This is a genomic window from Pseudoalteromonas sp. M58 (assembly GCF_042604605.1).
Taxonomy (GTDB): domain Bacteria; phylum Pseudomonadota; class Gammaproteobacteria; order Enterobacterales; family Alteromonadaceae; genus Pseudoalteromonas; species Pseudoalteromonas tetraodonis.
The window spans coordinates 1-57,671 of sequence record NZ_CP152390.1 but is presented as its reverse complement, the minus strand read 5'-3'; the positions used below and the strand labels follow the sequence as shown (position 1 = coordinate 57,671).

Genomic DNA, 57,671 nt, shown 5'->3' with positions numbered 1-57,671 from the left:
GGCCGCACCAGGCCCTCCGCATAGCCACTTCACACTTGAACCAATCATAAAGTCAGCATTTAACGCCGTTAGATCGACAGGGATAACCCCTGCCGATTGCGCCACATCAATTATTGAGAGTGTATTCGTGACTTTACTCAGCGCCACAATATCGTTTATGGGAGCTTGCACACCCGTATTAGAATAAACATGGCTAACAAAGACCCCATCAATCTCTGAAGTTAAATATCGCTGCCATACCTGTCTATCACTCAAGTCTTCATGCTCAGGGATGTAGCGTATTTTTGCACATTCAGGCAGTGCTTTTTGCATTACAAACCCCATACTGGGAAAGTCAGCCTGCGCCATTAATACCGTACACTGTGGTTTATTAAATACGGGGTGTGACATAACCAATTTAGTTAAACCACTGGATAAATTAACCTGAGGACAAAATTGCTCACAAGGCGCATTAAACAGCTGCCCTAATGCCTCAGTAAATCTTTCAATAGCGGGTAACCACTGTTGCCATGGCTCTTTTACACTTTCATGCCAAGGAGTAAAAAAATGTTCAGTGGCATTTTCTAAGCTCGTTTTTAATGGGCGGCCAACAGAGTGGCTTAATAAATAACAACCCTGTGGCATACAAAAATCATTTTTAGCCATATTAATTAATCCACTGTTTTAGCGTGTTTAAATCATCAAAGCGCGTATTTATGTCGTCACGCTTTGCCGCGGCACGCCTATCTCTTAACTTAGCTAATGAATCGAGCAGTACCGGTAGAGGAGGTCCACTGGCGGTTACTTTACTCATATGCTGTTGTTGCATGTGCTGTGATGGCTGAGCAATAAACTTTTCCACCAGCTGATTATGATGACCGATAGCGGTGTCGCCATGTAATTTACACACTTGAATAAATAGTTTGCCGTGCTTTTGAAACCAGTCTGTATTTTTATATTGTTCGGCCTCTAAAAAATCATCCATTAGGCTTTGCATACGCATGGCTTCACGAAGTATTTGTTGATCCTCTGGCATCATATATAAAAATTTATCCACCAGCATTTGCGAGTAACTCGGCTCATTGGCACTGCAAAGCCCTAGCAGCATATCAATAACATTAATACCGGCAAAGTCTCCCGCATTTGCACCACGGTAAACCTCTTTACCTACCCTGTAAGGCTTGTAATATGGACGTACACAATTAAAAAAACGTTCGGTGTCTAGCTGAGTGTATAAGGCGTTATTCGACGCTATTACATCCATTAATGCCGTTTTAACCACCTCAAGTAGTTCGGCTGTAACGGGGTGAGAAATACCCAAAGGTAATGTTTTTAGTAAAGCATCGCTTGCGCGCTTATACGCTAAAATACCTTGGGTGTTGTAATCTAAAAAAAGGGCTTCATCATCAAGATTTGTAAAACGCTTATAGGTGCCATTAATGGCTTTATTATGCGTGGTTAGATGCGCGGTAGCAAAACGAGGCGTTACACCTATAGAGGCACCAATATGCATAGCAAGCGCCGATGCTTCAACTAATGGTGAGGTTGTTTCTCTGCTCGGCTCTGTGATCTCATGCCTGCGACAAGCAGCCATAAACAAACCAACATTACCAAGCAAGTCGAATGCGCTATCAAATCCTTCGTCGGTATTGCCTTCGGCCAATAAATCGCTGATCAGCGCATTGCCTTGCTCCTTTAGTGCCAGCTTTAAGCTATCACCAATCCCCTCAACATTAGCCTTATCGGTTTGCTGCCAATAAAGCTGTTCTAATTGCGAGTTTAAGCTTACAAACTCTGATCTTATCCAACGGTCAAACTTAGCAGTAAAAGAACTCATAACTACACCCTGTTATTATTATGTTTTAATGCTAACAAAAACCCCTGAGAGTAAAACGCCAAAAAAAATAGTAAAAACACCTTTAGTTAGCAATAATCACTAACAACATTAAAATAATTAATAAGATCCCATAGTCATGTTAGATAAAAAAGATCAGCAGTTACTGGTTGCCTTACAATCGCATGCCCGCATGTCGGTTTCTGAATTAGCCAATACCATTAACCTATCAGACACCCCAACTCTTAGGCGTATCAAAAAGCTTGAGCAGGAACATGTAATTACGGGCTATCACGCTGCCATTAACCCTAAGTCGCTCAACCTTAATGTGCTGGTTTATGCCTTTGTGCGACTAAGTCAAAACTCGGTGAGTGCGGCACAGCAATTTGAGCAGCATGTAGAAAAGCTAGCCCATGTACTTGAGTGCTCTGTGATCTCAGGTAGCCACGATTATTTACTGAAAATTATTTCTCAGGATTTAGAAAGCTATGAGCAGTTTGTAAAGCACCAGCTGGGGAGCTTAAGCTGCATCGCCAATATAGAGTCAACGGTAGTACTCAAACAATCATTTAGTAAAAAGCAGCTACCACTTTAAAAAATAATACTATTTAGTGCCGATTCGCTATACTGAAATATCACTATAAAAATAATATTTAACAAGGATGCATGTGAATATTTTTCGTTCAACATCCAGTTCTTTTGTTTTTTACATATCATTTGCGGTTGCGTATTTTGCAACTGGTAAGTTATTGACTAATTTTGCCTTTCAATCACAAGTCATCCCTATCTGGCTCCCTGCAGGTATTGCCCTAGTTGGCTGTTTTATCTGGTGGTGGCGTTTTATCCCAGCATTATTTATTGCCTCTGTCGCCTTTAATTTAAGTACCGGTGATAACCCAATCACTGATCAGGTTTTAATTGGTAATACACTACAACAAGTACTGCTAATCGGTTTAGGCGCCGTGCTACAAGGCATGATTGGCGCTGCTCTTTTAAAGTACTGGCTAGGCCATCCGTTGTATTTAAAACAACGCCAATCTATTATTTATTTTATTTTTGTCGTCGGTATTGTCGTCAGCCTAATATCGGCCAATATTGGCGTCTATGCTTTAAGTCAGTTTAACCCTGCTTACAGCATTGATAATCATTGGAACAACGTTACTTTTTGGTGGCTTGGTGACTCTCTTGGCGTACTGATCGCAACTCCCTTTTTATTGGCGTTATTACAACCAAAATTTAAACGCCATGATGTTACCCCATTACCTACTATTGCAGTGTGCTCGGTGTTATTTATCTCTGTAGCTTTAACCACTAAGCTATACAACCAAGAGACGTATTCAAATGCGATACAAATAGCTAAGCGCGAAACATCTATTATTGAAAACAGTTTGCTGAGCAATTTAAACCTCAGCCAAATAACCGTACAAAGCCTTGCAAGCCAAATACAATCAACACCGACTTTAAACAAGCAAGAGTTTGATAGCTACAGTGCTCAACTATTGGCTGAGCATTCATTTATTAAAGCATTTTCATGGAACCGCAAAATTAACCAGGCTCAGGTCAGTGACTTTAACAAACAGCTCAATGAAGTTTATACTGCATACAGCTTTGATCCGAGCATTAAAGGGGCGCCATTATCAAACAACGATCCATTGGTGGTTATTACCTATATTGCTCCTTTTGCAGAAAACCAATCTGCCATAGGTTTTAATCTCAATTCTCGTAAAGATCGCCGTGAGACTTTACTCGACCCACGCATTAAAAATCGCCCTGTGGGCACTAAAATAATTCAGTTAGTTCAAGCAAAACAACCTGAACCTGCGTATTTATTATTTGCTCCTGTGTATCAACAAAATAACGAAGTTGCCTCAATTAAAGGCTACGCAACAGGTGTATTTTTAGTAAAAAACATACTTGCTCAGTCGATTACCCAAGCACAAAATAAGATGTTTAATATCGCTATTTATGAAGCTAATACTACCAATCCATTTTATTCAAACGCCGAAAATATACCGACCAAAAGCAATAAACTGACAACCATCACGATTAATTTTGCAGGGCAAACATGGCTGGTTGATTTAACAATTAATGATGAATTCCTACCGCATCAAAACAATCATATGACCCTCTTTTTACTTATTTTACAGGTCATTGTAAGCTCACTCATTTTACTGATATTACTGTTATTTAATAACCAGCACCTTGCACTCTCACGCTTGGTAGCAGAGCGTACTCGCTCGCTCGTTAAAGCTAAACAGCAATCTGATTTAGCAAATCAGGCTAAAAGCCGATTTTTAGCAAATATGAGCCATGAAATTCGCACCCCACTTAACGCTGTGATTGGCTTTTCAACTCTAGCTAAAAATGAAGATAGTCCTGAAATTCTTTCTGATTATTTAAATAAAATTAATTTAGCGTCTAAATCATTGTTAAGTTTAATCAATGATGTACTCGATATCTCTAAAATTGAATCACAAAAGCTCACCTTAGAAGTCGCTCCTTTTGATTTGAATGCGCTTCTTGCTCGGATCAGTAGTATGTTCGAGCAAAGCGCAGAACAAAAAGGCATTCACTGGAAAGTTGATAACCAATTACCAACCGATATTTGGTTTGAAGGTGATGTTATGCGAATTGAGCAAATTTTATTAAACCTATGTAGTAACGCCATTAAGTTTACCTATGAAGGTGAAGTAAGTGTTAGCGCATACAGCAAAGAGATCACCGGTAGACGTTTTCAAATTACCTTGACTATTAAGGACTCGGGCATCGGTATTGCGCCATCAGAGCAAAGTAAGTTATTTGATGCGTTCACCCAAGCCGATAGCTCAACATCACGTAAATTTGGTGGCACAGGGCTTGGTTTAGCAATCGCAAAAGAACTTAGCTTATTAATGTCTGGAGATATCAGCGTACAAAGCGAGCCAGGTAAGGGCTCTACTTTTACTCTGTCTGTCGAGTTAAATACATGTGCAGCGCAACAAGTAACGGCAAAGCACATACACCAGCATGTTAATTTAAGTAAACTAAAAATACTGGTTGCAGAAGATAACAGCGTCAATCAATTAGTCATAAAAGCAATGCTTAGCTCTTTAGGGATTACACCAACACTGGTTGAAAATGGCGAATTAGCAGTAGAACAAGTTAAAATAAATGACTTCGATTTAGTATTAATGGATTGCCAAATGCCGATTATGGACGGTTACCAAGCCACCGCCTTGATACGTCAAATTAAAAGTACTGAGCAATTACCAATTATTGCCTTAACTGCTGATGTAATGCCTGAAGATAAAGCCAATGCCTTAGCAATTGGTTTTAACGAACATCTTGCAAAACCTCTCGAACTCGATAAGCTTATACAGTGCCTATCTCAATATATTGCGCCAGATAAACCATAAAGATTTATCGAAAACAGAAAACCAAATATGGCTGTCGCACTATTACCAAAATTAATCAGCAACCCACTTAAAAAATAATAGGCAAAGCATTATGAGCCACTTTTCACATCAATGGTTTAATAGCATCAACCAAATTGACGCAACACAATGGCATTATTTTTTTGGTAGTGACCCTTTTACTCAACACGCTTTTTTATATGCACTTGAGCAAAGCCAATGTGTAAGCGCAAAAACAGGTTGGCAGCCCCATCACTTAGCCGTTTATGAAGGCGATAAACTAGTTGCCCTTGCCCCTGGCTACTTAAAAGCGCACTCCTACGGTGAATATGTATTTGACTGGGCATGGGCTGAAGCTTATGAAAAAAATGGCTTAGATTATTACCCTAAATGGCTGTGCGGTATTCCTTTTAGCCCGATTGAGGGACAAAGAATAGGTATTATGCATAGCAATCCAAAGCTAGTGTATAAGTACATAACAGAGCAACTTAATAGCCACTGCGCAGAACAGGCATGGTCAGGCTGGCATGTAAACTTTTGCGATAAAGCACAAGCCTCACAGCTAAATGATGCAGGTGCTATGCAAAGAACCGGGGTACAGTTTCAGTGGTTTAATAATAGCTTTAAAGATTTTGACGATTTTTTAAAAACCTTTAATGCCCGTAAGCGCAAAGCAGTAAAAAAAGAACGCGCTAAAATAACACAACAAAATATCACCATTGAATGGCTGCAAGGTGAGCAAATCACCACAACAGTGATGCAGCTTTTTTGTGAGTTTTATCAACGTACTTATTTAAAACGTTCAGGCCATTTAGGCTACTTAAACAGCGATTTTTTTAGCTTGCTACACGCCTTAATGGCTGAAAAATTGCTCATTATGCTAGCCAAAAAAGACCATAAAGTGATTGCCGCCACATTAAGTTTAATTGGTGACAATACCCTTTATGGGCGTTATTGGGGAGCAAGCGAAGAGGTTGATTCTCTTCACTTTGAGCTGTGTTACTACCAAGGCATTGAATATGCGATTAAGCATAATATTCACTGTTTTAATGCCGGTGCTCAGGGTGAGCATAAAATAGCACGCGGCTTTCAGCCCATCACTACTTATTCTGCTCATCATATTATTCACCCCGATTTTAATCATGCTATTGCAGATTACTTAAAACGCGAACGCCAGCATATCGATATTTATAAACAACAATGCAGCACTTTATTGCCGTTTAAAAATGAGTAACTGATTATTTGCAGGCATCGCAGTATCGCTAAGTAACTTAAGCCCAGATTGCACTGCAAGTTGCTCAACCGCTTCGAAATCACGAATACCACTAAGCGGGTCGCGACTTTGCAATAAACTATTAAATTCATCATTACTGGGGCTGGTAAACTCCCCTTTATATTTGAAAGGGCCATATACACACACCACCCCTTGCTGGTTTAAGTGCTGATTTACTCCAGCAAAAAAACGCGTAATTAACTCCCAGCTCACTATGTGAAAAGTGTTAGCAGTATATATCGCATCCACTTTATTTACTGGCCAAGGATCGTTTAGGTCAAGTAATAAAGGCGGATGCAAGTTTGCCAGTTGCACCTCATCATGCCATAACTTTATTCCTTGATGATTAACCTCTCGATCACTGGTATACCATTGTAAATGTGGCAATTTTTTGGCAAAGAAAACGCTATGCTGACCCGTCCCCGAGCCTATCTCAAGTACCGACCCTGCATTTTGCAATGCAGGCTGCAAAGCCTTAAGTATATGATTTTTATTATTTTCGCAGGCTTGTGAAAACGGTTTGGTCATACTGATGCACCTAAATTGCAAATGAATGCACAATAGTAAAACAAATTTCAGCTATTTTGTCGTGAGTAAATTAACCAAAATAATAAAATAACTTTAATTTCAATACGTTAAATTATATTTACCGAGCTGGTACGCTATATGCTTTTATTAAATTACTCACTTAATGAGTACTAAACGACAAAAGGATAACATTATGTATATTTCACCCTATACCGCCGTAGACGCTGTAATGGCAATTACCGATAAAAGCCTAGATAAAACGAGTCATGAAACAGATTGTAGAGCAACGGTTATCGACTTACTTTCTCATGTAAAACACACTCAAAAGGCACAAAACAAACATGAAACAGACCAAATATTTATTCTTGGCTACAATTAAAATTCTGTTTAGCCTTATAACTGGCTGTTTATATAAATACATTATTTAAGTCGACTTAAAATCCGTTTAAGTCGACTTTTTAGTTTTAACCCCACTTGTTAACTTGCCTTGACGCCCCCTACTTTTTAGCTATACCGTTGTAAATAGCAATAACAGCACCATATCTTTTTATATAGCGTAGTTTAATGTCATATATTCTCTTTTTTAGGAGTACTAATGAGTAACTTTAGAACAGAATCAGATAGCATGGGGACACTCGACGTGCCCGCTGACGCACTTTATAAAGCACAAACCCAACGCGCCATTAATAACTTTACGATTAGCAACCTCACCATGCCACAGCAATTTATTATTGCTTTAGCGTATATAAAACAAGCCGCAGCATTAACCAATTTAAAGCTGGGCCATTTAGATAAAACAAAAGCAAATGCAATCGAGCATGCCTGCCAAGAAATTATTGATGGTAAACATTATGAGCATTTCCCTGTTGATATTTTTCAAACGGGATCAGGTACCAGCTCAAATATGAATGCCAACGAAGTTATTGCAAGTTTGGCTTCAAAACATGCTAATCAACCTATTCACCCTAACGACGATGTGAATATGGGACAAAGCTCGAATGATGTTATTCCCACTGCAATCGCCTTAAGCAGTGCTATCAGTGTTGATAAAAAATTACTGCCAGCACTAGCAAACTTAGCCGACGCCTTAGAGCAGAAAAAAGCAGACATCGGTCATATAGTTAAAACTGGGCGCACTCATTTAATGGATGCAATGCCAGTGACCTTTGAGCAAACACTCAGCGCATGGCAATCGCAGGTAAAGCACGCAGCCAGCGGTATTGAGCATGCACTAATACGTGTTTGTGAGCTGGCTCAGGGGGGAACAGCGGTCGGCACCGGTATTAATGCCGATCCACAATTTGCTACGCTATTTGCTAAACAGCTAAGTGAAAAAGTAGGGATTAACTTTATCCCCAGTGATAACTTTTTTTATAATATTGGCTCGCAAGATGCCATTGTGGCTTTATCAGGGCAGCTGAAAGTCTATGCCGTTGCGCAAATGAAAATAGCCAACGATCTACGTTGGATGAATTCAGGGCCGCTTGCGGGACTTGGTGAAATAGAGCTTGAAGCATTGCAGCCTGGTTCATCCATTATGCCTGGCAAAGTGAACCCGGTGATCCCAGAAGCCGCTGCAATGGCTAGTGCGCAAGTAATCGGTAACGACGCCACAATTACCGTAGCAGGCCAAGCTGGCAACTTTGAGCTTAACGTAATGCTACCCGTGATTGCTTATAATATCCTGCAAAGTACAGAGATACTTGCTAACAGTGCGCAAGCACTAGCGGATAAAGCCATTGCTAGCTTTAAAGTTAATCAAGCACAGATTGATAAAGCGCTGACTAAAAATCCTATTTTAGTTACTGCACTCAACCCAGTTATTGGCTATGAAAAAGCAGCAAAAATTGCCAAACAAGCTTACCAGCAAGCAAAGCCAATTATTGATATCGCCGAGCAAGAGACTGACCTATCTCGCTCAGAATTAGAGGCATTACTCAATCCAGCTAAATTAACCCAAGGTGGGTTAATGTAAAAGCGCCATTAATGGCGCTTTAATATATTGATAGTAGAGTTTTTATTGCCGTAATGGATGCACCGTGTATGATAGTGATGAATAATTCATCACTATCAGGAACGATTATGCGTACTCCATTACTCGCTCTACTGCTACCGCTTTGCTTAACAGCTTGCTTAGAAACCACCTCAAATGAAACTGAGCAAACTAAAACCAATGCGGTAGAAAACACGTCTACGCCGATACCACAACAAAAACTACCACAAGAAAATAAGCAAAATAAAATAGCACAGCAACTACCGGTTGATGCTGCAAAAGAAGTGTCGCTTGATGATATTAAAACAGCAAAAAATAAATTAAATAACCTCATAGCAGATAAACAATGTTCAACTAGTTCACAGTGTAAAGTCAGTGCTGTTGGTAGCCGTGCCTGTGGTGGACCAAGTGATTACATTGTGTACTCTACACAAAGCGCACCCCAAGAGCAGGTTTCAGCCCTAAGCGATACTATCACTCAATTGGAAAGTACCTATAATGCGCAAAAAGGCATGATGAGTATTTGCCAACATTTAACTGCGCCAAGCACTCAGTGTGTTGAAAATAAATGTGTTAAACTTGAAGGCTCTGCGGTAAGTGTATTTTAAGGATTAGATTATGAGTTGTTTGTCATCTGTAATTAAGCTATCAGCTACCTGTGTTGTTATGACTATGCTGCTTAGCGGTTGCAGTAGTGCACTAACATCAAGCAAAGCTCAAAACGCGAGTGAATCTGTTTTAAATACTCAACTTAATGAGCTTACAAGTAATAAAAGCTGCACAGCCAGCTATCAATGTAAGGTGTTAGGTGTTGGCTCGCGTGTCTGTGGGGGGCCGAGTAAGTATGTTGTGTACTCAACATTAAATCACTCTCAAGAACAAGCAGAGCAATTAGCGCAAAAAATCACTGAGCAAGAACAACTAGATAATGCAATGCTTGAGTTCAAAGACTGTTCACCAGTGCTAGAAGTCCACTCTTTATGTATTGATAATCAATGTAAAACAGTTAACTACCAGTAGCAGTTCGTTTCGGTGTTAATCTAATAGTGGTATTAACACCGAAACAACCACCACCATGAAAATACACACACCTGCCTTAAAAATGTATTCCAGTGGCATTTTTTTCTGTACCCAGTAGGCATATATAAAACGCACGAAGTAACTTGCCGCCGTGCCAAATAAAGCAAACATGAGTAAGTAGGCAATCAATAAGATATTCACAGCGGCACTTTTTTAGAAAATAATAGCCCCAGTGTAAGTATTTTACATAAAGAAGGCAAAAGGGTTACTTAGTCTTTTTTGTATGCTCAATGAGTAACTCTGCTACCTGTTGCTTTACCGCTCTTTTATCATCTACTGCCACTTCAAACCGGCTAGCCAATTGGGCTATTTCGTCATCATTTAAATTAAACGATAGTCGTTGCCGTGTTTTTTTAGACTTTACATCAAGACCTAAAATTTTACGGATCATATCTGAGGGAGTGAGCTCTTGATCGATAGCTTGTTTTTTTATCGACTTTTGTACCTCACTACTCAAATCAAATGCCATTTGCGTGGCGCGCACAGCTTGCTCTTGGCGCAACCACTTGTCTTTAGCATCACTCACTGGGCATCTCCAGGAAACAAATCAACAATATCGCTAATTGGGCGAGTTAACGTCAGTGAGACTTCTGTTTCACCTCCCTCCCAAATCTCTATATTAACGCTATGCCCTTCATCAGGAGAGGCTAAGCAAATCATTTCACAGGGTTCACCACCGTCTTGCTCATAGCGAGGCAGCGTTTGGCCACGAAAGTCTTTATTATGAAAATAACATACATAAGGCGATTCACTTTGTTGATAGCTTTTAGCTAAAAATTGCATAAAACGCTCAGGGGTATTTTGTACCGTGATATGTGTTAATGACTCTTCATCAAAAATACGCGCAAATTCATCAAGACCAAAGATCTCTTCAACTTCATCACGCTGAATTTTTATAGAGAAGTTTGCCCACTGTTCACCATCATTTTGCTCTATTTGTAAAAACACCACTTGGCCAGTGTTAGTTTCAAGTACAAATTCAGTATCACTGCTGTGTTGGTACTGATACGTTTGCACATCAATAACGCGCAACGTTTGACCTTTAAGCCATGAAGGATAAGCAAACGAATCAATGACAGTAAACATGTCGCCTTTTTTAAGGTCACTCGCATGATTAAGCTGACGTTCTGGCTTTTTTTTAGATTTGAAAAAATTAAACATATAAGGTGCCTCTGTAAGCAAAAAAGGTAACGGAGCGAAACTCGGTTACCTTTTTGATATGGTTCTAAATGTTAGCTATTTTGCTTCGCTTTAATGCGCGCTAAAATATCAGCACTTTTTGGATTCGTATCACCAATACCTGCTTCAGCCATTTTAGCTTTTAAATCGTCGCCATTAACATCTGCTTCTAGAGACTTTGCAGCACCTAATTGATCAGTACGGTCTTGTTGGCGTTGCTTAATACGCTCAAGCGACTGACGCGCCGATGTCATTGATGAATTATTAGTATTAAGCGTGCTGTTTACAGCCATTGTCGCTTGCTGAACGCTTTCTGTGGTTTTAACCATAGTAAGCTGACGCTGATTTTCCTTAATTGATTTTTCAGCATCTTTTACTTGCTGCTTCAAAGTCACTATGTGATTACTAAAGCCCGCTAACACTTGCTCGTGCTCAGCTTTCTCAGCTTCAAAGTCACCAATTTTTTCTGCAATTTCTAATGCTAATGCTTCATTCCCTTTTTCAAGGGCTTGACCTGCATAAGCTTCATGCTCAGCAATTGATGCATCTACTGCGCTAATTTTACGCTTAGTTTGCATTTCTTTAGCCATCACTTCTGTTAGGCTTTTTTTAGCACGGTGTAACGCATTTTGTGCATCAGCAATTTCTTGCTCAAAAATACGAATACCATTGGCATCAACAATTGCTTCGCCTGCTTCACGTGCGCCGCCACGTACTGCTGTAAATAATTTTTTTAAAATACTCATAATCTTAACTCCACTAACTAGCTACTAATCGTTTAAATATAAGGTCACGGCTTCTAGTGCATCTATAGCGTTATCAGCTAATGTCACTAGTTCGTGGGTAACATCATCTAGAGATGAATTTACCGACAGTGCACCAAAAATCGCGTATTTATTATCGATCTTAGCAAATGCACTCAGTGGAATTGGCACGTTTAAACGCAGTAGTGTTTCGTTTAACTCGTTGCGTAATTCACTTTTTACTTCATCTTCGTCAAACAAGTAGCTAATACATAGTAATTGCTCTTGTGTTTGAGTAACAAAAATTGGAAGCTCGTCATTTCCATCAACAATGACTTGTAAAACATCTTGCTCACCTGGATTGGCAATCAAGAAAGACTCAAAGTTAGCACCCTCGGTTTCAAAAGACGCTAATTTTATTGAAAGTTCATTTAATTCCATGTCTCTGCCTTTTCGTCGTTTGACATATTATGTCTGAGTTAAGATTCGCACGGCCGACATATTATGTCAACCATGTTTTATTAATTTTTATACAATTCACTTTCTATTTGCCAAGCTGCTCGGTAGTAATCATACAAGCGACCAGAACCTAACCTATTGACTTCAATATCGTTCACTTGTTCAAAATAGTTATTAGGAAATGCAAAACTGGCTAATAAATATTTTTTACTAATCCACCGAGATGGCACTGGCATATCAGTTATATTGCTAATACGGGCACTAGGTGATTGCCCCATTTTAGTCGCAATAGTCCATCCCCATTGACCAAACGAAGGAATGTTTTGCTGATATTGCTCTACATAATCAAAACCTGCGGCTTTCACCGTTTTAGCAATACTTAAAAATGCCTTTTTCGCATGATAAGGCGATGTTGACTGTACCGCCATAGCACCATCAGGCGCTAATAATTGGCGTACATGATTATAAAAGTAATCGCTGTACATCTTATTAAGATCAGGGTGATTAGGGTCTGGCAAATCAATTAAAATAGTATCGAACTGCTTTGACTGATCCAGTAGCTTTTCAACTTCTAAAAATGCATCGCCCACAATAATATTTGCTCGCGGGTCATGCATCGATTCATTATTGAGTGCTACCAACCGCTGTTTAATCTCTTCTGGCGGTGTGAATTTATCGTCTTCATGGCCAAATAAATTCAGTAGCTGGCCATCTAAATCAATTAGTGTGACTTCTTTGACTGGCCACTTTAATACATCACGCATGGCTAATCCGTCACCGCCACCAATAATCAAAACACGGTCATGACGATTAGATGCGAGCATTGCAGGATAAACAAGCATTGAGTGATATATTTGCTCATCTACACTAGAGAACTGCAAACGACCATTTAAATATAGATCAGTAATTGGCTGAGGCTGATTTTTACTTAAACGCTCTGTTAGCACCACATGTTGATACTTAGTCGCCTGAGAGTAAATAACTTTATCTTTGTATAGTACGTTACTTAGGTTATCCATCCAGCTACTACCAAACTGCAAAATAAAAGCGAATAACACCAGCAGTAATATATGGCAAACCAATAGCAACTTAGCAAAGCGTACATAGCTATGATAACGCCATAAAAAGGCAAGTCCGGCAATAATGTTAAATAGCGCTGTCCAAGCGGCGGCTTGCATTATTGGCATTGCGAGCATAATACTCACCCAAATTGCCGCGCCAATACCAGCGCCAATATAGTCAGCCCCATATATAGTGCCGGCGTTATTTTCTAAAAAACGTCCATAAACATGCTGGCGAATGCGCGCAATAAGCGGTATTTCCATACCAATAAATAGCCCTAATATTAAGCCAAATACATAAGGTAAAAAGCGAGACCACTCTTGCAGCTTTTGAAACACGTAACCATTAAGAATAACGTCAGGTGGAATATTAAAAATACTTGAGAATAAATGAGGGAGTGAATAACTCACGGCAATAATGCTGGCAATGGCTAATATACAGCCCATACCTATCAGCGCAATAATGCTTTCTAGCCAAGCAAATGCGGTGAAGGCATCTTTAAACCAACGCGCTAAAAATGCACCCATCCCCATAGCTACAATCATAGTGCCTATCATGGCGTAAATTGCACTCTCAACTGAGCCGAGTACTCGGCCAGCATAATGAGAAAGTAAGTATTCATAAATAAGGCCGCACCCAGCGAGTACGGCCATAACAGTGATCAGTAAAATATCATGCCCAAGTAAATTAAATTTACTTGGGGAAGCTTGAGTTGATGACACGTGATTATGCACCCAGTAGTGTGGCCATAGTGATCCCGACAGCAAATGACACAGCTGCAGAAATAGCGGCAACACCCACATTCTTTTGACGATTCACTTCATCTGAAATATTACAGCCAGCAAGAATGATTTTAATCGTCAGTAAGTGCAGTAAAATGAAAGCAACCAAACAAACAACGGCGCTTAGCGCCCAGTAAAGTAAACTCGCATTAATATTGTCAGCAGCATAAGGAGCAATGCCTGTTGCAGCAGTAATGGCTAATGCACTACCAATTAAAAAGCCTGCATAACGAACACCTACTGCTAAATTACCATCAATAATAGCCTGTTGTAGGCAGTCGCCACTTTTATTGGTGCGCTTAAATAACTGCACGCGATATTGGCTTACTAACAGCAATACCACACTACCAATTACAAACGCAGCAATAACAATAGGAATGCCATGCCAACCTTCAGTAGCAACCCACAATAGGGCTGAGCGGATAACCACGGCAACACTTACTACATGGCCAAAATCAATAATTGACGCAGTAACGTTACCTTTGACTATTTCGTTATGTAAGCTCACTTTACGCAGCGCCACTTTATCTTGAAAAAAGTGACCCAGCTTTATAAGCAAAATTGCTAATGCGCCATAGCCAAGCATTAACAGTGCTTCTTTTTGTAACGTAGCAGCAAAGGCACCACTACTCACGCCCGTTAACACAATCGCAAGTGCTACCAAACCAGCGGCAAAGCTTATTCCAAATGCAAAGTTATCGCGCTCGGTAATTTCATCATTGGCATGTAAATTAGATACCCAACCTTTAATATACTTTAAGCTCACAAACAGTAAGATGATAATTGCAAAGTCCACAGACAGTGCTTGCAAAGACCACATAGTTATTCCATTAAATTCATACATATTATTCTAACTCCAACGTTATTCTTTACTTACCACGACTTACGCCGCGCGAGGTTCTGCTACTGCTATTACGAACCGATCCTGAATTATTGCTATAACTACTCGCTCTTGAGTAACTGCTGCGACTTTTAGGCGGCGTATAACTGCTGCGACTCAAACCTGATGCACCTGTTTTTTTACTCGCATAAGGACTAGTGAACTGCTTGCCTTGGCGTTGGTAAGATTGTCGTGTACGTGTTTCTAATGCACTTTGGGTTTTTATTTGTTTAGGGCTTGAGTAACGAGTACGACCATAGTCATTGTAGTAACTATACTTACGGCGTTTACTCCAACTTCCGTATTCAACTCGGTCAAATACATCACCCAAAATACGGTACATGCCGTACCACTGCCAAAAGCTAATACCACTACTATTCGTTTGCCAATTACCATAGTTAGGGTTACCTACCATTTGGTTACCAACACCTTGGCCTTCAGCTTTTTGGCTTATAGCACCGACTCGTGCCAAAGAACCATTCGACATATCCGCAAGCATATTAATAGGATCGGTTAAGGCATCAGAAAATAACGTTGGCTTGGCGGCTTCACGCAATAAATCAATATTGTATAAAGTGTCTTCGTAAGGAGGAATTAAGTAATTACCCTTAATATCATCAAGGCGTTGGGTTAAGCCACTATAAAGGGCTCCCTGGCGTGTGGCATCAAGGCTAACTACATCAACAACCTTACTGAGTTCAGGTTGCTGTTGTTTAAGGATACGACTGTATTCTTTAAGAATAATCGCATTACGTATACTACCATTATCAAGTGCTTTACCAAGCTGAGTAAGCTCGACATCGGCCTTTTTAATGGACTCTTGAATTGTTTGTTGTAGCTGCTCTTCTTTAGATTGACAACCAATCAGTGCTGTAAACAAACAAAACAGGCTGAGAAGTTTCCAAGCTTTTATATTCGACATTCATGTCACCTGATTTACTAAATTATCCTAGATAGTTTTACACAGGACAGTTATTAAACCAACAATGAAATTGCAACAAGATGATAATTTAGGGACTAGTTTAAAGGTGCAAGGAGAATAACTGAGATCAGTAAAGGGAGAATGCTGATGGTAATACTTCAAAACTTATAACTGAGGGCTTAACACTGACTTGTCTTTAGAGTAACGGTCCTACTTCTTAGCGACAGCGCAGTAGCATGTCGTGGCAGAACGGCGTGGAGAGTCATAATGAAGGCATGAAGGTGGCTTTTGGCTATTATACCAATCCGCAATAATACTCAATCATTTTGCGGGGCTAAACGTGTCGCTATCTGTGTTAAAAAACTCTCATTTAGAACAACTAAATAGCGAATTTTTTGCCTAGCTATCAACCCGTTTTTCCTACCTCAAAATAGACCGCTTAATTAAGCAAATTGGTATTGTTTCTTCCTTTTAACTGGTGCCTTTCACCTCGAACCTGCATTTACACTTTCCTGCAGACGTAAAAAAGCCCGACTATTTCTAGTCGGGCTTTCTTTAATTTGGAGCCTGGTAATGTCCTACTTTCACATAGCAAATGCTACACTATCATCGGCGCTGTTTCGTTTCACTACTGAGTTCGGCATGGGGTCAGGTGGGTCCAAAACGCTATTGTCACCAAGCAAATTTGGTGTAAGGTCGATTTAATCGAGCTTACTAAAATTTGGAATTTCTGATAATAAAAGTCTTCAAGTATCTACTTTAGTCTATTAACTTCTTGCTTAAACTATCACATAAAACGCGTTTGGCGTTGTATGGTTAAGCCTCACGGGTAATTAGTACAAGTTAGCTTAATGGCTCACACCACTTCCACATCTTGCCTATCAACGTTGTAGTCTTCAACGGCCCTTCAGAGACTTTAAAAGTCTAGTGAGAACTCATCTCGAGGCCTGCTTCGCGCTTAGATGCTTTCAGCGCTTATCAGTTCCGAACGTAGCTACCGGGCAATGCCATTGGCATGACAACCCGAACACCAGCGGTTCGTTCACTCCGGTCCTCTCGTACTAGGAGCAACCCCTCTCAATTCTCAAACGCCCACGGCAGATAGGGACCGAACTGTCTCACGACGTTCTAAACCCAGCTCGCGTACCACTTTAAATGGCGAACAGCCATACCCTTGGGACCGACTTCAGCCCCAGGATGTGATGAGCCGACATCGAGGTGCCAAACACCGCCGTCGATATGAACTCTTGGGCGGTATCAGCCTGTTATCCCCGGAGTACCTTTTATCCGTTGAGCGATGGCCCTTCCATTCAGAACCACCGGATCACTATGACCTACTTTCGTACCTGCTCGACGTGTCTGTCTCGCAGTTAAGCTGGCTTCTACCATTACACTAACCGTACGATGTCCGACCGTACTTAGCCAACCTTCGTGCTCCTCCGTTACTCTTTGGGAGGAGACCGCCCCAGTCAAACTACCCACCAGGCACTGTCCGTAACCCCGATTCAGGGGCCAACGTTAGAACATCAAAACTACAAGGGTGGTATTTCAAGGACGACTCCACAAAAACTAGCGTCTCTGCTTCTAAGTCTCCCACCTATCCTACACATGTAGGTTCAATGTTCAGTGCCAAGCTGTAGTAAAGGTTCACGGGGTCTTTCCGTCTAGCCGCGGGTACACAGCATCTTCACTGCGATTTCAATTTCACTGAGTCTCGGGTGGAGACAGCGTGGCCATGGTTACACCATTCGTGCAGGTCGGAACTTACCCGACAAGGAATTTCGCTACCTTAGGACCGTTATAGTTACGGCCGCCGTTTACCGGGGCTTCGATCAAGAGCTTCTCCGAAGATAACCCCATCAATTAACCTTCCGGCACCGGGCAGGTGTCACACCGTATACGTCATCTTGCGATTTTGCACAGTGCTGTGTTTTTAATAAACAGTCCCAGCCACCTGGTCACTGCGGCTCCAATCAGCTTAGGGAGCAAGTCCCATCACCAATCGGAGCGTACCTTCTCCCGAAGTTACGGTACGATTTTGCCTAGTTCCTTCACCCGAGTTCTCTCAAGCGCCTTAGTATTCTCTACCTGACCACCTGTGTCGGTTTGGGGTACGATTCGGTATAATCTGAAGCTTAGAGGCTTTTCCTGGAAGTATGGCATCAGCAACTTCATCACCTTGGTGACTCGTCTCGTGTCTCAGCCTAACAGCAACCCGGATTTACCTAAGTCGCTAGCCTACACACTTTCACATGGACTACCATCGCCATGCTTGCTTAGCCTGCTCCGTCCCCCCCATCCATCGCAATTATACCAAGTACGGAAATATTAATCCGTTTCCCATCGACTACGCCTTTCGGCCTCGCCTTAGGGGTCGACTTACCCTACCCTGATTAACATGGGATAGGAACCCTTGGTCTTCCGGCGTGCGGGTTTTTCACCCGCATTATCGTTACTCATGTCAGCATTCGCACTTCTGATACGTCCAGCATACCTCCCGGTACACCTTCAACCGCTTACAGAACGCTCCCCTACCACTCAAAATAAATTTTGAATCCGCAGCTTCGGTGCATAGTTTAGCCCCGTTACATCTTCCGCGCAGACCGACTCGACCAGTGAGCTATTACGCTTTCTTTAAAGGATGGCTGCTTCTAAGCCAACCTCCTGGCTGTCTGGGCCTTTCCACATCGTTTCCCACTTAACTATGACTTTGGGACCTTAGCTGGCGGTCTGGGTTGTTTCCCTCTTCACGACGGACGTTAGCACCCGCCGTGTGTCTCCCGGATATTACTTTACGGTACGGTATTCGGAGTTTGCAAAGGGTTGGTAAGTCGGGATGACCCCCTAGCCTTAACAGTGCTCTACCCCCGTAAGTATTCGTCCGAGGCTCTACCTAAATAGATTTCGGGGAGAACCAGCTATCTCCCGGTTTGATTAGCCTTTCACTCCTAACCACAGGTCATCCCCTAACTTTTCAACGTTAGTGGGTTCGGTCCTCCAGTTGATGTTACTCAACCTTCAACCTGCCCATGGCTAGATCACCGGGTTTCGGGTCTATACCTTGCAACTATTCGCCCAGTTAAGACTCGGTTTCCCTACGGCTACCCTAATCGGTTAACCTCGCTACAAAATATAAGTCGCTGACCCATTATACAAAAGGTACGCAGTCACCCAACAAGTGGGCTCCTACTGCTTGTACGTACACGGTTTCAGGTTCTATTTCACTCCCCTCACAGGGGTTCTTTTCGCCTTTCCCTCACGGTACTGGTTCACTATCGGTCAGTTGGGAGTATTTAGCCTTAGATGATGGTCCACCTATATTCAGTCAAAGTTTCACGTGCTCCGACCTACTCGATTTCACTTAAAATGCGTTTTCATGTACGGGACTATCACCCTGTATCGTGGCACTTTCCAGAGCCTTCCATTAACACATAATAAGCTTAAGGGCTGTTCCGATTTCGCTCGCCGCTACTATCGGAATCTCGGTTGATTTCTTTTCCTACGGGTACTTAGATGTTTCAGTTCTCCGCGTTCGCCTCGTTAACCTATGTATTCAGTTAACGATACCTGCAAGCAGGTGGGTTTCCCCATTCGGAAATCCTAGTCTCAAGTGCTTTTTACTAGCTTGACTAGGCTTATCGCAAGTTAATACGTCCTTCATCGCCTCCAACTGCCAAGGCATCCACCGTGTACGCTTAGTCACTTAACCATACAACCCAAACGGGTCTTTGTTTTGTGACAGTTTAACTTCGCCAGAAGTTAATATTGAATACTAAAGTAGATACCAATTAATCCGAAGATTAAATTGGCACTGAATGATACTGCTATCATTCTTTTTTACTTTTGAAAACTCTGTACAAATAACAATGTTATTCATACGAATTTTATTATCAGCTTTTCCAAATTTTTAAAGAGCAGAGAATCAAAAACTTCTCAAAATTAAACACACTCTATTCTCAGGTGATTGTGCTACCCGATAAAAGAATATTTATTTTTAAGAAGTAAAGTGGTGGAGCTAAGCAGGATCGAACTGCTGACCTCCTGCGTGCAAGGCAGGCGCTCTCCCAGCTGAGCTATAGCCCCACATATGCTGGTCTTACTGTTTGTATACCGACTTCTTTTTAAGACAAGGCGTAAGTTGAGGCCGTTTAGTTTACTAAACAACGAAGCTTACAACGAAGCATTAAGAAGAAGTGGTGGGTCTGAGTAGATTTGAACTACCGACCTCACCCTTATCAGGGGTGCGCTCTAACCAGCTGAGCTACAGACCCAAACAATAAGTGTTGTTCTCTTTACAATTAACAATCATCTGTGTGGACACTACGAACAAATAAGTTCTAAATCGTATAAGGAGGTGATCCAGCCCCAGGTTCCCCTAGGGCTACCTTGTTACGACTTCACCCCAGTCATGAATCACTCCGTGGTAAACGTCCTCCCGAGGGTTAGACTATCTACTTCTGGAGCAACCCACTCCCATGGTGTGACGGGCGGTGTGTACAAGGCCCGGGAACGTATTCACCGCGTCATTCTGATACGCGATTACTAGCGATTCCGACTTCATGGAGTCGAGTTGCAGACTCCAATCCGGACTACGACGCACTTTAAGTGATTCGCTTACTCTCGCGAGTTCGCAGCACTCTGTATGCGCCATTGTAGCACGTGTGTAGCCCTACACGTAAGGGCCATGATGACTTGACGTCGTCCCCACCTTCCTCCGGTTTATCACCGGCAGTCTCCTTAGAGTTCTCAGCATTACCTGCTAGCAACTAAGGATAGGGGTTGCGCTCGTTGCGGGACTTAACCCCAACATCTCACAACACGAGCTGACGACAGCCATGCAGCACCTGTATCAGAGCTCCCGAAGGCACCAAACTATCTCTAGTAAGTTCTCTGTATGTCAAGTGTAGGTAAGGTTCTTCGCGTTGCATCGAATTAAACCACATGCTCCACCGCTTGTGCGGGCCCCCGTCAATTCATTTGAGTTTTAACCTTGCGGCCGTACTCCCCAGGCGGTCTACTTAATGCGTTAGCTTTGAAAAACAGAACCGAGGTTCCGAGCTTCTAGTAGACATCGTTTACGGCGTGGACTACCAGGGTATCTAATCCTGTTTGCTCCCCACGCTTTCGTACATGAGCGTCAGTGTTGACCCAGGTGGCTGCCTTCGCCATCGGTATTCCTTCAGATCTCTACGCATTTCACCGCTACACCTGAAATTCTACCACCCTCTATCACACTCTAGTTTGCCAGTTCGAAATGCAGTTCCCAGGTTGAGCCCGGGGCTTTCACATCTCGCTTAACAAACCGCCTGCGTACGCTTTACGCCCAGTAATTCCGATTAACGCTCGCACCCTCCGTATTACCGCGGCTGCTGGCACGGAGTTAGCCGGTGCTTCTTCTGTCAGTAACGTCACAGCTAGCAGGTATTAACTACTAACCTTTCCTCCTGACTGAAAGTGCTTTACAACCCGAAGGCCTTCTTCACACACGCGGCATGGCTGCATCAGGCTTGCGCCCATTGTGCAATATTCCCCACTGCTGCCTCCCGTAGGAGTCTGGGCCGTGTCTCAGTCCCAGTGTGGCTGATCATCCTCTCAAACCAGCTAGGGATCGTCGCCTTGGTGAGCCATTACCTCACCAACTAGCTAATCCCACTTGGGCCAATCTAAAGGCGAGAGCCGAAGCCCCCTTTGGTCCGTAGACATTATGCGGTATTAGCAGTCGTTTCCAACTGTTGTCCCCCACCTCAAGGCATGTTCCCAAGCATTACTCACCCGTCCGCCGCTCGTCAGCAAAGTAGCAAGCTACTTTCTGTTACCGCTCGACTTGCATGTGTTAGGCCTGCCGCCAGCGTTCAATCTGAGCCATGATCAAACTCTTCAATTAAAAAGTTTTATGTCTTTCGACAGCTCAATGAATTCTGAATTTATTTAATATCTTTCGATATTGAATTGACTGTGCTGAATAATTACCGAAGTAACTATTCTGTTGGTCACTCAGTTCAATTGAGACTCTAAATTTGTTTGCCTCGTTACTTGCTCAATAAAGAACGAAGTAGCTTGGCTGTTAGAACTCAATCTGTACGAGTGCCCACACAGATGATTGCTTTATATTGTTAAAGAACGTTGCGACATTGTCGCTAGGGATGCGTATAATACATCCTTTATTTTTCGAGTCAACACTTAATTTTAAACTTTCTTGCGATGATTTAAACTTAAGTTTTACTTAACTCTTTGAGTAGCTCATGCCTCGCTATGCGTTGGCGTTCCCCGTCTCAGTGGGGTCGCATTATAGGGAGAACAGATTTTTACGCAAGTACTTTTTTAAAGAAAAACTAAAAAAACACACTGTTCGGTCAGTATCTGAGCTAAAACAGATGAAACAGCTAGTTTTATAATCAAATCAGGCTTTGCTGGTACTTAAATAAGCGCTACTGTTACACTGATACTATTCATATTGTTTAATTTAAAGGTGCATATATGGCAATACGTTCTTATAAAGGAATAACTCCTGCGTTTAATGATTCTGTTTATATAGACGAGTCGTCTGTATTAGTCGGTGATATCACCCTAGGTGATGATAGTAGTGTATGGCCACTAGTTGCTGCCCGTGGTGATGTTAATCATATTCGTATCGGTAAGCGTACTAATATACAAGATGGCAGTGTTTTACATTTATCAAGAGCGACTAAAAGCAATCCTGAGGGTTACCCACTTATTATTGGTGATGATGTTACCGTGGGTCATAAGGTAATGCTGCATGGCTGCGTTCTAGGTAACCGCATACTCGTGGGCATGGGCGCTATTATTATGGATAACGTAATTGTAGAAGACGAGGTGATTATTGGTGGTGGTGCTTTAGTACCTCCTAATAAGCGTTTAGAGTCTGGCTATTTGTATGTAGGTAGCCCAGCGAAACAAGCCCGCCCTTTAACAGATCAAGAGCTGAGCTTTTTAAAAGTGTCTGCCGATAATTACGTGCAGCTTAAAGATGAATACTTAGCTGAAGACGCGAAATAACCACAACTTTTTGCTTAATTAAGTAAACTCACTTCTATTTGCCCTGCCGAGTTATAGCTTTCGTCTTCGATTAGCTGCTCGGCACGCTCTTCATAATCAAATCGATATTGTTCAAAATAACGCGTTGCATGACTCTCATCGGCTAAATTTAAACTACTTACAGCAATCACACACTCAACTAGCATTCCGCTTACTTGTGCAAAAAAAACTAATTGATGAGTTGGCTCTCTAAATTCGAGTCGGTCTATAAACTGTATTGCTTGATTCATTTAAGTACTCCCTGCTTTAATGCAATAACAACGGGAACAATGTCCGGCATTTTATTTCGCCATACATAATAAGCTTGTGCAGCTTGCCCTACTAACATGCCACTGCCATCTAATAGCTTAGCCGCTTTATTGTGTTCGCTCACCCAATTCATAAATAGCGTATTTTGCGTCGCATAAAACATATCGTAAGCCATTTCACATGCGCTTAAGTGCTTTTCGCTTAACGCAGGTAACTCATTATTCATGCTACTTGAGGTTGAGTTAATAACTAAATGATAATCGGCAGAAGGAAGGTCGTCAAAACCATACCCCGAAACATTGCCGTGCCCAGTAAAGAGTTTTGCCAATGTTTCGGCTTTGTGTGCCGTGCGATTAACGATAATGATTTCTTTAGGCTGCTGCTCAAGTAAAGGTAAAATAACACCACGGGCAGCGCCACCTGCACCAATGATCAGCAGGCGTTTACCTGTTATTATTATTTTATTCGCTAGTAAATCGTTCACAAAGCCTATGCCGTCGGTGTTATCACCGAGTAAGGTACCATCATCGCGCTTTTTAAGGGTATTTACTGCGCCTGCAAGTTTAGCAACTGGGGTTAGTTCATCGGCTAAAGCAAAGGCCTGCTCTTTAAAAGGAACAGTGACATTTGCGCCTTTGCCCCCTTGCTCAAAAAAAGTCGCGACTGTTTTTTCAAATCCATCGATAGGTGCTAATATTGCGCGATAGTCGATTTGCTCTCCCAATGACTTAGCAAACTGCTGATGTATGCTGGGAGATTTTGAATGTTTGATTGGATTTCCAAAAACCGCATATTTATCCATTTTAAACAACCTCTTTGCAGTTTTAGTACTGCCTATTAACGATGATAAAACTATGATTAAAAGACTCTTTTCAAGATCAAAGCCGTCTACAACCACTCAAGCGCCTACGCCAGAGAAAACCCCGTATGAAATCATCGGCGGAGAAGCGCCCACGCGTGCAATTGCCAATAGATTCTACGACATAATGGCCAGCGATGAATACGCTAAACCGTTATATGATATGCATCCTCAACCATTAGATAGAATTCGCCAAGTATTTTTTGAGTTTTTATCGGGTTGGCTTGGTGGCCCAGACTTATTTGTAGAAAAACATGGCCATCCAATGCTGCGCAAACGCCATATGCCATTTCCTATTGATCAAGATTTACGTGATCAGTGGATGTATTGCATGAATAAAACCTTAGACATAGAAATTGATAACCCCGTTTTACGCGAAGGTTTACGCCAATCACTGGCACAGCTTGCCAGTCATATGATTAATCAGCATTAATTTACCCCGTTCTTTAATTGGGGATTATTTGCGCTAAGTCAAAACCCGCTTTTCTAAAATAGAGATAATACCCTATTAAATAGTTAGAAAAGCGTGGCGCGTGTGAAATCAATCCAACATAAAATTTATGCTTTGTTAGCGTTAACCGGCATTATTGTACTCATAGCCAGTATTTTTAGTAGTGCGAGCCAACAGCGCACACTCGCACAAGATACGGTGGCAGAAAACATCAAGCTACTTGCCGACAATTACTTCGACTCAATAAACACCATGATGCTAACGGGCACTATGGCTAATCGAGAATTATTGAGCCAAAAGCTTCGTAAACATCCTAATATTGAAGACGCTCATATTATTCGCTCTGACATAGTCAATAAGCTGTATGGACCAGGCAATAAAAACCAAACAGCGAGTAATAATAGTGAACGCGAAGCACTGCAGGGTAAAGAAAGCTTATTTATAGAGCAAAACACTGATAGCCGCAGTATGACCTACCTACGCCCGATGTATGCGAGCTCTGATTATAGAGGTACAAACTGTTTAGGCTGCCATCAAGCACAAGAAGGCGATGTACTGGGTGTGGTAAAAATTAGCTATTCCTTAGCCGATATTGATAGCGAGGTAACTTACAACACCTTAATAACCACCAGCCTACTGTCTACTATTTTTATTATTGCCTTTGTGCTGCTAGGTATAGTGTTTAGAAAAATATTTATAGTGCGCCTTAAAAAGCTCGGCCATGCAATGCACCTAGCCACTACTAATAAAGATTTAACCTTACGCATTGAAGATAACGCCGAAGATGAACTCGGCTGGCTTGCCACTAGTTTTAACCAAATGATTGCTACGTTTAAAGATAACATTGCTCAGGTATCTCACTCTTCAAAAGTGCTTATTCATTCAGCAGAGAAAATTTATACTTCTGCCGATACTACTGAGCGCGCTATTTTAGAACAAAAGAAAAGTACCGACTCGGTAGCCGCAGCAATTAATGAGCTAGAAAGCTCATCCAATGAAGTAAGAAACACCACTCATTTTGCTCAAGAAAAATCTGAGAACAGTAATGAGCTAGCACAGCAAAGCATGCAGGTTGCAGAGCAAACCGAACTCAGTATAAATCAACTAGCTGAAGATGTACGCCAAGCGGCAGATCAAGTGAGACAACTGCAAGAGCAAACGCTTGAAGTGGGTAAAGTGCTTGAGGTGATCAGCAGTATCGCCGAGCAAACAAATTTATTAGCACTTAATGCAGCCATTGAAGCTGCCCGTGCAGGTGAAGCAGGAAGAGGATTTGCCGTTGTTGCTGATGAAGTACGAACTTTAGCAACCCGAACTCATGCCTCTACCGATGAAATACGCCGTACTATAGATAAGTTGCAATCAGAAGCAGCGCAAACAGTTAAAACCATGGGTGAGTCCTGTGCGGAGGCAGACGAAAGAGCGCAACAAGTACAACAAGTTGCACAGGCTTTAAAAGATATTTCTAGCCAAATGAATGAAATAAATGAGCTAAATATACAAATAGCCGATGCAACAGAGCAGCAAAATCTAGCCGCCGAAGAAATAAACAGAAGCGTTGTTGGTATCAGTGATAATGCAGAGCAATCGTTAGTGGATGCGGATGAAAATCAAAAAGTCAGTGAAGAGTTACTCAATTTAGCTCGCTCGTTAGATGAGCAGGTACGAAGCTTTAAACTAAAACAATAATTTTAAAAGCCAGTCAATAAGTAGTTTATTGACTGGCATATCATTCTTAGCCCAGAGCTAACCAATCACGTGGCTTTAAGAAGTCTTTATATAGCAATGCCTCTGCACTATCTTCGGCTGGGGTAAAGTTATATTCCCAACGGGCTAAAGGTGGCATCGACATTAAAATAGATTCAGTTCGGCCACCGCTTTGTAAGCCAAATAATGTGCCGCGGTCCCAGACTAAATTAAACTCAACATAACGACCACGGCGATATAATTGAAAGTCGCGTTGTTGTTCGGTGTACTTATCGTTTTTGCGACGCTCAATAATAGGAACGTAAGCATCTAAAAAGCCATTACCCACCGATTGCATAAATGCAAAGCTTTGCTCAAAACCTAACTCATTCAAATCGTCAAAAAATAAGCCGCCTACGCCGCGGGTTTCATCACGATGTTTTAAATAAAAGTATTCGTCACACCATTTTTTATATTTTGGATATACATCATCACCAAACGGCTGACACACATCGTGCGCAACTTGGTGCCAATGCACTACATCTTCAAGTACAGGGTAAAACGGGGTTAAATCAAAACCACCACCAAACCACCAAATCGGTTCTTCACCTTCTTTCTCGGCAATAAAAAAGCGCACATTGGCATGGCTTGTTGGTATATGTGGGTTTTTAGGGTGGATCACTAACGATACACCACACGCATGAAAACTGCGCCCGGCAAGCTCAGGTCTATGTGCAGTGGCAGAGCCCGGCATAGAGGCACCAAATACATGAGAGTAATTAACTCCCCCTTGCTCTATCACATTACCATTGGTGATAACGCGAGTACGACCACCGCCGCCCTCTTCTCGCTGCCAGCTGTCTTCAACAAACTGTGCTTTCCCGTCTGCTGCTTCTAAGCCTTGGCAAATGGTATCTTGCAAAGCCATAAAGTACGCTTTTACTTGTTTTAATAATTCGCTTTGCATCGTTAACCTCTGAATACATTGCCTGTCATGGCATCTTTAATGGTACTTGGTTGCGTATTACCACCTAATGGTTCATCAACATAAAAACTAACCTGCTCGCCAAACTGCTGCTGAGCTTCAACAATACTTGTTACCGTTGCTTGGCCGGTTAAATTTGCACTTGTTGATACCAGTGGTTTACCAAACTGTTGGCATAAACGTTTAACTGTAGGGTGGTTAGTTACTCTTACTGCAATAGTATCAAACTGCCCTGTTAACCACTTTGGGGTAGACTTAGCTGCAGGCATCACCCAAGTGAGTGCGCCTGGCCAACTTGAAAAAATATCGGCACGTTTATCCATAGGCAGCTTAGCGTCATCGACGTATTTTAATAATTGCCCGTAATTGTCAGCAATTAAAATAAGCCCTTTTTCAACGGAGCGTTGTTTAATATCAAGTAAACGTTCCACCGCCTGTTGATTGTCAGGATCGCAACCAAGGCCATAAACAGCTTCGGTTGGGTATAAAATAACATCGCCTTGTTCTAAGCTAGTTATTGCAGCAGATAAAGAAGAAAGGTCAGACAAAATTGTCTCCAGAGATATTTACGTTATTCAGTGGCAGCAAACTTATGCATACAGCTTTTTTGTGGGCATTGTAACACAACACCACTCGCGGTTTTTTTCTCAGTAACAACTGGCCAGTCACATACAGGACACGCTTGAGCTACAGGTTTATGATTAAGCGTATATTTACAGCTTGGGTAACAGTCGCAAGAATAAAACACTTTCCCAAATTTATTGCTGCGTGAAACCAAGTGGCCTTTTTTACATTTAGGGCAACTAATCACAGGCTCTTCACTTGGCGTATTGTTATGCTCACTGGCAATATAATGACATTCAGGGTAACCGGTACAGCCAATAAACATACCGTAGCGGCCATTTTTCACCACCAGCGGCTTGCTACACTCTGGACACTCGCTGTCCTCAAGTACTTTGATTTCATTGCTATCATGATGTGCAAGCGGGCGAATAAAATCGCACTTAGGGTAACTAGCGCAGCCTAAAAAAGGCCCAGATTTACTATTACGAATGACGAGTTCTGAACCACATTGCGGGCATATCTCATATTCTTTTTCTAAGGCGTGTTTATTAGCCGAGAAAAGTGAATGATCGATTTTACTCATGTAAATCCTAGTGGTTGGTGAATTTTCGCCTAATATACCCAAAACCCTTAAAGATACAAGCTATGGCAGTCGGTTTGTTAACGCTGAAAATAATAAAACACGCAATAATGATTAATGTAACACTTCACTGGGCTCATCAAAAATAAGATCTTCCATTTGCTCATACGCCTGCTGAGAATCAGGTGCGTTAAATAACACCATAAGAATTAACCATTTTAAATCTTCCAAAGTAATAGCTGAATTATCAAGCGCCGCTAAACGGTCCATCACCATTTCACGAGTGGTGCTATTAATAACGCCCGTTTGTTCAACAAACATTAAAAAGCCGCGACACTCGGTGTCGAGAACTTGGCACTCACTGTCGGTAAAAATACGCACTGCATGTTGTGGAGTGGCTAATAAATAAGGCGATTCATTGCTGTATTGTAATGCGGCAAGTTGATCTAACCAGTCAATGGCTTTGTTAATTTCGGGTTTGTTAAACCCAGCGCGAAGTAACTCATCGGTAAGTGTGCTTTGCTCAACAAATACATCACTTTCGCTGTGAACATAGTTTTCAAATAAATACATGAGAATATCAAACATATTATCCTCCAGCGCTTAATTTAATATAGCCGTCTAATACACGTTCAATTTGATCGTCTAACTCTAAATCAAGCAATCGCGCTTGTACTTTATCAATTGGCCACTGTACTCGACGCATAATATCGTCCACACTGGTCACCTCAAAACCAATACTGTTAAGCACCTCGCAATCTGAGGTTACAGCATCAGTTAACTCTTTATAGTTTAGATCAGAAGGGTATGAAAAGTTCATCTCATCAAGAATATCGGCGACGTTTTCTACCAGCTTAGCACCTTGCTTAATTAAAAAATGGCTTGCTTGTGCCAGCGGGTTTTTAATTGAGCCTGGCACCGCAAAAACGTCTTTATTTTGTTCAAGCGCATAACGTACGGTGATCAGTGAGCCACTTTTAATTTCGGCTTCAACAATTAAAACGCCTAAAGAGAGTCCTGAAATAATACGATTACGCCGTGGAAAGTTATGCGCGTTGGCCGCAGTGCCCGGTAAAAACTCACTTACCAATAAACCCTGTGTTAATACTTGCTCTGTAAGTAACTTATGGCGTTTAGGGTAATAAACATCAACACCAGTCCCCAGTACGGCAATGGTTTTACCATTTCCTGCCAGCGCTCCTTTATGGGCAGCACCATCAATGCCACGCGCCATACCAGAGGTTACTGTTATGCCAGCAAGCGTTAGCTGATGTGCAAATTCTGCAGCAATTTCAAGTCCTGTAGTGGTTGCATTTCGACTGCCAACAATCGCAATTTGTGGAGAAGACAGTAAGCTGATATCGCCTTTACAAAAAAGTAATAATGGTGCACTGGCTATTTGTTTTAGGTGTTCTGGGTAGGTGGTATCAAAAATACTAATAACAGTAATATGTTGCTGGCTAATAAGCTGTTCATAATGCGCAACTTGCTGCCAATTTGTATTAAGTAAATTGCTTGCTTGACTCGCTGTTAAGCCCAACATAACCAGCTGGGAATGCGATAAGGAAAACAGCGACTCTAAACTGTGCTGCTTAGAGAGGGCTAATAGCGTTTTTATTCCAAGCCCTTTGCATAAGTAAAAGGCAAGCCAATGGCTTAGCTTGCCAAACGATTGCTCCATGTTCCCTCCTAGAACACCGACTCGCTACTTAATGAATTACTGCCAAATCTCCAATGCGAATTGGGTGCTGATTTTTAGTGATCAGCGCATAACTAACTTTGTCATACACTTTAAAGATAATCATTTCACCAACTTTCTCTGCTGGCATTTTCCAAGTAACGCTATCTTCATCGGTTTCTGAGCCAAATAATTCGCTAGTAGCCGATACCAATTTTTCTAAACGACTTGAATCTTCGGTATAACGCGGGCCTCTGGCACTATCAATCACCTTAGGTGACTGACGTTCAATATCCAGTACATGACCTACTTTAACTTGTTGCTCTGAACCTAAGTTTAGCACCACTACATCCATCGTGCTAAATTCTCTCACCTCGCGCGGAGAGGCAATCACTTGACCCTGCATTGGCTGTTCAGGACGATGCATCTCAAAATATACTGGCAGCATCTGCCCTTCCATTGCAGGTAATAAAAAGTCACCCTGTTTGATCTCACGTTTTACTGATTCAACTCTTACTGAGGCAGGTTCGCCATTGGCCGCATCACCTGTTCTAAATGCACGAGCCATACCCACATAAGATGCTCTACTCGCTAACTCTTCACCGGTATTAGGGTCAGTATAAGGCGCACCTTTATGATAAATAGCATATGCCTGATGACGTTTTAAGTTACCTTTTACATATAAAATATGGTCAATAGTTTGGGTTTTGGTATTTTCGTTGGCGCCCAAAATATAGGGCTTTTCTTTTATCGAATCGCTGTTAATAGCTTGCTCAAACGACAAATACGGTTTAATCAACGCAAGAGGTAAAGTTGTTATCGCATCTTTCCCTTTTGGCGTAATACGTCCCATAGGTGATAGCTTTCGATACGCTTTATTAATCACTAAACGCGGATTACCGTCTGTATCGTAAATTAATGCTAACGCATCTCCCGGATAAATAAGGTGAGGGTTGTCTATTTGTGGATTCATTTGCCATAGTTCAGGCCATAACCAAGGTTCGTTTAGATATATAGCTGAGATATCCCAAAGCGTGTCACCTTTTTTCACAACATACTGTTTAGGCGCATCTTTTTTTATAGTTAGTACATCTGCCAGCACAGGAAAAGTTGCACCTAATGCAAGTATAATTGCAATTAATGGAGATTTCATTGAGCTTCCTCATAGTGTTTTTTCATTATTATTAACCAAAACCTGTTAAAGGGGAACGTGAATGGCTAAAATAAGAACATACAATACCCTAAATTTAAGCATAAGTGTAAAAGGTAACTATGGCTAGGTTAGAAGTTTTAAGATTTCCAGATGAACGTTTACGTACAATCGCAAAAGAAGTAACTGTTGTTGACGATCAAGTGCGTGAAATTGTCAAAGGTATGCTAGAAACTATGTACGATGAAAATGGTATTGGGCTTGCTGCTACACAGGTTGATATTCACCAGCGTATTGTGGTGATCGACGTATCAGAAGAGCGCAATGAACCACTCGTGCTTATCAATCCGCAAATTATCAAAAAAGATGGCTCAACCGTGAGCGAAGAAGGCTGTTTATCAGTTCCTCATTCGTATGCAAAAGTTGACCGTGCAGAAACCGTTACCGTAGCTGCACTGAACGAAGAAGGTAAAGAATTTATTCTTGATGCTGACGAATTATTAGCGATTTGTATTCAGCATGAACTTGATCACCTTCAAGGTAAATTATTTATTGATTATTTATCTCCATTAAAGCGCCAACGCATTCGTAAAAAGCTTGAAAAAGAAGCGAAGTTTGCAGCGCAGTAATAAGCACCTTAGTAAATAATTAGGAAACTCAGTGACACAACCATTACGCATTATATTTGCCGGTACGCCGGACTTTGCTGCACGCCATCTGCAAGCACTCATAAATAGTGAACACCAAATAGTGGGCGTTTACAGTCAACCAGATCGTCCAGCGGGTCGCGGAAAAAAACTAAAAGCCAGTGAAGTAAAAGCGCTTGCATTAGAACATGACCTACCCGTTTTTCAACCGCAATCACTCAAAACAGACGACGCACTTGAAGAGCTAAGCAGCCTCAATGCCGATATCATGATTGTCGTTGCCTACGGTTTAATTTTACCTAAAGCCATTTTAGATGCCCCACGTTTAGGGTGTTTAAATGTACATGGTTCTATTTTACCGCGCTGGCGTGGCGCCGCACCTATTCAACGCGCTATTTGGGCAGGGGATCAGCAAACCGGTGTAACCATAATGCAAATGGATGAAGGGCTAGATACCGGCGATATGCTGCATATTAGCCGCTGCCCTATTGATAGTACTGAAACCAGTGCAAGCTTATACACTAAGCTTGCTGAACTGGGACCTGATGCATTAATCGACACCATAAATCGTTTAGCCAACGGGGACATAACGCCTGAGCCACAAAACGATGCTGATGCCAATTACGCTAAAAAGCTCTCAAAAGACGAAGCCAACATTGATTGGTCTATGGATGCCGAGCAAATCGAGCGTAACATTCGTGCATTTAACCCATGGCCAGTATGCTTTACCCAAATGCGTGGTAATACGGTAAAAATATACCAAGCAAATGTAGTTGAACAATCAGGCGCAGCTGGCACTGTATTAGCAAGTGATAAAAACGGTATCGTTGTGGCTTGTGGTAAACACGCTTTATCTATTGGCGAATTACAACCACAAGGCAAAAAGCCAATGGCAATTAATGATTTTTTAAACGGTCGTAGCGACTGGGTCACACCCGGCACCGTATTAGGCGAAAATAATGAGTAATGTAAGCAATGTCAGAGCGCTAGCCGCTGAAACTTTATATAACGTGGTTGATAAAGGCGCATCGCTTAATCAAGAACTCCCTTTCGCTAGCCAAGGCCTATCTCCTAAAGATAAAGCCTTACTGCAGCAAATTTGCTATGGAGTATTACGTTACTTACCTAGCCTAGAAAATTATTGTCAGCATTTAGTAGAACAACCGCTTAAAGGCAAACGCCGTATTTTCCAGTTTTTGTTGTATGTAGGCATTTACCAACTACAACACATGCGTGTACCGCCGCATGCAGCAATTAGCGAAACCGTTAATGCGTTACAACAATTACGCGCTCTTGGCTTAAAAGGGCTTATTAACGCCATTTTACGAAGCTTTCAGCGCCAACAAGCTGAGCTTGAAGAAAAAGCCAAACAAATTCCGGTGTGTTTATACAACCATCCAAACTGGTTTATAAAGCAAGTAAAAGAAGCCTACCCAGATAGCTGGGAAGACATTCTAGAAGCTAATCAGCAACAAGCGCCAATGTGGCTTCGAGTGAATCAATCGCAGTTTAGCACCCAAGAATATAGCGAAATGCTAACCGCTAACGATATTGAACATACTCTAAATCCTGATTTTATTGATGGCATTAAACTAAGCAAACCACGCGATGTGTTTTCACTTCCTGAGTTTGATACCGGTGCCTGTTCAGTACAAGATGCGGCAGCGCAGCTTGCTGCACGCTATCTAGACCCACAAAATGGTGATTCAATACTCGATGCCTGCGCAGCGCCTGGTGGTAAAACCTGCCATATTTTAGAGCTTGCCGACGCAGATGTGCTTGCGCTTGATAGCGATGCCACACGCCTAGAACGTGTTAAACAAAACCTAGAACGCATAGGTTTGGGCGCCGACTTACAATGTGGTGATGCATCGCAACCTCACACTTGGTGGGATGAAGAACAGTTTGATCGTATTTTGTTAGATGTACCCTGCTCTGCAACTGGCGTAATTCGTCGTCACCCAGATATTAAATGGTTACGTCGCGCATCCGACATTAACGATTTATCGACCCTCCAAGGCGATATACTCGACAGCATTTGGCCATTGTTAAAGCCAGGCGGTACATTGGTGTATGCAACTTGTTCGGTGCTTCCACAAGAAAACCAACAACAAGTTGCTAAGTTTTTAGCTAATAATGAAGACGCAGAGCATATTCCTTTGCACAGCGAAGACACTAAAACCACACCAGGCTTGCAGTTATTACCAGGCGAAAGTGACGGTTTTTACTACGCTAAATTAGTTAAAAAAGCCTAGGCAACACATTTAGCTACTTCAATTTAGAGGTAGCTAATACTTTGATGTAATTAGTATTAATAATACGGGTACATAATGAAAATAATCATACTCGGTGCTGGGCAAGTTGGCGGCACACTCGCAGAAAACCTAGTGGGTGAACAAAACGAAATAACCGTAGTTGATATCGACGGTAACCGCTTGCGCGAGCTGCAAGATAAATACGATTTACAAGGTGTTGCAGGCCACGGCGCCCACCCTGACGTGTTAAGTCGCGCAGGGGCTGAAGATGCCGATATGATTATTGCGGTGACCAGCTCAGATGAAGTTAACATGGTGGCATGCCAAGTTGCCTACAGTATTTTTAATACACCGACCAAAATAGCCCGTATTCGCTCTGAGCAGTATTTAAAATACCGCGAAAAACTCTTTCATAATGATGACTTACCTGTCGATCATTACATAGCCCCAGAAGCACTCGTTACTAAGTATATTCGCCGCCTAATAGACTACCCTGGCGCATTACAAGTACTGCAATTTGCCGATGGCATGCTCTCTTTAGTGGCTGTAAAAGCCTACTATGGCGGCTTATTGGTAGGCTATGCCCTATCTACACTTAAGCAGCATATTCCTAATGTTGAAACTCGGGTAGCCGCTATTTACCGCCAAGGTAAAGCGATAAAACCGTTAGGCACCACCGTAATAGAAGCCGACGATGAAGTATTTTTTATTGCCGCAACCAAACACATTCGTGCGGTAATGAACGAGCTACAAAAGCTGGAACGCTCGTATAAAAAAATCATGATTGCCGGTGGCGGTAATATTGGTGCAGGCCTAGCCCGTTCACTGGAAAGAAACCACAGCGTTAAGTTACTAGAGCGAAGTAAAGAGCGTGCCGAACAGCTTTCTGAAATGCTCGACAACACCGTGGTATTTTGTGGTGATGCATCCGATCAGGAGCTGCTCTCTGAAGAACACATTGAACAGGTTGATGTGTTTATTGCCGTTACCAACGACGATGAAGTAAATATAATGTCGGCTATGCTCGCAAAACGCATGGGGGCACAAAAAACCATGGTGCTTATTCAACGAGGTGCTTACGTTGATTTAGTACAGGGCGGCGAAATTGATATTGCGATTTCACCACAACAAGCGACTATTTCTGCGTTGCTGACTCACGTGCGCCGTGGCGACATTGTAAACGTGTACTCGTTGCGTAAAGGGGCTGCAGAAGCCATAGAAGCCGTTGCCCATGGTGATGAAAATACCTCTAAAGTGGTAGGTCGCGCAATTGCCGATATTAAATTGCCTGCAGGTACCACAATAGGTGCAATTGTGCGAAATGACGATGTACTGATTGCTCATGACGATACAATTATTTTGTCAGGCGATCATGTAATCATGTTCTTAATTGATAAAAAGCACATTAACGTGGTTGAAAAGTTATTCCAAGTTAGCGCTATTTTTCTATAATTAAACTGCTTGAGTTAAGTAATCAACAAACACAAAAAAGCCGCTGACTATTAAGCGGCTTTAGTGGAGTATGATGAGTTAATACTTATTGTACTCTTGCAAACTCTTCTTTAGAAAGTTCACCATTTCCGTCGGTATCTAAATCATCAAAAATGTTCATTAGTTGTTTATTAGCGGCGGCTTCCTGCTGGCTAATTACACCATCGCCATTACTATCAAAAGAGGCAAAATCTACCGCTGCATAAGCTGCTGATGATGACGCTAATACTAAAATCGCAAGTGTTGTGTTTAATGCTTTCATAATAAGTCTCCTATAAGAGGGAAATCCTTCTCTGAGATCCCTGTGCAATGAAAAAAGTCAAAAATTAAAAGTTTGCAAACTCAGCTTTAGAAAGCTCACCATTACCGTCGGTATCAAGCTCAGTAAATGCGGCCGTTAAATCAGCGTTTACAGCGGCTTCGCTTTGACTAATAGCACCGTTACCATCAGTATCAAGCATGTCAAAGTCGCTTGCTGCAAAAGCAGCTGATGAAGAAGCAAGAGCGATAAGTGCGAATGTTTTATGTAATGTTTTCATAATTTAATCCTTCAAAATGTAATGCAATGGTCTATCAAAAAATTGTGTCTGGCTATCACGGTCCTTGTTATTCTCTTTCATAGGCTTCCTTGCCTATTTAGGTTGTCTTTGGCAACTCAGAATATACTTAGCCTTGTCTTATGCTTTCGAAAATTCTTCTTTTGATAGCTCACCGTTTTGGTCAGTATCAAGCTCTGAGAACATGCTCATTAATTTTGCATCAACCGATGCTTCGCTTTGGCTAATAGCGCCGTTACCGTCGGTATCTAGTGTGTCAAAGTCGCTCGCTGCAAAGGCAGCTGATGAAGAAGCAAGAGCGATAAGTGCAAATGTTTTGTGTAATGTTTTCATAATGAGTATTCCTTAAAATCGTTTAAATAATCGGGGAGCTTTTAACTCCCAAAACTTTAATAGCTTAGGGTTATGCTTTAGAGAACTCTTGTTTTGATAACTCACCGTTTTGGTCAGTATCAAGCTCTGAAAACATGCTCATTAATTTTGCATCAACCGATGCTTCGCTTTGACTGATTGCGCCGTTGCCGTCAACGTCTAGCGTGTCAAAGTCGCTTGCTGCAAAAGCGGCTGATGATGAAGCTAATGCGATAAGTGCTAAAGTTTTATTAATGCTTTTCATAATCTATCTTCCTTCAAAGTTTATGTTTTATGCGATTAAGTGTTTTACTTTAAATCACGTTTCGTTCAATACAGCCTGACTATTACAACTTCGATGCCAAAAATATAAAAACCATAATTTTCAATAAATTAACCAGCAACTAGCTGAAAATGGCGCTATTTAACTCGTTATTTTGTTGCTTTTTAGCAACAGTAGATAAGGCAATAAAATTAAAACAATAAAAATCAAAGAGTTGACTTTAAGGAAAACCCCACACAGTCGATGAGCAATCGCTAAAAAAGAGGATTAAATAAACAAAAAGGAAGGTGAGTTGAGTTTAATTTTGTTATAAACAAAAAAATTAGAATAAAAAAACATGTTTAACTAATTGTTTTTAATGAATTTATAAAATAAATTTGAAATGGCTTTTAAAAATAACAACAAAACATGGCTATTTGTTGCAAAAGAGCGAAAATGTTAGAGCTTGTTGATATTTTAGAATTGTAAAATGTTCAGCGTCGAAAGATAACAGGTCTTATACAATTTCAACTTCAAGTGCATTAGGGTCAATGAAGTGATCCCCCATCAGGGCTTTCATTTGCTCTTCACTGGCAAATAATCGAATTCCGCAATATATGCCCTTAGCATGTTTTTTCACACTGCATATTTGCCCTTCGTGCTTTGTATCTTCATCAAACACTACGATGCAACGCATATCTTTAATGTCGTCGATTTCTTGGGTTGTTTTAATATCAAACATAACACCCGTTAACGAAATATCTTTTATAACGCCTTCAAAGGAAGGGCGATCATCCGATAATTTTAACTTGGCTGGAAACAGCGTCGGTATACGCGCTTGCGAGCGCAGTTCAAATAGCTGTACTTGTGAAGGATAGTCGATAAACAATAACTTCGCCGGGTGAGATGCTACAGACATAAGCTGCTGACGAAACGCTAAAACATGCCCACCACTGCCCTCTATAAGCGCTCTTACCACCACCATCACACCATCGCGTAAATAATCACTTGCCATGGGGAGCCGTTTTGCATTGGGGTAATTTAAAATAATAAACTTATTTTCTAATAAGCCTATAAACTCTGTTTTTACGCGTCGGCTACTCGTGGGGGTGAGGATTTCTAAATCAACTATGCCACCCGTGACGATTTGGTTTAACTTTTCCAAATTGGTTTTTCGCATATTTCCTTCCTGATATTTATAACGTTATCCACGCCAAAATGTTGGGGTAAATAGCACAAGTAAGGTAAATATCTCTAAACGACCAAATACCATTGCCACGGTTAATATCCATTTTGCAGTATCGGTAATAGCGCCATAATGAGAAGCAACATCACCTAAACCAGGCCCAAGGTTATTTAAACACGCTGCCGTTGCTGAGAATGCCGTTATATTGTCTAACCCGGTGCCCATTAACGCTAACATAATAATAATAAAGACTAGTGCATAAGCCGAGAAAAAACCCCATACCGCTTCAACTACTTTATCTGGTAGCGCCTTTCGTCCTAACTTTATAGAGTATATAGCTCGAGGATGCACTAAGCGGTTTAGCTCTCGCACCCCTTGTAGATAAAGTAAAAACACGCGCACTACTTTCATACCGCCACCAGTTGAACCAGCACAGCCACCAATAAAACTAGAGAATATTAATAAAATAGGTAAAAACAAAGGCCAAGCAGAAAAGTTATCTGTGGCAAATCCTGCGGTGCTGCTTATAGATACAGCTTGAAACAATGCCTGATCGAGGGTTTCATCGCCATTGGCATAAACATCGTGAGATGAAAGTACCGTGAAACAAATCACCACCAGCGCGAGCTGAATACATAGAAACACTTTGAATTCAGGGTCACGAATGTAGACACTAATATTACGACTCGCTACAGCAGCATAATGCAGAGAAAAGTTAATGGCTGCGATAATTAAAAAGAACACACAAATAAAGTTAATTACTGGGCTATCAAAATGCCCCATTGAAGCGTCATAAGTAGAAAAACCACCAATAGCCACCGTAGAAAAAGCATGGCAAATTGCATCAAACCAATTCATGCCAGCGCTCCAATACGCCAAAGTACATGCAAGGGTAATAGACACATAAATATACCAAAGGTGTTTAGCGGTGTCGGCTATACGCGGGGTCATTTTGGAATCTTTAACGGGGCCTGGAATCTCAGCCCGATACAACTGCATACCACCTACGCCAAGCATTGGCAGGATTGCTACCGCTAATACAATGATCCCCATACCACCAAACCACTGTAATTGTTGGCGATAAAACAAGACCGATTTAGGCAGATACTCTATACCGGTCAGCACGGTAGCCCCTGTTGTGGTTAAGCCAGAAAAAGCTTCAAACACGGCATCGGCTAAAGAGAGGTTGGGTTCTTGTAAAAATACCAGCGGTAAGGAGGCAAACGCGCCTAGTACTAGCCAAAACAAAACCACGATTAAAAAGCCTTCGCGGGCTTTTAAATCGCCATGCTCATGCCTATTTGGGTAATAAGCCATTAAGCCAATAACAACACTGAATATAAAGGCTAAAACAAACGGCACCCCTCCACCATCTTTATAAATTAAAGACACTAGCGCTGGTGGCACCATAGTAATACTGAATAGCGCAACCAATTGGCCAAGAATTTTTATGATGGTACGAAATTGCATTGAGCGTATCGCTTTTTTATTAGTAAATTAAAATAACTACTGTATGACTCGAAATTTAATGTTTAATCATTAAATGGGATGAATGTAAGACTATTACTCTTTGATTGTTAACTCAACTGCGCCGTGGCTTAAATCAAAAATATCTTTGATGGCTTGCTGCGCTTGGCGACTATCAATGGTAATAGTCCACTCAATATTTGCAGTAAACTGTTTTTCAATATTAAGTACCTGAAAGTTCGTTTTTAAATGTTGCTCTATCGCCCCTTGCATACTGTATTCACTAAAGCCCACCAGCTCAGCGCTCGGCACTTTCACCACGGTTTGTAGTTTTGCTAAGGCATTATTGAGTGAACCACCATAAGCACGCACCAGCCCACCCGTACCGAGCTTTATACCTCCAAAGTAACGTGTTACCACAGCGGTCACTTCACCTAAGCCTGAGCCCACTAGCACATTGAGCATGGGTTTACCGGCGGTGCCATTGGGCTCCCCGTCATCAGAAAAACCATAAACATGGCTGCCCCCTGGGTTACCTGCAACATGTGCCCAACAATTGTGACGTGCATCACTATATTTTTCTTCAATATTTTTAATAAAGGCTTTCGCAGCATTTAGATCGGGCGTGTGACCTATATGAACGATAAAGGTACTTTTTTTAATTTCTTCTTGATGAAATACAGCTTCGGCTGGGTATTTATATTCAGACATAGCACTTACTTAGGCTTTAATTAAAAAAATGGGGCCAAAAGGCCCCTTTGTATCCGTTTATTTTAGCGCGTATTGGCTAACTCGTCTTTATAAGGATTTAGTCGAGTAATAAATTACGCGTCATATTTTCTAGGCTATCTTCGTGAACAATAATATTGTCCTCGATACGAATACCGCCAAAAGGTTTAAACGCCTCGACCTTTTCCCAGTTAATAAACTGCTTATTGTCTGTTTGTGCTAAATCACCTAATAAAGAGTCAATAAAGTACAAACCTGGCTCAATAGTAAATACTTGGTTTTTCTCAATTAAGCGAGTACAGCGCAAGAATGGATGACCCTCTGGTGGCGCTTGATGTGCCCCTGTTTCATCACGCATAAAACCACCCACATCGTGAACCTGTGCACCTAAATGATGCCCTAAGCCATGCGGGAAGAAAGTTGAGGTAATTTGACGCTCAACAATTTCGGCTGCAGGTAGTTTAACAATATCAAAATCACTTAATAGCTGAGCAATACGGTTATGACAATCAATATGCAGATCGCCATACAGTAAACCTGGCTTTAAGCTTTTTCCTAACTCAATTTGATGCGCTGTCATAGCGTTAACTAAGTCAGCAAACTCACCCTGCTTTTTAAAGTCGTAGGTACGGGTAATATCCGCAGCGTAACCATTAAAATTAGCGCCCGCATCAATTAAAAATGAATTATGCGTTTGTGGTGCTTTTGGCTCAAAATGGGTGTAGTGCAAAATAGCGCAGTTTTCGTTAAGTGCCACAATATTGCCATATGGCATTTCGTTTTCACTTTGGCGCGTTGCCATTAAGTAAGCTTGCTGAATATCAAACTCGCTACCACCATTAAAAAACGCATCACGCGCTGCTTTATGGCCATCAACCGCAATACGATTCGCATTACGTAAACATTCAAGTTCATATTGCGTTTTATAAGCACGGTGGTAATGAATATAGTTAAGTACTGGCTCAGGGTTCATAATACTAAAGCCAAGTGCTTGTGCTACTTCGAGGTATTCACCAATGTAGGCAAATTTAGCTTTATCGTAAGGTAGTAGCTTTTCAACCTGATCGGGTTGTAATAACAATTCAATATCGAAGTATTCTGCCCAAAAATCTCTTGGCTCATCAGGTACTTTATGCCAAAAATCAATTGGGCGATAAAAAATAAGTTTTGGCTTATCGCTACCATTTACCACAATCCAGCAATGTGGATTATCAATAACCGGTAGCCACGCTTTAAAATGAGGGTTAACTTTAAACGGGTAATACATATCATCTAAAAATTGGCGCTTAGCTTGGCCTGAATGAATGACTAATCCTTCTAACCCTTCTTGCTCACAAATAGTACGTGTACGCTGCTGCAATGTTGCAATATGTTCGGCGTATAAAACGGCTAATTTTTCCATAATAAACCCATCTGTTAAATTTAACTTGCTTTGAGTCTACCACTTATACACAAAGCGCTCAAAAAAGAGGGATACTTACTGTGTAAATATCCCTCTGTGGTTGTAGATTTATTTTTACTATCCGCCCATCGTCATTTCTAATATGGGGGCTAGAAGGTTTCCCTCCCGACCAAGGCGAGTATGATAAACCTGCCGATAAGCAAATACATTTTTTACATAATCTCGGGTTTCTCTGTAAGGAATAAGTTCAACCCATAGCTCAGCCGGCATTGCTTCTTCTGGTAACCAACGCTTAATACGATGATACCCAGCGTTATAAGATGCTGTAGCTAACACCTCATTGCCGTGGTTTTTCTTTTTTAAATACTGTAAATAACGAGTCCCAAGACGAATGTTGGTTTTTGGTTGATACAAACGACGATTAGAAACCGTGCCTTTATTAATATACTTTGCCGTACTCGGTAATAGCTGCATTAACCCGCGTGCATTTGCATGGGAGCGCGCATCAGGTGCAAATGAGCTTTCGCGACGTGCTATAGCAATACTCCAAGTTAGGTCAATTTTGCTTCGCTTGCTGTAACGCTCAAACATTTCTTGAAATGCAAAAGGGAAACGCAAATCCACATAATCCCATGCTTTTATTTTTGCTAGGGTGAATATAGTACTATCAAACCAATCCAGCTCGGCTGCAAGTACCGACGCAGCTAATTTTTCATCATCAGCTGAGGTATCAGTTAAATAATTCCACTCGCGTCGAGCAGCAGTAAAGCGCTCTAACTCATACAAAGCTTTGGCACGCTTAAAGCCCGGTGCATTACTCACTCTTGTTACTAAAGCTTGATTTACATTAACGGGCAACTCATTTAAATCAACCGGTATGCCCAAACGTGCAGCGGCTAAAAAGCCGTAATAATCACGATTAGCGGCCACTTTAGTCCAAATTGCCTTGGCTTTTTCATGATCTGCGCGTTTGTCATAACTATAAGCAAGCCAATACTGTTGCCCTAAGCTAAGATTTTCTTTACCTGTAAAAAATGCCGCAATTCCCTCCCAATCTTGGGTTTTGAGTAGATTAGCTAACTGCCATTGCATTAATTTACGATCTTGGCGCTCTTTGGGTACTTTATTTAAATAGAAGCTCGCTTGGCTATGGCCGCTCGACGCCAATGAAAGCGCAAAGGTATAATATACATCCGCTTTTTCATCATCAGTGTAATCAAATAACCCCTCAATTTTTTGCCATGCCTTTAATGCCAACTCTTTATCACGCCAAATTAAACGCTTAATACCGTAAAGCGCTATTTCACCCTCTTTCACTGTTTTGCGCTTATAACGGTATAACCCCGCCGCTGCACTTGGGTCACGTCTTACTTTTGAGTATAAATCGGCTAAGTAGCGCTCATTGGCTGGCAACAATGTTTTTAAATAAGGCAGTAAACGATAAGACCCACCTTGTGCCGCTAAAGTGACACGTTGCCAAACAACATCGGGCGTTAAATAACCATTTTGACGCCAGCGTTTAAAAAGGCCATCGCATTCACTTGGCTGCGACTCACCCACTGTCCATAAGTCGGTTACCTGATTGAGTATTGCTTTTTTAGGCGCACCAAGATCAAGCTGAAAAGTAAGGTGGGTACAAGTAAGCTCACTGTCAGAGGTTTCACGGTAGTTTTTAATAAACGCTGCTTTTTGATTTCTGCGTTTTAAATAGTTTAACCATGCTTTACGCACTGGCCACTCTAATGGCGTATGTTCATAAACAGTGAGAAAATTTTCTATCTCTGTTTGGTGGGCTAAGCTGGGGTAACGTTCCCAATAGGCTTTTTCAACATACGGTTTAAGCGGATGAGACAATGAATCCACCGCTTCTTTAAAATTTTGATAATTGCCATAGCGCGCCTGTTTTTCAGCGTCTAAAAATGCATCAATATCAGTTTTCGCGTTGGCAGAGGTAAAAGAAATAAATAGAGTCGCTGCCGCTACGCTTAATAAGTATTTTTTCATAATGTCCTTTAGGGCATAGTAACCTTCAAGGCTGACGAAGTGTGGCGAAGAGTAAGTAAACAACAGCACATACACAGCTGTACTATTTATTCTAATAAAACCCAAGCTATGAACACCAAGACAGCGCAATAAAATGAATAAAGAAAACTTTCAAACCCACCTTAGCACCAAACCAGCTATATTTTAACCAGACGTTTGTAACCAAGATAAATTTTTCGTTGCATTTTTAATTTAAAGCAAGCACACTGGTCTGAATATGAACTCATCGTACCAGTCTTAGTTCATCAACTAGGGAGAATAATAATGTTATATAAAAGCGATTCCTTTGAAGTTAGCTTCGTGAAGGAAAACATCGCCGAGTTTAAGTTTTGTGCTACAGGTTCTGTAAACACATTATCTCAACAAACTCTTTCAGATTGCGCGGCAGCATTAAAAGAATTAGCCGCTAACGCTGATATTAAAGGCATGATTTTTACCAGTGATAAAGACCACTTTATCATTGGTGCAGATATCTTCGAATTTTTACCTACTTTTACTAAACCTGAAGCAGAATTAGTAACGTGGATCAAAAATGCAACTGACGTTTTTGATGCAATTGAAGATTTACCATTCCCAACACTAAGTGTTATAAACGGCTTGGCGCTTGGCGGTGGCTGTGAGTGGGCACTTGCTACCGATTATCGTGTTGCAAGTGACTCAGCAAAAATGGGTTTACCAGAAGTTAAATTAGGCATAATGCCTGGATTTGGCGGTACAGTGCGCCTTCCGCGCATTATTGGTGCCGATAACGCGATGATGTGGATCACCACAGGTAACGAAAATCGCGCAGCTGATGCCCTTAAAGTAGGTGCGTTTGACGCAGTAGTTAGTGCCAACAAACTACAAGAGTCAAGCATAGCAACATTAGAATTAGCGATTGCTGGCAAGCTAGATTGGCAAGCAAAACGCGCTGTAAAATTACAACCGCTTAAATTAAACCGTGTTGAGCAAGGCATGAGCTTTGCAATGGCAGAAGGTATGGTAATGGGTAAAACCAAAGGCCACTATCCTGCTCCAGTTATGGCCGTTCGCACTATTAAAGCAGCAGCAAACTGCTCACGCGCCGAAGCAATGGCAATTGAAAATGCCAACTTTGCAAAGCTTGCTCGTACCAACGAAGCAGCCGCGCAAACAGGTATCTTTTTAGCGGATCAATACATTAAAGGTAAAGCACGTAAATTTGCTAAGCACAGCGATGTAGAAATTAAACAAGCTGCTGTATTAGGCGCAGGTATTATGGGCGGCGGTATTGCATACCAATCTGCTTATAAAGGTACACCAATCATAATGAAAGACATCCAACAGGATGCACTTGATTTAGGTATGGGTGAAGCGTCTAAGCTATTAGGTGCAAAAGTTAAGCGCGGCCACATGCCGATGGAAAAAATGCTAGCAACGCTTAGCAAAATCAAACCAACGCTTAACGATGCAGACCTACAAAACGCCAATATTATTGTTGAAGCGGTAGTAGAGAACCCTAAAGTGAAGCAAGCCGTACTTGCTGATCTTGAAAAGAATATGCCAGAAGGCACTGTGCTCACGTCAAATACATCGACTATTTGTATTGACCTACTTGCAGAAGCACTTGAAAAACCAGAAAACTTCTGTGGTATGCACTTTTTCAACCCAGTACCAAAAATGCCATTAGTAGAAATTATCCGTGGTGCAAAAACCTCAGATAAAACCATTAATGCCGTAGTTGATTACGCACTTAAACTAGGTAAATCGCCGATTGTTGTTAACGATTGCCCAGGCTTTTTTGTAAACCGTGTTTTATTCCCTTACTTTGCAGGCTTTAGCAAATTAGTGGTTGAAGGCGCTAACTTTGCAAAAGTAGATAAAGTCATGGAAAACGTATTTGGCTGGCCTATGGGTCCGGCTTACCTACTTGATGTAGTCGGTATTGATACTGCTTTCCATTGTACTGGCGTAATGGCTGACGGCTTCCCTGAACGTATGGCACGTGCAGAGAAAGATCCAGTGACTGTTTTTGCTAACGAAAAACGTTTTGGTCAAAAGAACAAAGCAGGTTTTTACAAGTATGAAACAGACCGTCGCGGTCGTCTTAAAAAATCGCATGACCAAACAGCGATTGAACTACTTGCACCAATTACAGACGCACCAAAAGAATTTGATAAACAAGAAATCATTGACCGTTGTATGATCCCAATGATCAACGAAGTGCTACTTTGTTTACAAGAAGGCATTGTTGCTTCTCCTCAAGAAGCTGATATGGCACTTGTATACGGTGTTGGTTTCCCTCCATTTAGAGGCGGCGCGTTCCGTTACTTAGATCAAACAGGTTTAGCTAATTTTGTTGCAGCAGCAGACAAATACGCTCACCTAGGTGCGATTTACCAAGTATCAGAGCAAACTCGCAAGTGGGCTGAAGAAGGCCGTATTTTCTATAAGGTGGAAGGTTAATATCATGAATAATCCAGTAATTGTAGATTGTATCCGCACACCAATGGGTCGCTCAAAAGGCGGCGTATTTAAAAACAAACGTGCGGAAGACTTAAGCGCTCATTTAATGAAAGGCTTATTAGAACGTAATCCAGCAGTTGACCCTGCGTCAATTGACGATATTTATTGGGGTTGTGTACAGCAAACTTTAGAGCAAGGTTTTAACGTTGCTCGTAACGCATCTCTACTTGCAGGCATTCCACATTCAGTGCCAGCAACCACAGTTAACCGTTTATGTGGCTCATCAATGCAAGCATTGCATGACGCTGCTCGCGCTATTATGACTGGCGCTGGCGATACTTACCTAATTGGTGGTGTTGAACACATGGGCCACGTACCTATGACTCACGGTAACGACTTTCACCCTGGCTTAGCAACATCAATTGCACAAGCTTCTGGCTCTATGGGTTTAACTGCTGAGTACCTTGCTACTATTCACGGTATTAGCCGTGAGCAACAAGATGAGTTTGCTTACCGCTCGCATCAACGTGCACATGCTGCAACAGTTGAAGGCCGTTTCCGCCGCGAAATTTTAGCAATGGAAGGTCACGATGCTGACGGTTCACTTATCCTTGTTGAAGATGATGAAGTAATTCGCCCTGAAACAACCGTTGAAGGCTTATCGCAACTTCGCCCAGTGTTCAACCCTGCTACGGGTTCTGTTACAGCGGGTACGTCTTCAGCACTTTCTGATGGCGCATCAGCTATGTTAGTGATGAGCGAAGAAAAAGCAAAAGAACTTGGCTTACCAATTCGTGCATATATTCGAGCGATGGCCGTTGCCGGTTGCGATCCATCAATCATGGGTTACGGCCCAGTACCAGCAAGTAAAAAAGCATTAGCACAAGCTGGTATTACTATTGATGACATCGATGTTGCTGAACTTAACGAAGCATTCGCAGCACAATCATTACCCGTACTTAAAGACTTAGGTTTAGCGGATGTGGTTGACGAAAAAGTGAATTTAAATGGCGGCGCTATCGCACTGGGTCACCCGCTGGGTTGTTCGGGTTCGCGTATTAGCACCTCACTTATTCACTTAATGGAAGACAAAAACGCAAAATACGGTTTAGCGACTATGTGTATTGGTTTAGGCCAAGGTATTGCTACTGTATTTGAACGTGTTCAAGACTAATTAGTTTTTAACATGTAAAACCAGCTTGGTGATTAAAAGGCGAACTAGCGCAAGTTAGTTCGCCTTTTTTATGCCACCCGCTTTTGCAGGTTTAAAATGAATAATGTGATCGGGTGCATTAAATTTATTTCAGATTATCTATTAATAAGTTGAGCTGTTTTGTTATACGTAAAATAGTTAACCAACAGCTTTATTTGCGCTAAACTACCCGACCTAACCAAGCCACGACTATTTTTACAGGTAATTTTTATGAGCTTTGATAACCCCGATCACCAATTAGATGCTATCGGCCTACGCTGCCCAGAACCTGTGATGATGGTACGCGCTGCAATTCGCAAAATGAGCGACGGCGAAACACTGCTTATTATTGCCGACGACCCCTCAACTACCCGTGATATACCCAGCTTTTGTACGTTCATGGATCACACGCTAGTGGCTAAAGAAGTTGAAGAATCACCGTATAGATATGTGGTGAAGAAAGGGTTGTAAAGCTATCAGCTATCAGCTATCAGCTATCAGCTATCAGCTATCAGCTATCAGCTCAAAATAAAAAACCGTGTTTGTTAAATCAAGCACGGTTTTTTATTTTATCTTTAAACTAACGACTGACAGCTTTTACTTCTTCGTTATCGTCACTTGCGGCTCATCGTAGTCACTAAAATCAATGCTGACTATATACGACCCTTTGATTGCGGGTGTGTAGCTAAAGTAATTATAAATGGTATTACAGTCGGCGCGTGTTGATTGGCCGAGTGTTAGGCTTTGCCCTGATGGCTGTGAATCGCTGTAGCCACAGTTAAAACCTTCACTAAAATCTGCATCCGCTATTTTAAATTCGTACACTTTGCCTGGGGTCGAAAACCTAACTTGGGCTTGGTAAAGCGCAGGCCCAACTTGTTTAAATTGATATTGAGGTTCGGCATCCCATAATGTGAAGTCCCCTCTTAAATAAATACTGCGATCCAATTCTTGCTGCGGCAACACGTCGTTAATTGAAATTTGGCTGGTACAAGCACTCAATAAGCCCACTAAGGCTAACGTGAAAATGCGTTTCATTGGGAGCTTCATGGTGAATCCTCTATTAACTAATATAAATAAAACACTAAAAAGCCAGCATTATGCTGGCTTTTTTAATAGCTGTTAGCTGTTATTTTTGTAATACAGAAATATCTGCAATTTCTAAAAATAACCCACTTAACTGACTTAAAAGCGCAAGGCGGTTTTGCTTAACCGCTTCATCGTCGGCCATTACCATGACATTGTCAAAAAAGTTATCAACACTGTCACGAATGCCTGCTAATTGGCTTAATGCCTCTTGGTAGTTTCCATCGCTGTACAGTGGTGCTAAATCAGTGGCAAATTTTGCAACTTGCGTAGCCAATACTTTTTCTGCGTCGTCACTTAGTAAGCTCTGATCAACATCACCTTGCGTTGTAATGTTGTTTTTAGCCAGAATATTACTTACACGCTTATTAGCGGCTGCAAGCGATTCTGCGGCGTCTAACGTACGGAAATGGCTCACGGCTTTAACTCGACGGTCAAAATCAACAGGCTTCGTTGGACGGCGCGCAAGTACCGCTTGAATTACATCTACCTCAATGCCTTCATCTTGATACCAAGCACGGAAACGCCCTAGCATAAATTCGAATACATCGGTTGATACATTTAGGTTAGTCAGCTTTTCACCAAACAAGGTTTGTGATTTAGCAACCAGGTCTAAAATATCAAGTGGTAGCTGCTTTTCTACCATGATACGTAATGCACCAATGGCCGCACGACGAAGTGCAAATGGGTCTTTATCACCTTTTGGTGCTTGGCCTATACCAAAAATACCCACCAGCGTGTCAAACTTATCAGCAATAGCCACTGCACAGCTGATCAAACTCGTTGGTAAGTTATCGCCAGCAAAGCGTGGCATGTACTGCTCGTTTTGCGCAACAGCGACATCTTCAGCTTCACCGTCATGACGTGCGTAATGCATTCCCATTACACCTTGTACGTCGGTAAATTCCATCACCATTTCGGTCATTAAATCGGTTTTACTTAATAAGCCAGCACGCGCTGCTAGTGCTTTATCTGCACCTAGTTGCTCTGCAATGTAACCGGCAAGTTCACTGATACGCTGTGACTTATCTTTAAGTGTGCCCAACTGCTTTTGGAATAAAACGCTGTCTAGCGACTCAAGTCGGCTTTCAAGTGTTTTCTTTTTATCTGTTTCAAAGAAGAACTGCGCATCAGCTAAACGCGGGCGCACTACTTTTTCGTTACCAGAAATAACCACACTTGGATCTTTACTTTCGATGTTAGAAACAAACAAAAACTTATTTAAAAGTTTGCCGTTTTGATCTAATAACGGGAAGTATTTTTGATCGTCTTTCATGGTGTAAATAAGCGCTTCGGCTGGCACATCTAAAAATGCTTCTTCAAATGTAGCTGTTAGCGTTACTGGCCATTCAACCAATGAAGTGACTTCTTCAAGTAAATCTTCATCCATAGCAACTACGGCATTAACTGCTTTTGCGGCGTCTTCTATTTGCGCACGAATTTGTGCTTTACGCTGTTCGTAGTCAGCTATCACGTAAGCTGATTTAAGTACGTCAAACACATCATCAGCATGGTTAATGCTAATTTTTTCTGGATGATGAAAACGATGGCCTTGCAGTTGATTGCTCACTTGCTTACCCAGTATCTCACCTTCTATTAGTTCACTACCCAGTAGAATAGTGACTGTATGCACAGGGCGAATAAATTGTGTTTTATTCGCGCCCCAACGCATTGGTTTAGGAATAGGTAATTTAGCAAGCGCTTTACTAATTGCATCAGCCATTAGTAATTTGGTTTCTTGCCCTGCTACTTTAGCAATATGTAATAACCATGCGCCTTTATCGGTTTCGAGTGTTTGCGCATCTTTTACTTCAATTCCACAACCACGAGCCCAACCCATGGCTGCTTTGGTTGGGTTGCCCTCAGCGTCAAATGCCGCTTTAGTTGCAGGGCCGCGTTTTTCAACTTCTTTGTCTTGTTGTTTAGCGTCTAGCGCTTTTACTTGTAAACCTAAACGACGAGGTGATGCATACCAGCTCACACCTTGGTGAGCAAGTTCTAAGCTTTCAAGTTCTGCTGTTAAGTTTGCAGCAAAGGCTTCGGCTAATTTACGAAGTGATTTTGGTGGCAATTCTTCGGTGCCAATTTCTACTAATAAATTTTCTGCTGACATGCTTACTTATCCTTACACAGCGGGAAACCAAGCGCTTCACGTGCATCGTAATAACTTTGTGCACACGCTTTTGATAATGCACGAACGCGTAAAATGTAACGTTGACGCTCGGTCACCGAAATAGCATGACGTGCGTCTAATAAGTTAAATGCGTGCGATGCTTTCATTACTTGCTCGTAGGCAGGTAATGGTAAGTTTGCTTCAATTAACTTTTGGCTTTCTGCTTCGCACTTATCAAACTGTGCAAATAAGTCTTCTACGTTTGCATGTTCAAAATTATAAGTAGACTGCTCTACTTCGTTTTGATGGAATACATCACCGTAGGTTACGCGCCCTAATGGACCGTCTGCCCATACTAAGTCGTAAATGCTATCTACGCCTTGAATATACATTGCTAAACGCTCTAGGCCGTAGGTAATTTCACCTGTGACCGGTGAGCATTCTAAGCCGCCCACCTGCTGGAAGTAGGTAAACTGGGTTACCTCCATGCCATTTAACCAAATTTCCCAGCCCAGTCCCCATGCACCCAGCGTTGGTGATTCCCAGTTATCTTCTACAAAGCGCACTTCGTGAGTGAGGGTATCAATACCCATCGCCGCTAAAGAGCCTAAATAAAGCTCTTGGATATTATCTGGAGATGGCTTTAACACAACTTGGAATTGGTAGTAATGTTGTAAGCGGTTTGGGTTTTCACCGTAACGACCATCGGTAGGTCGACGACACGGTTGAACGTAAGCGCTCGACATAGGCTCTGGGCCAATTGATTTTAAAAATGTTTGCGGGTGAAATGTCCCTGCGCCCACTTCCATGTCAAGTGGTTGAATAATGACACAGCCTTGCTGTGCCCAATAATCCTGTAAAGCCAGGATCAAACCTTGAAAGGTTTTAACGTCATATTTTTGCATATTTTGGCTTTTTACTATCTGAGAAGTAGCGTGAAAATTACCCTCAGTATACCTTGTGCACACTCAGGTTTTAAGCAGTTTGTGCAATTGAGAAAATAAAAAAGGAGCCTAAGGCTCCTTTTTTGTGATTAGCATAATTTAATTATACGTCTAAGTTAACCACACGCAGTGCATTCGTTTCTATGAACTCACGACGAGGCTCAACTTGATCGCCCATTAACGTGGCAAATAATTGATCCGCTGCAACAGCATCTTCAATCGTCACTTGCAACATACGGCGTGCGCTTGGATCCATGGTGGTTTCCCAAAGTTGATTTGGGTTCATTTCACCTAGTCCTTTATAGCGTTGAATATAGATCCCACGCTTAGATTCTGCGATCAACCATTCCAATGCATCCACAAAGTTATCAACAGGTTTTGTTTTTTCACCGCGTTGGATGTAAGCACCCTCAGTGATGATATTAGCAATATTTTTACCTGTTACAGCAATACGTTGGTAATCTCTTGAAGTAATAAAGTCATAATGAAGTACATGCGCTTTATCCACACCATGCTGACGAATATTCACAACAGGGTAATATAAATTACGCTCTGTATCGTGCTCAGTACCTGCGTGGAAAATAGTTGCATCTTCATCACGCGCAACTAAGTCATCAACAAGCTCTTTAGTCCAAGCAATTACCTTAGCCTCGTCTGAAAGGTCTTCTTTTTTCAGCTCGCTTTGGTAAATCAAACGGTTCATCACTGTGTTTGGATACTTACGCTTTAAGCGCTCGATAACTTTAACCGTGTTTTGGTAATCATGAACGATTGCTTCTAACGCTTCACCATCAACCGCTTCTGCACTATCACTCGTGTAAAGAGCAGCATTACTTAGCGCTAAAGATGTAAGGTAATCAACTAATGCAGGGTCATCTTTAATATAGCGCTCTTGCTTACCTTTTTTCACTTTATAAAGAGGTGGCTGAGCAATATAAATGTAACCACGTTCAACAATTTCCGGCATTTGACGGTAGAAGAACGTTAGTAGCAAGGTACGAATGTGAGAGCCATCCACGTCGGCATCGGTCATGATGATGATACGGTGGTAACGTAGTTTTTCTGGGTTATATTCGTCACGGCCAATACCACAACCTAATGCAGTAATTAGCGTTGCCACTTCTTGTGAAGAAAGCATTTTATCAAAACGTGCTTTTTCTACGTTTAAGATTTTACCTTTAAGCGGAAGAATCGCTTGATTCTTACGGTTACGACCCTGCTTGGCTGAACCGCCAGCTGAGTCACCCTCCACTATGTATAGTTCAGATTGGGCTGGATCTTTTTCTTGGCAATCAGCTAATTTACCTGGTAAACCAGCTAAGTCCATAGCGCCTTTACGACGTGTCATTTCACGCGCTTTACGCGCTGCTTCACGGGCGCGTGCTGCATCAATAATTTTGCCAACAACAATTTTTGCATCCAATGGGTTTTCCAATAAAAACTCAGTGAATTTTTCAGCCATTGCTTGCTCAACTGCCGACTTAACTTCGCTAGAAACTAGCTTGTCTTTTGTTTGTGATGAGAACTTTGGATCAGGTACTTTAACACTCACAACTGCAGTTAAGCCTTCACGCGCATCATCGCCCGTTGCATTACTGGTTGTTTTAGCTTTTTTGTTAAAGCCTTCTTTTTCCATGTAGTTATTGAGCGTACGCGTTAGCGCCGATCTAAAACCAGCTAAGTGAGTACCACCATCACGTTGAGGAATATTATTTGTGAAACAGTAAATGTTTTCTTGGAATGCATCATTCCACTGCATTGATACTTCTACACTAATACCATCTTCTTCACGTTCGTGAGTAAAATGGAATACCCCTTTATGCACTGGTGTTTTATTGCGGTTTAGGTATTCAACGAATGCTCTGATACCGCCTTCGTACTTAAAGTGGTCGCTTTTATTTTCTTCGCGCTCATCGCTTAATATGATACTTACACCTGAATTCAAAAACGACAGCTCGCGTAAACGCTTTGCTAAAATATCGTAATGAAAATCAAGGTTAGTGAACGTTTCGCCACTTGGCCAAAAACGAATTTCAGTACCATTTGTTTCAGAATCACCAATTACAGCTAGTGGTGCATCAGGTACACCCATAGTGTAAAACTGCTCATGAAGTTTACCTTCACGACGAATGGTTAGTTTTAATTTTTCTGATAATGCATTTACTACCGATACACCAACACCGTGTAAGCCACCTGATACTTTATAAGAGTTATCATCAAACTTACCACCGGCGTGTAGCACCGTCATAATTACTTCAGCTGCAGATACACCTTCTTCTTCATGTATAGAAGTAGGAATACCACGGCCGTTATCTCTTACAGATACCGAACCGTCTAAGTGAATAGTGACATAAATATCATCACAGTGACCCGCTAAGGCCTCATCGATAGAGTTATCAACGACCTCAAACACCATGTGATGTAAGCCCGTACCATCATCGGTGTCCCCTATATACATACCAGGACGCTTTCTTACTGCATCTAATCCTTTAAGTACTTTAATACTCGACGAATCATAATTCTCAGACATGGTTAATCCCACTTATCTTGTTATTAGGTTGCCATGTTTCACGTGGAACATTTTTAGTTCTCGTTGCATGGGTTCCACCACAGCAGAAATACTTTCAGATAAAATTGAAGAAATAAATATTTGAGAACTACAGTGAGTCAATAACTGGCCCACTTTCTCTTTTGTATCTTCGCTTAGTTCTGAAGGTAGATCATCTATTAGCAATATAGATTGCTTATCTGTCTCTGACTCAATTAAGCTATTTTGCGTTACTTTTAACGCATACAACAATAACTTTAATTGCCCGCGTGAGAATACATTCTCAACACTGCTGCCAGCGACACTAAAACTAAAATCAGCCTTATGAGGGCCTTTACTTGTAAAGCCTTGGCGAGCATCTCGCTCAAAACTTTGCTCTAACGCATCACAAAGAGATTCACTCTCTTTCCAGCCCGCATTGAAGCTAATTTCTAAATCGCGTATTAGCGTTAATTCTGCACACATTTTATCAAAAAATTGCTGCTTAAACCTAGTTATATACGCGATTCTTAATTTATTTATTTGTTCAGCCAGTCTAACAAATTCTTTGTCCCAAAACTTGATTTGGTCAAAATAATTCTTAGGCTTAGATTTTAATAAGGCGTTGCGTTGTTTAAGCACTTTATTAAACGATTGCCATAAGAAAAAAAACTCATGTTCCACGTGGAACAAACCTAAGTCTAAAAATTTTCTGCGCTCCTTAGGACCGCCAAAAAATAGTGAGTAGCTTTCTGGTGTTATTATTTGGACCGGCATTAACTGGGCAAGTTCAGATACTTTTCGACTCGCCTTACCCTGGATTTTTAAATTGGTTTCACCCGCTTGGGTTTTACTAATACCAATAGGGATAGATAAATCGTATAACGCTTTGCGGCCATGAATAACAAACTGATCTTGCTGGTGTGCAATAATACTTTTATGTTTAGAAGTTCGAAAAGATTTGCCGTGAGAAAGGTAATATATAGCCTCTAAAAGGCTGGTTTTTCCGCTGCCGTTTTCACCATAAATTATATTAACGCCATTAACTGGTTCTAGCGTCAGCGCCTCAATATTACGAAAATATTTGAGGCTCAAATGACTTAAGCTCATTATGTATTTATAATCTTATAAACGCATAGGCATAACGACGTACATCGCTTCTTCATCGCCTGCACCTTCTATTAGTGCACTGCTATTTGAATCGGCAAGTGTAAATAACACATCTTCAGTTTTTAATGTATTTAATACATCAAGCACGTAAGACACATTAAACCCTATTTCTAGGTCATCGCCCTCGTACATTACTTCAACTACTTCTTCCGCTTGTTCTTGCTCTGGGTTGTTAGCCGTAATTTTTAATAAACCGTTTGATAAATTTAAACGTACACCACGAAACTTTTCGTTCGATAAAATCGATACGCGTTGAAATGCATTACGTAACCATTCTCTGTTTGCTGTAATAACTTTATCGCCACCGCGTGGTAAAACACGGCGGTAATCAGGGAAACGGCCATCAACTAATTTACTCGTAAAAGTAAACTCAATATCAATAATACGGATGTGGTTAGCACCAAACTGAATAGTGACTAACTCTTGGTCGGCAACCATTAGGCGCATAATTTCTTGCACGCCTTTGCGCGGTATAATTAATTGGCGCTGTGTATTTAATGACTGACCTAGTTGCTTTTGTGCAATCGCTAAACGGTGCCCATCAGTGGCGACTGTTTTTATATCTCTGTTATCAACTTCAAACGACATGCCGTTTAAGTAATAACGCACATCTTGGTTTGCCATTGAAAAGTGCGTGCTTTCAAGTAATTTACGTAACTCTAAACGCGTTAGTTGAAATTCAACTTCACCATCCCACTGCTCTAAATTAGGAAAATCTTCAGCCGCTAATGTGGTCAATGAAAAACGACTTTTACCACTGGTTAAAAGTAACTGATGATCTTGTAAGCTTAATGTAAGATCAGAACCATCCGGTAAACTTTTACAAATATCGAGTAATTTTTTAGCCGGTAATGTGAGCTTGGTATCGGCAACATCATCACCTACAAACACGCTCGCCACTAATTCAATTTCAAGGTCGGTCCCTGTCATTGAAAGCTGGCCATTTTCTACCACGAGTAATACGTTAGATAAAATAGGTAACGTATGCTTACGCTCTATGGCACCCGATACTTGCACCAATGGTTTTAAAAATTGTTCTCTTGATATTGTTATTTGCATAATAAAGTCAGCCCTAAGATGACAATGTTCTTATTAAATTTTGGTAATCTTCTTTAATCTCGTGGCTTTCGTCACGTAATGATTTAACTTTGCGACACGCGTGCAGTACTGTTGTATGGTCACGCCCACCAAAGGCATCCCCAATCTCAGGTAAGCTGTGATTAGTGAGTTCTTTAGATAATGCCATGGCAACTTGGCGCGGCCTTGCTATAGAGCGACTGCGGCGCTTAGACAGTAAATCAGACACACGTATTCTATAGTATTCTGCTACCGTACGTTGAATATTGTCTATGGTGACTAGTTTATCTTGCAGTGCGAGTAAATCACGCAGTGCTTCTTTTACAAAGTCGATAGAAATTGGGCGGCCGGTAAAGTTTGCATTAGCAATTACACGGTTTAAAGCCCCTTCAAGTTCACGTACGTTTGAACGTAATTTTTTAGCGATAAAAAATGCCACTTCATGCGGTAAATTAATTTTACTTTGCTGGGCTTTTTTCATCAAAATGGCAACGCGTGTTTCAAGCTCTGGCGGCTCAATCGCGATAGTTAATCCCCAACCAAAACGAGATTTAAGGCGGTCTTCAACCCCTTCTATCTCTTTAGGATAACGGTCAGAGGTTAAAATAATTTGCTGGTTACCTTCTAATAATGCATTAAAGGTATGAAAGAACTCTTCTTGTGAACGTTCTTTATTAGCAAAAAATTGTATGTCATCAATCATGAGTGCATCAACACTGCGGTAATAACGCTTAAACTCTTCGATCGCATTATTTTGCAGTGCTTTAACCATGTCTTGCACAAAGCGTTCTGAATGCATGTAGACAATTTTAGCATCTGGCTTATTGGCCATAATACCGTTGCCTACCGCATGTAATAAATGCGTTTTACCTAAGCCCGTACCACCGTAAATAAAAACAGGATTAAATGCAGAGCCAGGATTATCTGCTACCTGAGTGGCAGCCGCTTTTGCTAATTGGTTAGATTTACCCTCAACAAAACTATCAAAGGTATAGTTTTCTTTAATGTTTGATTTATAACCAGATTTAGGAGCTGGCTCTACAACCGGTTTTTGTTCTCGAGGCGGTTGTTTTGCCGTTGATTGCGTGCTTGGCGCTGATTGTGTTTCAACCACTGGTGCAGCTTGTGCATTTAATAGCGGCTTGCTACCTACATCAAAGCGTAACTCGGGTGCTTCTACACCACAAATTTCTACCAATAATTCATTTATTCTATTTAAGTACTTCTCTCTCACCCAATCAAGTACGAAACGATTAGGCGCATAAATCGTCAAGGTATCTTCGGTACTTTCTGCTTGAAGTGGTCTGACCCACATACTGAATTGCTGCGAAGGCAATTCATCTTGCAATACATATAAACAACTTTGCCAAACCGACAGATACAC

52 protein-coding genes, 2 tRNA genes and 3 rRNA genes (1 of these 57 running past the window's edge) are annotated in these 57,671 nt (G+C 41.5%); 17 read left to right on the top strand and 40 right to left on the bottom strand.

Features of this window, described 5'->3' with window-relative positions; translation table 11 throughout:
• Both AAGD16_RS00285 and AAGD16_RS00280 read right to left on the bottom strand, forming a co-directional pair.
• Positions 1 to 645 carry the 5' portion of an aminotransferase class V-fold PLP-dependent enzyme gene (locus tag AAGD16_RS00285; RefSeq protein ID WP_377112925.1) on the bottom strand. It extends 480 nt beyond the left edge of the window, so only the first 645 of its 1,125 coding nucleotides appear in the window; the start codon lies at positions 643 to 645; its stop codon lies beyond the left edge, outside the window.
• 1 nt (position 646) lies between these two features.
• On the bottom strand, positions 647 to 1,816 hold the full coding sequence (locus tag AAGD16_RS00280) for a monodechloroaminopyrrolnitrin synthase PrnB family protein (RefSeq protein ID WP_028834884.1): 1,170 nt from the start codon (positions 1,814 to 1,816) through the stop codon (positions 647 to 649).
• Positions 1,817 to 1,952: 136 nt separating this feature from the next.
• On the opposite strand from AAGD16_RS00280, the gene AAGD16_RS00275 reads away from it, so the two are divergent.
• The 3 genes from AAGD16_RS00275 to AAGD16_RS00265 all read left to right on the top strand — a co-directional run bounded on the left by AAGD16_RS00275 (position 1,953) and on the right by AAGD16_RS00265 (position 6,439).
• Entirely contained in the window at positions 1,953 to 2,408 is a 456-nt protein-coding gene (locus tag AAGD16_RS00275; protein ID WP_013463689.1) for an Lrp/AsnC family transcriptional regulator, read from the top strand.
• 73 nt (positions 2,409 to 2,481) lie between these two features.
• Positions 2,482 to 5,208, top strand: a complete 2,727-nt coding sequence (locus AAGD16_RS00270) for a CHASE domain-containing protein (RefSeq protein WP_377112920.1) — start codon at positions 2,482 to 2,484, stop codon at positions 5,206 to 5,208.
• 91 nt (positions 5,209 to 5,299) lie between these two features.
• A complete protein-coding gene (locus tag AAGD16_RS00265; RefSeq protein ID WP_377112917.1) occupies positions 5,300 to 6,439 on the top strand; it encodes a GNAT family N-acetyltransferase in 1,140 nt (379 codons plus the stop codon).
• Here AAGD16_RS00265 and AAGD16_RS00260 read toward each other — a convergent pair.
• Positions 6,416 to 7,006 (bottom strand): DUF938 domain-containing protein, encoded by a 591-nt coding sequence (locus tag AAGD16_RS00260; protein WP_064664168.1) that lies wholly within the window; start codon positions 7,004 to 7,006, stop codon positions 6,416 to 6,418. The two genes, AAGD16_RS00265 and AAGD16_RS00260, sit on opposite strands and share 24 nt — an antisense overlap.
• A 193-nt stretch (positions 7,007 to 7,199) precedes the next feature.
• Here AAGD16_RS00260 and AAGD16_RS00255 point away from each other — a divergent pair, with 193 nt between their 5' ends.
• The 4 genes from AAGD16_RS00255 to AAGD16_RS00240 all read left to right on the top strand — a co-directional run bounded on the left by AAGD16_RS00255 (position 7,200) and on the right by AAGD16_RS00240 (position 10,019).
• Positions 7,200 to 7,385, top strand: a complete 186-nt coding sequence (locus AAGD16_RS00255) for a hypothetical protein (RefSeq protein ID WP_013463685.1) — start codon at positions 7,200 to 7,202, stop codon at positions 7,383 to 7,385.
• A 216-nt stretch (positions 7,386 to 7,601) separates the two neighbouring features.
• A complete protein-coding gene (locus AAGD16_RS00250) occupies positions 7,602 to 8,981 on the top strand; it encodes a class II fumarate hydratase (protein WP_377112912.1) in 1,380 nt (459 codons plus the stop codon).
• Positions 8,982 to 9,088: 107 nt separating this feature from the next.
• Positions 9,089 to 9,607, top strand: coding sequence for a hypothetical protein (locus AAGD16_RS00245; protein WP_171046546.1), 519 nt, complete (start codon positions 9,089 to 9,091; stop codon positions 9,605 to 9,607).
• A 10-nt stretch (positions 9,608 to 9,617) separates the two neighbouring features.
• Positions 9,618 to 10,019, top strand: coding sequence for a hypothetical protein (locus AAGD16_RS00240; RefSeq protein ID WP_008113277.1), 402 nt, complete (start codon positions 9,618 to 9,620; stop codon positions 10,017 to 10,019).
• Between the two features lie 15 nt (positions 10,020 to 10,034).
• Here the strand turns inward: AAGD16_RS00240 and AAGD16_RS00235 are convergent, their stop codons facing one another.
• The 13 genes from AAGD16_RS00235 to AAGD16_RS00175 all read right to left on the bottom strand — a co-directional run bounded on the left by AAGD16_RS00235 (position 10,035) and on the right by AAGD16_RS00175 (position 21,990).
• Positions 10,035 to 10,220, bottom strand: coding sequence for a hypothetical protein (locus tag AAGD16_RS00235; protein WP_290191685.1), 186 nt, complete (start codon positions 10,218 to 10,220; stop codon positions 10,035 to 10,037).
• Positions 10,221 to 10,284: 64 nt separating this feature from the next.
• Positions 10,285 to 10,605: a hypothetical protein gene (locus tag AAGD16_RS00230; RefSeq protein ID WP_008113280.1), complete on the bottom strand. Its 321-nt coding sequence runs from the start codon at positions 10,603 to 10,605 to the stop codon at positions 10,285 to 10,287.
• Positions 10,602 to 11,240, bottom strand: a complete 639-nt coding sequence (locus AAGD16_RS00225) for a hypothetical protein (protein ID WP_016900243.1) — start codon at positions 11,238 to 11,240, stop codon at positions 10,602 to 10,604. Before AAGD16_RS00225 ends, AAGD16_RS00230 begins: the two co-directional genes overlap by 4 nt.
• 71 nt (positions 11,241 to 11,311) lie before the next feature.
• Positions 11,312 to 12,004, bottom strand: a complete 693-nt coding sequence (locus tag AAGD16_RS00220) for a PspA/IM30 family protein (RefSeq protein WP_008113282.1) — start codon at positions 12,002 to 12,004, stop codon at positions 11,312 to 11,314.
• A gap of 24 nt (positions 12,005 to 12,028) precedes the next feature.
• Positions 12,029 to 12,442 carry a YjfI family protein gene (locus tag AAGD16_RS00215; protein WP_004335098.1) on the bottom strand — a complete coding sequence of 138 codons (414 nt, stop codon included), beginning with the start codon at positions 12,440 to 12,442 and terminating at the stop codon, positions 12,029 to 12,031.
• Between the two features lie 80 nt (positions 12,443 to 12,522).
• Positions 12,523 to 14,244 (bottom strand): polyamine aminopropyltransferase, encoded by a 1,722-nt coding sequence (locus AAGD16_RS00210; RefSeq protein ID WP_016900245.1) that lies wholly within the window; start codon positions 14,242 to 14,244, stop codon positions 12,523 to 12,525.
• Positions 14,245 to 14,248: 4 nt separating this feature from the next.
• On the bottom strand, positions 14,249 to 15,148 hold the full coding sequence (locus AAGD16_RS00205; RefSeq protein ID WP_013463678.1) for a DUF350 domain-containing protein: 900 nt from the start codon (positions 15,146 to 15,148) through the stop codon (positions 14,249 to 14,251).
• Between the two features lie 25 nt (positions 15,149 to 15,173).
• Positions 15,174 to 16,106, bottom strand: a complete 933-nt coding sequence (locus AAGD16_RS00200; protein ID WP_008113289.1) for a hypothetical protein — start codon at positions 16,104 to 16,106, stop codon at positions 15,174 to 15,176.
• Between the two features lie 565 nt (positions 16,107 to 16,671).
• Positions 16,672 to 16,786: ribosomal RNA gene (rrf, locus tag AAGD16_RS00195) — 5S ribosomal RNA — on the bottom strand.
• A gap of 132 nt (positions 16,787 to 16,918) precedes the next feature.
• Positions 16,919 to 19,815 (bottom strand): 23S ribosomal RNA (locus AAGD16_RS00190).
• A gap of 298 nt (positions 19,816 to 20,113) precedes the next feature.
• Positions 20,114 to 20,189 (bottom strand) — tRNA-Ala (locus AAGD16_RS00185).
• A gap of 111 nt (positions 20,190 to 20,300) precedes the next feature.
• Positions 20,301 to 20,377, bottom strand: a tRNA-Ile gene (locus tag AAGD16_RS00180).
• Positions 20,378 to 20,453: 76 nt separating this feature from the next.
• A 16S ribosomal RNA gene (locus tag AAGD16_RS00175) occupies positions 20,454 to 21,990 on the bottom strand.
• Together the 16S, 23S and 5S rRNA genes with 2 tRNA genes alongside form the textbook arrangement of a ribosomal RNA operon.
• Positions 21,991 to 22,583: 593 nt before the next feature.
• Between AAGD16_RS00175 and AAGD16_RS00170 the strand changes: the two genes are divergently transcribed.
• Positions 22,584 to 23,123 carry a gamma carbonic anhydrase family protein gene (locus AAGD16_RS00170; RefSeq protein ID WP_013463677.1) on the top strand — a complete coding sequence of 180 codons (540 nt, stop codon included), beginning with the start codon at positions 22,584 to 22,586 and terminating at the stop codon, positions 23,121 to 23,123.
• Positions 23,124 to 23,137: 14 nt separating this feature from the next.
• Here AAGD16_RS00170 and AAGD16_RS00165 read toward each other — a convergent pair whose 3' ends face one another.
• Together AAGD16_RS00165 and aroE are read right to left on the bottom strand one after the other, a co-directional pair.
• Positions 23,138 to 23,392 (bottom strand): DUF1488 domain-containing protein, encoded by a 255-nt coding sequence (locus AAGD16_RS00165; RefSeq protein ID WP_013463676.1) that lies wholly within the window; start codon positions 23,390 to 23,392, stop codon positions 23,138 to 23,140.
• Positions 23,389 to 24,213: a shikimate dehydrogenase gene (aroE, locus tag AAGD16_RS00160; RefSeq protein ID WP_377112901.1), complete on the bottom strand. Its 825-nt coding sequence runs from the start codon at positions 24,211 to 24,213 to the stop codon at positions 23,389 to 23,391. The genes AAGD16_RS00165 and aroE overlap by 4 nt, the downstream gene beginning before the upstream one ends.
• Before the next feature lie 52 nt (positions 24,214 to 24,265).
• On the opposite strand from aroE, the gene AAGD16_RS00155 reads away from it, so the two are divergent.
• Both AAGD16_RS00155 and AAGD16_RS00150 read left to right on the top strand, forming a co-directional pair.
• The gene (locus AAGD16_RS00155; protein ID WP_013463674.1) at positions 24,266 to 24,703 is read left to right on the top strand and encodes a group II truncated hemoglobin; all 438 of its coding nucleotides are present in this window, start codon (positions 24,266 to 24,268) and stop codon (positions 24,701 to 24,703) included.
• A gap of 102 nt (positions 24,704 to 24,805) precedes the next feature.
• Positions 24,806 to 26,410, top strand: coding sequence for a methyl-accepting chemotaxis protein (locus AAGD16_RS00150; RefSeq protein ID WP_377112897.1), 1,605 nt, complete (start codon positions 24,806 to 24,808; stop codon positions 26,408 to 26,410).
• 46 nt (positions 26,411 to 26,456) lie between these two features.
• Here the strand turns inward: AAGD16_RS00150 and hemF are convergent, their stop codons facing one another.
• From hemF to AAGD16_RS00120, 6 genes are all read right to left on the bottom strand, one after another.
• Positions 26,457 to 27,374, bottom strand: coding sequence for an oxygen-dependent coproporphyrinogen oxidase (gene hemF, locus AAGD16_RS00145; protein ID WP_016900046.1), 918 nt, complete (start codon positions 27,372 to 27,374; stop codon positions 26,457 to 26,459).
• Between the two features lie 2 nt (positions 27,375 to 27,376).
• The gene (locus AAGD16_RS00140) at positions 27,377 to 27,940 is read right to left on the bottom strand and encodes an L-threonylcarbamoyladenylate synthase (RefSeq protein ID WP_016900045.1); all 564 of its coding nucleotides are present in this window, start codon (positions 27,938 to 27,940) and stop codon (positions 27,377 to 27,379) included.
• 23 nt (positions 27,941 to 27,963) lie between these two features.
• The gene (locus tag AAGD16_RS00135) at positions 27,964 to 28,539 is read right to left on the bottom strand and encodes a type I DNA topoisomerase (protein WP_016900044.1); all 576 of its coding nucleotides are present in this window, start codon (positions 28,537 to 28,539) and stop codon (positions 27,964 to 27,966) included.
• Positions 28,540 to 28,650: 111 nt separating this feature from the next.
• Positions 28,651 to 29,124 (bottom strand): DUF494 family protein, encoded by a 474-nt coding sequence (locus AAGD16_RS00130; protein ID WP_013463668.1) that lies wholly within the window; start codon positions 29,122 to 29,124, stop codon positions 28,651 to 28,653.
• 1 nt (position 29,125) lies between these two features.
• Positions 29,126 to 30,217: a DNA-processing protein DprA gene (gene dprA, locus AAGD16_RS00125; protein WP_377112890.1), complete on the bottom strand. Its 1,092-nt coding sequence runs from the start codon at positions 30,215 to 30,217 to the stop codon at positions 29,126 to 29,128.
• A 28-nt stretch (positions 30,218 to 30,245) separates the two neighbouring features.
• Entirely contained in the window at positions 30,246 to 31,367 is a 1,122-nt protein-coding gene (locus AAGD16_RS00120; protein WP_016900042.1) for a LysM peptidoglycan-binding domain-containing protein, read from the bottom strand.
• 119 nt (positions 31,368 to 31,486) lie between these two features.
• Between AAGD16_RS00120 and def the strand changes: the two genes are divergently transcribed.
• The 4 genes from def (at position 31,487) to trkA (ending at position 35,718) form a co-directional block, all read left to right on the top strand.
• A complete protein-coding gene (gene def / locus AAGD16_RS00115) occupies positions 31,487 to 31,993 on the top strand; it encodes a peptide deformylase (RefSeq protein WP_377112886.1) in 507 nt (168 codons plus the stop codon).
• A 31-nt stretch (positions 31,994 to 32,024) separates the two neighbouring features.
• Positions 32,025 to 32,978: a methionyl-tRNA formyltransferase gene (gene fmt, locus AAGD16_RS00110; RefSeq protein ID WP_016900041.1), complete on the top strand. Its 954-nt coding sequence runs from the start codon at positions 32,025 to 32,027 to the stop codon at positions 32,976 to 32,978.
• The gene (gene rsmB / locus AAGD16_RS00105; RefSeq protein WP_013463663.1) at positions 32,971 to 34,266 is read left to right on the top strand and encodes a 16S rRNA (cytosine(967)-C(5))-methyltransferase RsmB; all 1,296 of its coding nucleotides are present in this window, start codon (positions 32,971 to 32,973) and stop codon (positions 34,264 to 34,266) included. The genes fmt and rsmB overlap by 8 nt, the downstream gene beginning before the upstream one ends.
• A gap of 75 nt (positions 34,267 to 34,341) precedes the next feature.
• Positions 34,342 to 35,718 (top strand): Trk system potassium transporter TrkA, encoded by a 1,377-nt coding sequence (trkA, locus tag AAGD16_RS00100; RefSeq protein ID WP_008112933.1) that lies wholly within the window; start codon positions 34,342 to 34,344, stop codon positions 35,716 to 35,718.
• An 85-nt stretch (positions 35,719 to 35,803) separates the two neighbouring features.
• On the opposite strand, the gene AAGD16_RS00095 is transcribed toward trkA, so the two are convergent.
• From AAGD16_RS00095 to AAGD16_RS00055, 9 genes are all read right to left on the bottom strand, one after another.
• On the bottom strand, positions 35,804 to 36,019 hold the full coding sequence (locus AAGD16_RS00095; RefSeq protein ID WP_016900039.1) for an EF-hand domain-containing protein: 216 nt from the start codon (positions 36,017 to 36,019) through the stop codon (positions 35,804 to 35,806).
• 64 nt (positions 36,020 to 36,083) lie between these two features.
• Positions 36,084 to 36,296: an EF-hand domain-containing protein gene (locus AAGD16_RS00090; protein ID WP_013463660.1), complete on the bottom strand. Its 213-nt coding sequence runs from the start codon at positions 36,294 to 36,296 to the stop codon at positions 36,084 to 36,086.
• A 138-nt stretch (positions 36,297 to 36,434) separates the two neighbouring features.
• Positions 36,435 to 36,647 carry an EF-hand domain-containing protein gene (locus AAGD16_RS00085; RefSeq protein WP_013463659.1) on the bottom strand — a complete coding sequence of 71 codons (213 nt, stop codon included), beginning with the start codon at positions 36,645 to 36,647 and terminating at the stop codon, positions 36,435 to 36,437.
• A gap of 70 nt (positions 36,648 to 36,717) precedes the next feature.
• Entirely contained in the window at positions 36,718 to 36,930 is a 213-nt protein-coding gene (locus tag AAGD16_RS00080; protein ID WP_013463658.1) for an EF-hand domain-containing protein, read from the bottom strand.
• A gap of 514 nt (positions 36,931 to 37,444) precedes the next feature.
• Positions 37,445 to 38,107: a flagellar brake protein gene (locus AAGD16_RS00075; RefSeq protein ID WP_016900037.1), complete on the bottom strand. Its 663-nt coding sequence runs from the start codon at positions 38,105 to 38,107 to the stop codon at positions 37,445 to 37,447.
• A gap of 24 nt (positions 38,108 to 38,131) precedes the next feature.
• A complete protein-coding gene (locus AAGD16_RS00070; protein ID WP_013463656.1) occupies positions 38,132 to 39,583 on the bottom strand; it encodes a TrkH family potassium uptake protein in 1,452 nt (483 codons plus the stop codon).
• A gap of 93 nt (positions 39,584 to 39,676) precedes the next feature.
• Positions 39,677 to 40,291 (bottom strand): YigZ family protein, encoded by a 615-nt coding sequence (locus AAGD16_RS00065; RefSeq protein WP_013463655.1) that lies wholly within the window; start codon positions 40,289 to 40,291, stop codon positions 39,677 to 39,679.
• Positions 40,292 to 40,388: 97 nt separating this feature from the next.
• Entirely contained in the window at positions 40,389 to 41,711 is a 1,323-nt protein-coding gene (pepQ, locus tag AAGD16_RS00060; RefSeq protein ID WP_013463654.1) for a Xaa-Pro dipeptidase, read from the bottom strand.
• 117 nt (positions 41,712 to 41,828) lie between these two features.
• Positions 41,829 to 43,715, bottom strand: coding sequence for a transglycosylase SLT domain-containing protein (locus AAGD16_RS00055; protein ID WP_377112876.1), 1,887 nt, complete (start codon positions 43,713 to 43,715; stop codon positions 41,829 to 41,831).
• A 303-nt stretch (positions 43,716 to 44,018) separates the two neighbouring features.
• Between AAGD16_RS00055 and fadB the strand changes: the two genes are divergently transcribed.
• From fadB to tusA, 3 genes are all read left to right on the top strand, one after another.
• Positions 44,019 to 46,178: a fatty acid oxidation complex subunit alpha FadB gene (gene fadB / locus AAGD16_RS00050; RefSeq protein ID WP_377112873.1), complete on the top strand. Its 2,160-nt coding sequence runs from the start codon at positions 44,019 to 44,021 to the stop codon at positions 46,176 to 46,178.
• A gap of 4 nt (positions 46,179 to 46,182) precedes the next feature.
• Positions 46,183 to 47,352 (top strand): acetyl-CoA C-acyltransferase FadA, encoded by a 1,170-nt coding sequence (gene fadA, locus AAGD16_RS00045; protein WP_013463651.1) that lies wholly within the window; start codon positions 46,183 to 46,185, stop codon positions 47,350 to 47,352.
• 249 nt (positions 47,353 to 47,601) lie between these two features.
• The gene (gene tusA, locus AAGD16_RS00040) at positions 47,602 to 47,841 is read left to right on the top strand and encodes a sulfurtransferase TusA (RefSeq protein WP_008112953.1); all 240 of its coding nucleotides are present in this window, start codon (positions 47,602 to 47,604) and stop codon (positions 47,839 to 47,841) included.
• 126 nt (positions 47,842 to 47,967) lie between these two features.
• Here tusA and AAGD16_RS00035 read toward each other — a convergent pair whose 3' ends face one another.
• The 7 genes from AAGD16_RS00035 to dnaA all read right to left on the bottom strand — a co-directional run bounded on the left by AAGD16_RS00035 (position 47,968) and on the right by dnaA (position 57,671).
• Entirely contained in the window at positions 47,968 to 48,420 is a 453-nt protein-coding gene (locus AAGD16_RS00035; protein ID WP_024601485.1) for a hypothetical protein, read from the bottom strand.
• Positions 48,421 to 48,499: 79 nt separating this feature from the next.
• Entirely contained in the window at positions 48,500 to 50,569 is a 2,070-nt protein-coding gene (gene glyS, locus AAGD16_RS00030) for a glycine--tRNA ligase subunit beta (protein ID WP_377112868.1), read from the bottom strand.
• Between the two features lie 2 nt (positions 50,570 to 50,571).
• Complete coding sequence (gene glyQ / locus AAGD16_RS00025) at positions 50,572 to 51,474, bottom strand: glycine--tRNA ligase subunit alpha (protein ID WP_013463645.1); 903 nt, start codon at positions 51,472 to 51,474, stop codon at positions 50,572 to 50,574.
• A gap of 142 nt (positions 51,475 to 51,616) precedes the next feature.
• Positions 51,617 to 54,043 (bottom strand): DNA topoisomerase (ATP-hydrolyzing) subunit B, encoded by a 2,427-nt coding sequence (gene gyrB / locus AAGD16_RS00020; protein WP_013463644.1) that lies wholly within the window; start codon positions 54,041 to 54,043, stop codon positions 51,617 to 51,619.
• Positions 54,044 to 54,055: 12 nt separating this feature from the next.
• On the bottom strand, positions 54,056 to 55,150 hold the full coding sequence (gene recF, locus AAGD16_RS00015) for a DNA replication/repair protein RecF (RefSeq protein WP_028834900.1): 1,095 nt from the start codon (positions 55,148 to 55,150) through the stop codon (positions 54,056 to 54,058).
• Positions 55,151 to 55,165: 15 nt separating this feature from the next.
• Positions 55,166 to 56,269 carry a DNA polymerase III subunit beta gene (gene dnaN, locus AAGD16_RS00010; RefSeq protein WP_058153948.1) on the bottom strand — a complete coding sequence of 368 codons (1,104 nt, stop codon included), beginning with the start codon at positions 56,267 to 56,269 and terminating at the stop codon, positions 55,166 to 55,168.
• 13 nt (positions 56,270 to 56,282) lie between these two features.
• Positions 56,283 to 57,671 (bottom strand): chromosomal replication initiator protein DnaA, encoded by a 1,389-nt coding sequence (gene dnaA, locus AAGD16_RS00005; RefSeq protein WP_010392708.1) that lies wholly within the window; start codon positions 57,669 to 57,671, stop codon positions 56,283 to 56,285.

Coding starts and splice junctions, on each gene's coding strand:
- AAGD16_RS00280 (WP_028834884.1), bottom strand. CDS start 1,816: ATGAGTTCTTTTACTGCTAAGTTTGACCGTTGGATAAGATCAGAGTTT.
- AAGD16_RS00275 (WP_013463689.1), top strand. CDS start 1,953: ATGTTAGATAAAAAAGATCAGCAGTTACTGGTTGCCTTACAATCGCAT.
- AAGD16_RS00265 (WP_377112917.1), top strand. CDS start 5,300: ATGAGCCACTTTTCACATCAATGGTTTAATAGCATCAACCAAATTGAC.
- AAGD16_RS00260 (WP_064664168.1), bottom strand. CDS start 7,006: ATGACCAAACCGTTTTCACAAGCCTGCGAAAATAATAAAAATCATATA.
- AAGD16_RS00255 (WP_013463685.1), top strand. CDS start 7,200: ATGTATATTTCACCCTATACCGCCGTAGACGCTGTAATGGCAATTACC.
- AAGD16_RS00250 (WP_377112912.1), top strand. CDS start 7,602: ATGAGTAACTTTAGAACAGAATCAGATAGCATGGGGACACTCGACGTG.
- AAGD16_RS00245 (WP_171046546.1), top strand. CDS start 9,089: ATGCGTACTCCATTACTCGCTCTACTGCTACCGCTTTGCTTAACAGCT.
- AAGD16_RS00240 (WP_008113277.1), top strand. CDS start 9,618: ATGAGTTGTTTGTCATCTGTAATTAAGCTATCAGCTACCTGTGTTGTT.
- AAGD16_RS00225 (WP_016900243.1), bottom strand. CDS start 11,240: ATGTTTAATTTTTTCAAATCTAAAAAAAAGCCAGAACGTCAGCTTAAT.
- AAGD16_RS00220 (WP_008113282.1), bottom strand. CDS start 12,004: ATGAGTATTTTAAAAAAATTATTTACAGCAGTACGTGGCGGCGCACGT.
- AAGD16_RS00215 (WP_004335098.1), bottom strand. CDS start 12,442: ATGGAATTAAATGAACTTTCAATAAAATTAGCGTCTTTTGAAACCGAG.
- AAGD16_RS00205 (WP_013463678.1), bottom strand. CDS start 15,148: ATGTATGAATTTAATGGAATAACTATGTGGTCTTTGCAAGCACTGTCT.
- AAGD16_RS00200 (WP_008113289.1), bottom strand. CDS start 16,106: ATGTCGAATATAAAAGCTTGGAAACTTCTCAGCCTGTTTTGTTTGTTT.
- AAGD16_RS00170 (WP_013463677.1), top strand. CDS start 22,584: ATGGCAATACGTTCTTATAAAGGAATAACTCCTGCGTTTAATGATTCT.
- AAGD16_RS00165 (WP_013463676.1), bottom strand. CDS start 23,392: ATGAATCAAGCAATACAGTTTATAGACCGACTCGAATTTAGAGAGCCA.
- aroE (WP_377112901.1), bottom strand. CDS start 24,213: ATGGATAAATATGCGGTTTTTGGAAATCCAATCAAACATTCAAAATCT.
- AAGD16_RS00155 (WP_013463674.1), top strand. CDS start 24,266: ATGATTAAAAGACTCTTTTCAAGATCAAAGCCGTCTACAACCACTCAA.
- hemF (WP_016900046.1), bottom strand. CDS start 27,374: ATGCAAAGCGAATTATTAAAACAAGTAAAAGCGTACTTTATGGCTTTG.
- AAGD16_RS00135 (WP_016900044.1), bottom strand. CDS start 28,539: ATGAGTAAAATCGATCATTCACTTTTCTCGGCTAATAAACACGCCTTA.
- AAGD16_RS00130 (WP_013463668.1), bottom strand. CDS start 29,124: ATGTTTGATATTCTCATGTATTTATTTGAAAACTATGTTCACAGCGAA.
- dprA (WP_377112890.1), bottom strand. CDS start 30,217: ATGGAGCAATCGTTTGGCAAGCTAAGCCATTGGCTTGCCTTTTACTTA.
- AAGD16_RS00120 (WP_016900042.1), bottom strand. CDS start 31,367: ATGAAATCTCCATTAATTGCAATTATACTTGCATTAGGTGCAACTTTT.
- def (WP_377112886.1), top strand. CDS start 31,487: ATGGCTAGGTTAGAAGTTTTAAGATTTCCAGATGAACGTTTACGTACA.
- rsmB (WP_013463663.1), top strand. CDS start 32,971: ATGAGTAATGTAAGCAATGTCAGAGCGCTAGCCGCTGAAACTTTATAT.
- trkA (WP_008112933.1), top strand. CDS start 34,342: ATGAAAATAATCATACTCGGTGCTGGGCAAGTTGGCGGCACACTCGCA.
- AAGD16_RS00095 (WP_016900039.1), bottom strand. CDS start 36,019: ATGAAAGCATTAAACACAACACTTGCGATTTTAGTATTAGCGTCATCA.
- AAGD16_RS00090 (WP_013463660.1), bottom strand. CDS start 36,296: ATGAAAACATTACATAAAACATTCGCACTTATCGCTCTTGCTTCTTCA.
- AAGD16_RS00085 (WP_013463659.1), bottom strand. CDS start 36,647: ATGAAAACATTACACAAAACATTTGCACTTATCGCTCTTGCTTCTTCA.
- AAGD16_RS00080 (WP_013463658.1), bottom strand. CDS start 36,930: ATGAAAAGCATTAATAAAACTTTAGCACTTATCGCATTAGCTTCATCA.
- AAGD16_RS00075 (WP_016900037.1), bottom strand. CDS start 38,107: ATGCGAAAAACCAATTTGGAAAAGTTAAACCAAATCGTCACGGGTGGC.
- AAGD16_RS00070 (WP_013463656.1), bottom strand. CDS start 39,583: ATGCAATTTCGTACCATCATAAAAATTCTTGGCCAATTGGTTGCGCTA.
- AAGD16_RS00065 (WP_013463655.1), bottom strand. CDS start 40,291: ATGTCTGAATATAAATACCCAGCCGAAGCTGTATTTCATCAAGAAGAA.
- pepQ (WP_013463654.1), bottom strand. CDS start 41,711: ATGGAAAAATTAGCCGTTTTATACGCCGAACATATTGCAACATTGCAG.
- AAGD16_RS00055 (WP_377112876.1), bottom strand. CDS start 43,715: ATGAAAAAATACTTATTAAGCGTAGCGGCAGCGACTCTATTTATTTCT.
- fadB (WP_377112873.1), top strand. CDS start 44,019: ATGTTATATAAAAGCGATTCCTTTGAAGTTAGCTTCGTGAAGGAAAAC.
- fadA (WP_013463651.1), top strand. CDS start 46,183: ATGAATAATCCAGTAATTGTAGATTGTATCCGCACACCAATGGGTCGC.
- tusA (WP_008112953.1), top strand. CDS start 47,602: ATGAGCTTTGATAACCCCGATCACCAATTAGATGCTATCGGCCTACGC.
- AAGD16_RS00035 (WP_024601485.1), bottom strand. CDS start 48,420: ATGAAGCTCCCAATGAAACGCATTTTCACGTTAGCCTTAGTGGGCTTA.
- glyS (WP_377112868.1), bottom strand. CDS start 50,569: ATGTCAGCAGAAAATTTATTAGTAGAAATTGGCACCGAAGAATTGCCA.
- glyQ (WP_013463645.1), bottom strand. CDS start 51,474: ATGCAAAAATATGACGTTAAAACCTTTCAAGGTTTGATCCTGGCTTTA.
- gyrB (WP_013463644.1), bottom strand. CDS start 54,043: ATGTCTGAGAATTATGATTCGTCGAGTATTAAAGTACTTAAAGGATTA.
- recF (WP_028834900.1), bottom strand. CDS start 55,150: ATGAGCTTAAGTCATTTGAGCCTCAAATATTTTCGTAATATTGAGGCG.
- dnaN (WP_058153948.1), bottom strand. CDS start 56,269: ATGCAAATAACAATATCAAGAGAACAATTTTTAAAACCATTGGTGCAA.